Below are 57,159 nucleotides of genomic sequence, written 5' to 3' on the forward strand. Positions count from 1 at the left end.
GTTAAACTTAAAACAACATGGGAAGAACAAAAAATGGCCCCATGGGATCTGCCAGCGGGAAAATCGGACCTTTAGTATTTTACAAATGGAAAGATAAAGACTGCGTTCGGAGCAGACCTAAGGTCAACAAGAATCGCGAGCTATCTATCGACGAAAAGAAAAACCGAGGCAAATTTGGATTTGTACAGAATTACCTGAGTCCGCTAAGTAGTGCCATAAGGCTTGGTTTTCATAATTATGAGCCAAACCGGACCGCCTTTAACTCGGCTATGTCCTATACCTTACATAACGTAGTACAATCTGATGATGACGGTTTTTACATCGATCATTCGTTATTTCACATCAGTAAAGGGATAACATCTCCTCTAAAAGATGTGACACTGGCTTATGAAGAAGGAGTACTCACTTGCAATTGGGATTACAACCCAACAATTGTCAGAGATTTAGAGCTACATTCCTTTCGTTCACTATTTGTGGCTATTCCCGATTCAAATACAAATGATATACAAGGACATACCCTACACAAAACATTGATAGATAAGCAGGAACAGATGCATATATCTTCCGGTTCAAACGGAAAAGTCTATCACATACATCTGGGATTTGTCGCTGTCGACCATAGCAGTCGAATCGTCGACAGCATTTATGCTGGTACAGTTACAGTCTAGGGGTAAGCTTATTACTTGCCCTTAAACTTCGACTGCTCCAATATCTTTTGTGCATCATTCTCGCGGAAAAGCGCAACAAGATCAAGTTCAGGATTGCGCTCCATAAACTTGCGCACCATCATCCAGCCGATATACGAACCTAATTTTGGGGCAGACTCATTATTTCCACCAAGTTCAGGTGTAAAAGGTGCATCGGTAAAATATTTCTGTGTCTTTAAATAATCCGTATCATAGAGTAATCCTTCCTGCAGAAACCAGGCCCAAATATCGGCTTGATACTTCTTGGCCCAGGCAAGTTGCTCGACTGTATAGCCAATCTTGGTCTCATCAGAAGCTGATTCAAGCATAACATCCATGGCATACAATATCTTGCCATTATACACCATGTGCTGCAATGTATTTTGATTGAGATTGTCCTGTGGTAAAAGCTCCTCCCTCAAAATAGCTTCCACAACCCGAGGCGTCATATTCTCCGGGGTGAATCGACGAGACATATACAGCGGTATAGAACGGACCAATGCCGGGTAGAACTTAGAGTCGGCTCCCAAGAACATATCCAAGCCTATCCCCACATAATCTTCCCCTATCGGTGTTTGGAAAGAGAAACCACCCATAAAGGCTATAAAACGAGGTATATTATAATCCGGAAAGTAATACTTTACATACTTAAGAGCCTGTGTCAATTCCTTTTCCTGCTGCTTCAGGTTCGGATATTTTTTGGCTACAGCATCTGCTAGGTCAATAAAATCCCTTTTCTTCAACACCTGTACCAGGTTCTCCTTCAGTAGTAGTGTATCTTTGGGATTCCCTACTTCAAGCATCTGTGTCAAATAGTCGAAATAGAAATAAGGGTATTCCTGTTGCAACTGTTTATTCTTAACAGGAATATCTGCTTCTTTAAGGGTATTAAATACCTGGTCAAAACGATCTATCTTGACAACGACATCCACCTTAGATACATCAGGCCTGCGCACTATATCTGTTTGGCTACAAGAAGTTATTATGACAATGAAACAAGCATTAATTAAAAAAAAGGAATATTTTTGTAGTGTTTTCAGATACATAGCAATCGACTTAAGACACAAAAATATAATTTATATAACAATTAAAAACTATGGTTAATTTCACAAAGCGTTTATTTCCTTTCGTCATCCTATTTTTTGCACTCCTATCCACTTCCCAATCTCAAGCGCAAAGCTATTATTATGGGAGAGAAAAAAATATACGCTTAGGTCTGGCGATAAATCCCAATGTGGGCTGGTTGCGCTATGAAAATGATCAAGAAGGCAGTGCCAAACTTGGCTTTTCTTACGGCTTAGTTGCAGATTTAGGCTTCGCAAAAAACTATTATTTCTCCACAGGATTATTGATCAACACCATTAATAGCCGTGTAGAACCCGCTTTCAGAAGCGTAGAAAACAACGATCCCGCAATTCCAAAATACAAAGACCTTTCTCTTAAATATGTGGATGTCCCATTATCTATAAAGCTGAAGAGTACACCAAACGAATTTGGACGTTTTTATGGTCAGTTTGGCTTTACCGCAGGGGTCAAAGTATCTTCAAAGGAACAACTTGAAAATAAAAACAAAGAGACAACGAGTGCAGATCTATTCCGCTTGGGCTTACAAATTGGTGGCGGTGCCGAATGGAAAATAGGCAATGACATGGCCGTAATGACTGGCCTCACTTTTAACAACGGTTTTACACGGACAATGAAAGACGGCTCTCCTAAAAGTTCATTTGTCGCATTGAACCTAGGACTATTGTTTTAGGCAAACCGTTCATAACTATTAGGTATAAACAGATGAAGATAGCATTAGCACAGCTCAATTATCATATTGGTAATTTTGAGCAGAACGAAGAGAAAATCATAAAAGCAATAGCCCGTGCAAAGCAGGAACAAGCCGATGTCATCGTATTTGCAGAACTGGCCATCGGAGGTTATCCTGCCAAGGATCTATTAAGAAATGCTGTTTTTCTGGACCAATGCCAACAATCTTTATCACAGATAGCTACACACTGTGATACCATAGACTGCATCATCGGTGCCCCTATTCGCAATGCGTACGAAGAAGGAAAACAGCTCTCCAATGCCGCTATAGTTATCACTAAAGGGCAAATCACAGACTGTCGCAAGAAATCCCTCCTTCCTGACTATGATGTATTTGATGAATATCGTTACTTTGAGCCAAACCACAACATACAGTGTATCGAGCTACAAGGAAAAAAAATAGCGCTTACGATCTGTGAAGACCTTTGGGACAACGACCACGATAATTCCTACAAAGGAGATCTCATGCTGGAACTAGCGCAAGAGAAGCCGGATCTGATTATTAATATTGCAGCCTCTCCTTTCTCTTATATCCATTTTGACAAACGTATATCGGTATTAAGCAACAACGTACTAAAAGCAAATGCGCCCCTAATATATGTCAATCAAATTGGAGCACATCTAGACATCATATTTGATGGCCGTTCGCTGGCAATGAACAAAAGCGCAGAAGTCATAAAAGAGCTTAACGCTTTTGATGAAGACCTACAGTATGTGACATTGGAGCATGGAGATCTGCAAACAACAGCAGTACCGCAGCCTGCAAAGCTAGGAGAGATAGCGAGTATACACCAAGCGCTATTATTGGGGCTAAAAGATTACTTTGCTAAATCCGGTTTTAAGAAGGCAGTGCTTGGTCTTTCTGGCGGATTAGACTCTGCTATAGTGGCAGCATTGGCCGTAGAGGCTTTAGGGGCTGAGAATGTCCTTGCGGTCCTGATGCCTTCTGTATACTCCACTACACATTCTATAAAAGATGCGATGGACCTCGTCGATAATACCGGATGCCAACACCTTGTATTGCCGATCAAGGAAATAGCACAATCCTTTGAAGATACGTTACAGGAAGCTTTCGTCGGGTTAAAGGCAGACACCACCGAAGAAAACATACAGGCACGTACGCGGGGTACCCTATTGATGGCCATCAGCAATAAATTGGGGCATATTCTCCTTAATACCTCCAACAAAAGCGAAGCGGCTGTAGGGTATGGCACACTGTACGGTGATATGGCTGGCTCGCTAAGTGTAATTGGCGACGTCTATAAGACACAGGCCTATAAATTGGCATCCTATATCAACCGGGAGAAGGAAATTATTCCAATAAACACTATTGTAAAACCTCCTTCGGCAGAGCTACGTCCCGACCAAAAAGATTCGGATTCACTACCAGATTATGAGATGCTAGATGCCATTTTGTACCAATTGATTGAACTCGAAAAGTCGGGATCAGAAGTTGTCAAATTAGGTTTTGACGAGCAGCTTGTACAACGTATTACAAAATTGGTCAATAATGCCGAATTTAAGCGTTTTCAAGCACCTCCCATATTAAGAGTGAGCCCAAAAGCTTTTGGTTCTGGAAGACAAATGCCATTAGTTGCAAAATTTTCGTATTAAGCATTAAACCTTTTGAATAACAGCGTGTCATAAGGTATATAATTAGGATTAGTTATGCACAAAATAGTAATATTTCTAACAGCATTTGTACTTTTAGCGTTCGCATCGTGTTCGTCGCACAAGTACCATACAACACGGGTTCAAAATCTTGATTTCAACCAGTTCAAGACATATGGCTGGTTAGAACCGGTGGATTCCTTATCAAAGGATTATTATAATAACGATATTGCCAAGGGTAATATCATGACTACAGCTAATAAAGAAATAGAGGCACGTGGTCTGACGTATTCAAAAGAAAACCCTGACATTCTATTTCGATACATAGCTATTGTCAATAATAAGAGTAGAATCGTATATAGTACTCCTTATTACGGAGGCTGGGGATGGGGTGGTCCTTGGGGCTGGGGAGGTTACTGGGGTTGGGGAGGCTACTATGGTGGCTCTTACCCTGTAGCTAAAGAGCGTGTACGCTACGGACACCTTATATTCGAAGCTATAGACCGCAAGACAAACAGTGTAATCTGGCAGGCAAGAGGTACTACAGAAGTCAATGAACCAGAAAAGGCAATTAACGAATTACCGAAGACGGTTACAGGCATCATGAAAGAATACCCACTACCGGTGCTGAAGAAATAAAATCAAAATAAAACAATCCCCTTAAAGCCTTTAAATCGTACTGAAAACCGTACGATTTAAAGGCTTTTTTTATGAAAGTGTCTGTTTTTAATAGACATTAAGAACTTTCATGTCCGTTGATGACTCAATGGAATCATGAAAGTTTTATTTATTGTTTTATTTTTTTGTATTAAATAATTTTATTTAGGACATTTATAAATGTATTAACATCATTTATCTATTCAAAGCATGTATAAATCTATTTTATCTTTAGTTTTTCTTTTTCTAACCACAAGTACTTTCGCGCAGTTGACCTTGCAGCAAAAATTACAATCAGACTTAAACCTTAACACACAGTTTCAAGTTTTGCTAGCACAGTCCAAGTCCCAAGACGCTGACTTTAAAATCATCAGAAAATCTAACATAGAAATCATACAGAAGAATGTAAATGACTCTATCTCAAAATACACCAAAGAAATCGCTTCTTTGAAGAACAGTTCTTCTTCGTCTGTAGCTACTGTAACGGGATTAAAGGACTCTCTTCAAACTGTCCAATCCGAATTACAGGTCGAAAAACAAAGAACAGATAGTATCTCTTTTCTAGGGATAGATTTTGCAAAGAGCGCTTACCACACCACAGTATGGATTATTATTGCTGTATTGGGTATAGGCTTCTTCTCTATGTTAGTATCATTCCGTAAAGCAAAAGTAGATACGGTAGAACACCAAAAGACCGCTGAAGAGACTCAGAATGAGTTCCAACAATATAAAAAGAAAGCAATGGAAAAAGAACAACTGCTCAAAAGACAACTATTAGATGAACAGTTAAAAAGAGATTCTTAAACAGGCCTAAAAAAACTTACTATTTATTTTTTTATATGTTTTGCTTTTAAATAGATATACCTTATTTTTGCATTCCAAAATACAGCTATGAAAATAGCTGTTTATAAATAGATTAATAAATTTTAGTCCCTATAATATGCCCAATATTGGTAAAATAGCGCAGATTATCGGCCCAGTGGTTGACGTCAACTTTGCCGACAATGAAAATCTTCCTAAGATTTACGATGCATTGTACATTGAAAAAGAAAATGGACAGCGTGTCGTTTTAGAAGTTCAACAACACCTTGGTGAAGAGCGTGTTCGTACGATTGCGATGGATGCAACAGAAGGTTTGGTACGTGGCATGAAAGTAGTTGATACTGGTGCGCCGATCAAAATGCCTGTTGGTGAAGAAATCAAAGGTCGTGTATTTAACGTTGTCGGTTCGCCGATTGACGGCCTTCGTGAATTGGACAGAACTAATGGACGGTCTATCCACAACACTCCGCCTAAATTTGACGATCTATCTACAGAATCTGAGGTACTTTTTACAGGTATCAAAGTAATTGACCTTCTAGAGCCTTATGCTAAAGGTGGTAAAATCGGATTGTTCGGTGGTGCTGGTGTAGGTAAAACAGTATTAATCCAAGAATTAATCAACAATATCGCTAAAGGACACGGTGGTCTTTCTGTATTCGCCGGAGTTGGAGAGCGTACACGTGAAGGTAATGACTTACTTCGTGAAATGTTAGAATCAGGTATTATTAAATACGGTGATCATTTCATGGAAGGAATGGAAAAAGGAGAATGGCCTTTGAATACGGTAGATGAAGAGTTGATGAAAGACTCAAAATGTACATTCGTATTCGGTCAGATGAACGAGCCTCCTGGGGCACGTGCTCGTGTAGCATTGTCAGGACTTACAGTAGCGGAATATTTCCGTGATGGTGAAGGCGAAGGAAAAGGACGTGACGTATTATTCTTTATCGATAATATCTTCCGTTTCACACAAGCTGGTTCTGAAGTATCCGCTTTATTAGGACGTATGCCTTCAGCGGTAGGTTACCAACCGACATTAGCAACAGAAATGGGTCTAATGCAAGAGCGTATTACCTCTACTAAAAACGGTTCAATCACTTCGGTACAAGCGGTATACGTACCTGCCGATGACTTAACTGACCCTGCTCCAGCGACAACATTCGCTCACTTGGATGCAACAACAGTATTGTCACGTAAAATTTCTGAGCTAGGTATCTACCCAGCAGTGGATCCATTGGATTCTACATCGCGTATCTTATCTCCAGCAGTATTGGGTGATGAGCACTACAACACAGCTCAACGCGTAAAAGAAATCTTACAACGTTATAAAGAACTTCAAGATATTATCGCAATCTTGGGTATGGACGAATTATCTGATGAAGATAAATTGACTGTAACCCGTGCACGTCGTGTACAGCGTTTCTTATCACAACCATTCCACGTAGCAGAACAGTTTACAGGTCTTAAAGGTTGTTTGGTAGACATCAAAGACACGATCAAAGGATTCAATATGATCATTGACGGTGAGGTAGATGAATACCCAGAAGCAGCTTTCAACTTGGTAGGTACAATTGAAGATGCTATCGAGAAAGGTAAGAAATTATTAGCAGAAGCAGTTTAATATAGAGTAGGTAGTATTTAGTATATAGTAGTTAGATATCTTGTCTTACTATCCATTAGAAAATATATTCTAAATACTAAGTACTAACTACTTAATACTATCAAAGAATGAAATTAACAATAATAACACCAGACAAATTAGCTTACGAAGGCGACGTGACTGCAGTTACGGTACCAGGTTCGGCGGGTTCTTTCCAAATTTTGAAGGATCACGCTGCTATTGTGTCTACGCTAGACGACGGAAAAGTCATTATTAAAGATATTAGTGGCGAGCATGTCATTATTATTAAAGGTGGTGTGGTTGAAGTTAAGGACAACAATATCATCGTTTTAGCGGAAGGAATTGTGCAAGAATAAAAGAAAAAGAAACGATCAGAAAAAGCCCTTAGAACTTCAAGTTTTAAGGGCTTTTTTTATGGCCGTAATCGGTGCGTTTTCGGAAAAGAATTTACAGCACTTTTGCCTTTTTAAGAAGAATTTGTCTCTTTTTCCAAAAACTAACGTTTCAATAAAAATGAACCAATTTTAAATACGGTTCACATTAAACAAAATAATATTTCGTTAAAAAAATACAAATCAAATTATAAATCAAAATAAAAGGGCTTGGTTGAAATAATAAACTTTTTCAAAATACTCTATTTGCCTATTGTATAGAATTTTAAATCGAGCTAACTTGAGGATGTGAATAATGGGAAGAAATAAAACAACTTTGGAGAGACGCGAATTATCCTAAAAAAAGTAACGTATGCAGTACTATAATCAAAACACATTGGTCTATCTTAATGGTGAATTTGTAAAAGCAAATCAGGCTGGAGTCGATCTGTTCGGCCAGTCCCTACATTATGGTTATGGAGCCTTTGAAGGCTTACGCGCATACAACACACACAATGGAACGCGTATTTTCAAAGCTGAAGCTCATTTTGAACGTTTGAGAAAGTCTTGTGAAGCGTTGAGACTCCCTTATACATGGAATAATCGTACGCTGATCGAAAAAAGCTATGAACTTTTGGAGGCCAACAACCTGAGAGCCGCCTATATCAGACCATTGATATTCTCCGGCTCGAATATGCACCTTACATCTTCTGACCAAGCCAGTATTATGATTGCTGCCTGGGAGTGGGGTCCCTACCTTGGTCAAAATCTATTACGCGTAAATATCTCATCGATCGAACGTCCAAACCCGAGGTCATTCCCTATTGACGCTAAAGCCTCAGGTCAATATATTAATTCAATATTGGCAACAAGCGATGCGATAGGCCACGGATTCGACGAAGCACTTTTATTGGATCAAGAGGGGTTTGTCGCTCAGGCCTCAAGTGAAAATTTATTTATCGAAAAGGATTTCAAGATTTTCACCCCTCCATTGGAAAATGTTTTTCCAGGAATCACACGTCAGACAGTCATCAATATCTGCAAAGAATTAGGGTTTGACATTATAGAAAAAAAACTAACCATCCAAGATATATACAGCGCAGATTCTGCTTTTTTGAGCGGAACTGCAGCTGAGATTATCGGCATAAAACAAGTCGATCATGTGATCTACAAAGAAGAGTGGGAACATAGTATCGGCGCATCTATTCAAAGAAAATACAAAAACTTAGTCTTAGAACAAGAAAATTATGAAGTCATCATCTGATCACGGGAAGACATTAAACAAGTACAGTAGAATATTCACGCAGGACGAGACGCAGCCTGCGGCTAAAGCAATGCTTTATGGCATCGGCCTAACCGATGCTGATATGGATAAAGCACAAGTAGGAATTGCAAGTATGGGCTACGATGGTAACACCTGTAACATGCATTTAAATGACCTTGCACAAATCGTAAAAAAAGGCATATGGGCCAATGAGCTTGTCGGCTTGACATTTGGCACTATAGGCGTTAGTGACGGTATGAGCAACGGCACCGACGGCATGCGCTACTCTTTGGTATCCAGAGATGTGATTGCAGATAGTATCGAGACCATCTGTGGTGGACAATACTATGATGGGGTCGTCGCTATCCCTGGTTGTGACAAGAATATGCCAGGAGCAATCATGGCAATGGGAAGACTGAACCGCCCTGCTATTATGGTATACGGGGGAACAATCGCCCCAGGCCACTACAAGGGCGAAGAATTGAATATTGTATCTGCTTTTGAAGCTTTAGGGAAGAAAATAGCTGGAACAATCTCTGACGAGGATTATGATGGTGTAATACGCCATACCTGCCCTGGCGCAGGCGCTTGTGGAGGTATGTATACAGCAAACACGATGGCCTCGGCTATTGAAGCCTTGGGTATGAGTCTCCCCTATTCGTCATCAAATCCTGCTGTATCAGAAGAAAAGAAGAAAGAGTGTTTAGAAGCCGGAAAATACATCCGCATTTTGTTGGAAAAGGATATAAAACCTTCTGATATCATGACTCGTAAAGCATTTGAAAATGCAATTCGTACGATTGTGATACTTGGAGGATCAACCAATGCTGTTTTGCACTTTATCGCAATGGGGCATGCTGTTGGGGTAGAAGTCACTCCTGATGACTTTCAACGTATGTCTGATGAGACACCAGTATTGGCAGATTTAAAGCCATCCGGCAAATACCTAATGCAAGACCTCCATAATTATGGTGGGGTACCTGCTGTATTGAAATATTTATTGGATGAAGGTTTACTACATGGTGATTGTTTGACTGTAACGGGAAAAACATTGGCAGAGAATTTAGAGGGTGTGAAATCTATTATGGACTACGAACAGCCTATCATTCGACCATTGAACAAGCCTATCAAAGAAACCGGTCACTTACAGATATTGTATGGCAACCTAGCCGAACAAGGTTCTGTTGCTAAGATATCGGGAAAAGAAGGTGAGAAATTCGTAGGTCCTGCCCGTGTATTTGACGGAGAGCATGACCTTGTCGCAGGAGTATCGTCTGGCCGCATCAAACCTGGAGATGTAATCGTTATTAAAAATGAAGGACCTAAGGGTGCTCCTGGTATGCCAGAAATGTTGAAACCGACGTCATTGATTATCGGAGCGGGACTGGGCAACTCGGTTGCGTTGATTACCGATGGCAGATTCTCCGGTGGAACACACGGCTTCGTTGTTGGACATATCACACCCGAAGCCTATGAAGGCGGGCTTATCGGCCTTGTACAAGACGATGATATCATCGAGATTGATGCCGTAAACAATACCATAAGTCTAAAAGTATCTGACGAGACCATTGCCGAACGTCGCAGTACGTGGAAACAGCCCGAACTGAAGGTCAGCAAAGGTGTGCTCTACAAATATGCAAAAACGGTTGCCAATGCTTCCCTGGGATGCGTTACGGATTTATAAAAAAGAGCAAAGATTAAAGAGCAAAGATTTCCGGTTAATCTATTGTCCTTGCTCCTTATTCCTTAATCTAAATACTGAATACTAATATCTAAATACTAACTAATAAAATGAGTACACTGGAAAAAACCGAAAAAAAGGACAACCAAACTACTACGGCTGCCTCCCAATTGACCGGCTCACAGGCGGTATTGGAAGCATTGATCCACGAAGGTGTGGATACCGTGTTTGGCTATCCTGGTGGTGCCATTATGCCAATCTATGATGCATTGTACGACTACAATGATCGATTGAAGCATATCTTGGTACGCCATGAGCAAGGTGGAATTCATGCTGCACAAGGATATGCACGTACTTCTGGACGTGTAGGTGTAGCTTTTGCGACGAGTGGTCCTGGAGCAACTAATCTAGTCACTGGACTAGCTGATGCCATGATTGACAGTAACCCTATCGTCTGTATTACAGGTCAGGTATTTGCTTCTCTATTAGGTACAGATGCTTTTCAGGAGACGGATGTAATCAATATTACTTCGCCTGTCACCAAATGGAGCTATCAGGTAACGGAGGCTTCTGAAATCCCTACGGCGTTAGCTAAAGCTTTCTACGTCGCTAGTACCGGACGTCCAGGCCCTGTATTGATCGATATTACTAAAAACGCACAGATAGAGCTGTTTGATTACCTTGGATATGAAAAATGTACACATATCCGCTCGTATCGCCCCGCTCCTATTGTCAGAAAAGAATATATACAAAAAGCTGCTGAAGTAATCAACTCGGCAAATAAACCCTTTGTCTTATTTGGACAAGGAATCATACTTGGAAAAGCAGAACAGGAATTTAAATCCTTTATCGAAAAAGGAGGTTTTCCATCAGCTACAACCGTAATGGGACTAAGTGCTTTAGAAACAGACCACCCTCTACATGTAGGAATGTTAGGAATGCATGGTAATTATGCTCCAAATGTAATGACAAACGAGTGTGATGTCCTGATCGCTGTGGGAATGCGTTTTGATGACCGTGTTACAGGTCGTCTCGACAAGTATGCCAAACAAGCAAAAGTCGTGCATCTAGACATTGACCCTGCCGAAATCGATAAGAACGTAAAAACAACGGTACCGGTATGGGGCAATTGTAAGGAAACATTGCCTTTATTGACAGAATTAATCAACAAAGGTGACCATGCCGACTGGCTACAACAATTCCGAGACCTAGAAAACGAAGAGATCAAAGAGGTGATCCAAGATGAACTGCACCCTAAAGGAGATATCCTAACAATGGGCGAGGTTGTGAACGTACTAAATGAACTGACAGGCGGTAACGCTATTATAACAACAGACGTAGGTCAACATCAAATGATAGCCTGTCGCTATGCGAAGTTCAACCAATCTAAATCAAATGTCACTTCTGGCGGTTTGGGAACGATGGGCTTTGGGCTTCCTGCGGCTATAGGCGCTTGGTATGGTGCTCCGGATCGCGATGTAATAGCTATCATCGGTGACGGTGGCTTTCAGATGACTCTACAGGAACTCGGTACCATCATGCAATTTGGAGCAAAGGTCAAAATATTAATCTTGAACAACCAATTCTTAGGAATGGTGCGTCAATGGCAACAGCTTTTCAATGACAAGCGCTACTCTTTCGTCAACATTACCAGTCCAGATTTTGTTGCCGTGGCAAAAGGGTACTATATCGACGGGAACAGAATCTCCGAGCGCAAAGACCTACGTGGTGCTTTAGAAACGATGCTTAACCATGACAGCTCTTACCTATTGGAAGTTATGGTCGGAAAAGAGAACAATGTTTTCCCAATGGTTGCACAAGGGACGAGTGTCTCAGAAATAAGATTAAAATAAAATGGAAAAACAAGAATTTACCATCACTATATATACAGAGAATTCGATTGGTATGATCGGTCGTATCTCGAATATATTTTCGCGTCGTAAAATCAATATAGAAAGCTTAAACACTTCTCCTTCAGAGGTAGAAGGCATACACCGCTTTACCATCCTAATATCAGAAGGCGAAGAGGTGGTCCGCAAACTGTGCCGTCAGATTGAAAAACAGGTGGAAGTATTAAAAGCGTACTTCAATACCAATGAGGAATTGATCTGGCAAGAGCAGGCACTATACAAAGTACCAGCGGATGTTGTAAACGAAAAAGTCTACGTAGAGCGCTTATTACGTCAATATGGTGCTAATGTAGTCGTAATACGTCCGGATTATATTGTCTTTGAAACAGCGGGACATCGAGAAGAAATCGATCGATTAACCCAAGAACTGACAAAATATGGTTTGATCGAGTTTGTGAGAGGAGCCCGTATCGCTATCATTAAGGATAGTGCAGGATTCCATGCCAAGTTGAAACAATTTGAACGGGAAGAACCAGCACCAGATATCGTCGAAAACGAATTTTTAGACCAACAGGATCAAGTGTTTACAATGTAAGACTACAAGGTTACAGGGCTTATGAGGTTATATGGTTACAGAGGTTACAAAGTTATACCTTGATAACTACATAACTTTCTAACTACATAACTTCTTAACTTGACAACAACATCACTGATATATAACATGGAAAATACGTTTAAATTCATAATACAAACACGCAAAGCCTTCATTCGACTAGTCGAAAGCCTGACATTGGAGCAACTGAATGAGATTCCTGCCGGATTCAACAATAACATCATCTGGAACTTTGGCCACATTGTCGTGGTCGCCCCGGCGCTATGTTATTTGAGAACTGGAATAAGCACAGATACAGATCGCGTCAAATACCTTAAATCCTATGTGAAGGGGTCAAAACCGACATATAGTGTCACACAGGAAGAAGTGGATGACCTAAAGAGGCTAGCACTAGAAAGTATAGCCCAAATTGAGAAGGACTACTATGCCGGTGTGTTCAAGGAGATAGTTCCCTTTGCTACGGACACCTACAAGGAGACCATGACAAGCATCGAAGAGGTTATTCAATTGTCCGCAGGGCATGATAACCTACACTATGGGTACGCAATAGCGCAAAACCGAATAATCAAAATAAATAACTAAATCTTAAAAAAGAAAAACTTTAAATAGTAAAACAATGGCAAATTATTTCAACACATTACCTCTTAGAGAGCAATTGAATCAATTGGGTATTGCAGAATTCATGAATTCGTCCGAGTTTGCAGACGGCGTGGAGGCTTTAAAAGGTAAAAAAATAGTAATCGTAGGTGCAGGAGCTCAAGGGTTAAACCAAGGTTTGAACTTAAGAGATAGTGGGCTTAATGTATCTTACGCACTACGCAAAGAAGCTATTGAACAAAAAAGAGACTCTTGGAAAAACGCAACAGATAATAACTTTACTGTAGGTACTTATGAAGAGTTAATCCCAACAGCGGATTTAGTAATCAACCTTACTCCAGATAAACAACATACATCTGTAGTCAATGCTGTGATGCCATTGATGAAACAAGGAGCGACTTTATCGTACTCCCACGGTTTTAATATCGTCGAAGAGGGTATGCAAATCCGTAAAGATATCACCGTTATCATGGTAGCACCTAAATGTCCGGGATCAGAAGTACGTGCTGAATATTTAAGAGGATTCGGTGTACCAACACTAATCGCTGTACACCCTGAAAATGACCCTCAAGGTAAAGGATGGGCAGAAGCTAAGGCCTACTGTGTAGGTACAGGTGGTCATAGAGCAGGTGTATTAAAGTCATCTTTCGTTGCAGAAGTAAAATCGGATTTAATGGGAGAACAAACAATCCTTTGTGGTTTGTTGCAAACAGGTTCTATTCTTTCTTTCGATAAGATGATTGCAAAGGGAATCGATGCAGGGTACGCTTCCAAATTAGTACAGTACGGTGTAGAGGTCATTACTGAAGCATTGAAACATGGTGGGGTAACTGGTATGTTAGACCGCTTAAGCAATCCAGCAAAGGTAAAAGCTTTTGAGCTGTCTGAAGAATTGAAAGGTATTATGCGCCCATTATTCCAAAAACATCAAGATGATATCATGTCTGGTGAATTCAGCAAGACAATGATGGAAGACTGGAATAACGGCGATGCTAATCTATTGAAATGGAGAGCTGAAACAGGTGAAACTGCATTTGAAAAAACTCCTGCTGGCGATGTCAAAATAGCAGAGCAAGAATACTTTGACAACTATCTATTAATGGTTGCTTTTGTAAGAGCTGGTGTAGAGTTGGCTTTTGAAACGATGGTTGAAGCAGGTATTAAACCGGAGTCTGCGTACTACGAGTCATTACACGAAACTCCATTAATTGCAAATACAATCGCCCGTAAAAAACTGTTTGAAATGAACCGTGTTATTTCAGATACAGCAGAATACGGCTGTTACCTGTTTGACCAAGCATGTAAGCCTCTATTAAAAGATTTTATGACTAAAATCGACACCGATGTAGTTGGTAAAAACTTTAATGATGGAAAAGATGCAGGTGTAGACAACGTAAAATTGGTTCAAATCAACGAGGTATTACGTAGCCACCCTGTCGAAGTAGTAGGTCGCGAATTGCGTAAAGCAATGACTGCGATGAAAACTATTAAAACAATTTAAAAATTTCGTAATTTTAATGTGCGCAATGAGGATGAAATTACAACTATTGTAATTCATCCTCATTTTGAAATTACAACATATATAGAAGAAAGAGAGAAAATGGGAAAAACATTAGTAGAAAAGATTTGGGATGCGCATGTTGTCAAACAACAAGAAGGGTTTCCTGATATGTTATATATCGATACCCATCTTATCCATGAGGTGACCTCACCTCAGGCATTTGACGGCCTACGCAAAAGAGGGCTTCCTGTACTACGTCCAAAACAGACCGTAGCTACAGCAGACCACAACGTCCCGACTTTAAATCAGCATTTACCTATTAAAGAAGAGCTATCGCGCTATCAAGTCGATATGCTGACAAAAAACTGCAAAGAATTCGGGGTAGAGCTTTATGGTTTGGGCCACCCTTACCAAGGTATTGTACACGTGATTGGTCCTGAGTTGGGAATTACTTTACCTGGAAAAACAATGGTTTGTGGAGATAGCCATACATCGACGCATGGTGCCTTTGGTGCTATTGCTTTTGGTATCGGCACATCGCAGGTAGAACAGGTATTTGCAACGCAATGTCTACTCTTACAAAAGCCAAAAACCATGAAAATCGAAGTTAATGGGGAACTAGGCAAAGGTGTAGGAGCTAAGGATATTATTTTATACGTTATTTCAAAAACAACTGCAGCCGGTGGAACAGGATACTTTGTTGAATTCGCAGGATCAGCAATCCGTTCTTTAAGTATGGAAGGACGTATGACGGTATGTAACATGAGTATCGAGATGGGCGCACGTGGAGGATTAATAGCTCCAGACCAAACTACTTTCGACTATATCCAAGGCCGTGAGTTTGCTCCAAAAGGAGAAGAATGGGATAATGCTGTCTCTTACTGGTCGACCTTATATTCGGATGACGACGCTAACTTTGACGCAGTCCTCACCTTTGATGCCGCTGACATCCAACCGATGATTACCTATGGTACCAATCCAGGAATGGGTATAGGTGTGACTGAAATAATCCCAACAACTGTTTCACAGCCAGACAACGAACGTCCGTCCTACCAAAAGGCTTTGGACTATATGGGCTTTCAGGATGGCGAACAGGTGCTAAACAAGCCGGTAGACTACGTCTTTATAGGTAGCTGTACCAACTCTCGTATCGAGGACTTGCGCCAAGTAGCCGATTTTATCAAAGGCAAACAAAAAGCAGATAGCGTAGAAGTATGGATTGTCCCAGGCTCTAAACAAGTAGAGGCACAAGCCAAGCAGGAGGGGATAGATAAAATATTTGAAGCAGCAGGTTTCCAACTACGTGAACCAGGGTGCTCGGCTTGTCTGGGTATGAATGAGGATAAAATTCCAGCTGGCAAATATTGTGTTTCGACATCTAACCGCAACTTTGAAGGACGCCAAGGTCCGAATGCCCGCACTATGCTGGTAAGCCCGCTTACTGCGGCAGCAGCAGCGATTACTGGTAAAGTTGTAGATGTAAGAGAATTGATATAGTATGAAAAAATTTGAAAAATTGACGTCAACGGTAGTTCCACTACCCATTGAAAATATTGATACAGACCAGATCATCCCTGCCCGCTTCCTAAAAGCGACAACAAGAGATGGTTTTGGTGACAACCTGTTTCGTGACTGGCGCTACGATAGTAACAATCAGCCAAAGTCTGACTTTGTCATGAACAACCCGACCTATTCTGGAAAGGTACTCGTAGCAGGTAAGAATTTTGGCTGTGGATCATCCCGGGAACATGCAGCTTGGGCTATCCAAGATTACGGATTCGATGTCGTAATCAGCTCCTTTTTTGCAGACATATTCAAAGGAAATGCATTAAATAACGGAGTGTTGCCAATCACCGTACCGGAAGAGTTTTTAGAAAAGATATTTGCAGCGGTATTTGCTGATGCAACGGCTAAAATTGAAATCGATCTAGAAGCGCAAAAGGTTATCATAGCTGCTACTGGAGAGTCGTTCGAGTTCGAAATAAACCCTTATAAAAAATCCTGTTTGATCAATGGATATGATGATATCGATTTCATCCTGAGCCATTCGGATCAAATTCAAGATTTTGAGAAAACTAGACCCTTCTCTTTTTATTCATAACACAATATGACTGAACCTTTTGTCTCTATTCATCAATTGACTATCCGATACAAGACTCAAAATGTATTGAATGGTCTTTCTTTGGTATTGAATAAGGGAGAACATCTCCTACTTGGAGGTGAAAGCGGATCGGGAAAAACAACACTAGCAAAGGCAATCGCGGGAGTAGACGGTGAAGAGGAACATATCAAAATTAATTTTGACTCTGACAGTCTACTTCCGGCAAAAGCCATATACATCTCGAGTTGGTACCAGTTTACCAACTTGGAAGGTGACCGCAACTTCTACTACCAACAGCGCTATAATAAACATCAAGGTCAAGATACGCTGACGGTACAAGCGGAACTAGAGCACTATGCCCGACAGGAAGGATTAGACCTTGCGTCTATTCAAGACCGCATCAAGGCATTTGGCTTTGAAGACACAAAACAGTCGCAGCTGATTGAATTATCTAGCGGCGAACATAAAAAACTACAACTCATCAAAGGATTGTGGTCAAAACCGCAATTGTTATTGATTGATGATCCCTACACTGGACTAGACGCACAATCGAGAATCACTTTGAATGCTTGGTTGGACGACCTTGCCCAAGAGGGGGTACAGCTGATCCTGATCAGTAATAACCAACAGCTTCCCCAAGCAATCAACCGCTTTGCCCATATAGTAGATGGTCAAATCCATGACGTCGAAAATCCGGGCAAACTGTCAAGAAGTAAAGGCAGAAGCCGAATGAAGCTTCCAGATTTCTTGTCCAAAATGCCTGATGCTCCCTATAAGACTATTGCTAGCCTCCAAAATGTGTCAATACGCTATGGAGAGAAAGAGGTTCTGAAGGATGTGTCGTGGGAGGTTAAAGTTGGTGAGAAGTGGTTATTGCAGGGACCGAATGGCTCGGGCAAGTCCACTTTATTGAGTTTGATTAATGGGGATCATCCTCAGTCTTATGGATTGGACATCTCCCTCTTTGACAACAAACGTGGCTCGGGCGAAAGTATCTGGGACATTAAAGAGAAGATAGGCATTATTTCACCTGAAATGCACTGGTACTTTGATCAGAATGCAACGGTATGGCATACCATAGCATCTGGGTTTTATGATAGCATTGGATGGTTTGTGGATGTAAAATTTCATGAGAAACAAAAAATAGAGGAATTATTAGCTTTTTTCGGGCTGAGTGAGTTTAAAGACCAGCTACTCGTTACGCTCCCTCTTGGCAAACAACGATTGGCCCTGCTGGCTCGAACAATTATCAAGAACCCTCCTCTGCTAGTATTAGACGAACCTTGTCAGGGATTAGATACAGAGCAGACCCAATATTTTAACGATGTCGTCGACGAACTGGCCCATCATGGTAAGACCCTCATCTATGTTGGGCATTATGAGAGCTTACTCCCTTCGTGCATCGAACATAGAATTGTATTAGAGAAAGGCAAAGTTAAAGCCATAGAAGATATATTAGAAAACGTTGAATAGTATAATGAAAAGAAACATCCTAATTATTCCAGGTGATGGAATTGGACAAGAAGTCACAACTTGGGGCAAACAAGTATTAGAAAGTATTGCTCAAAAATATAACCATGAATTTGTTTTTGATGAAGCTATCATGGGACATACTGCAATAGAAGCAACAGGCGATCCACTTCCTAACGAAACATTGGAAAAAGCGAAAGCATCGGATGCCATTCTTTTTGGCGCTATAGGTCACGCTAAATATGACAATGATCCTTCTGCAAAAGTACGCCCGGAACAGGGATTACTTAAAATACGTAAAGAGCTGGGTCTCTATGCCAACCTACGTCCTATATTATTATTTGATGAGCTATTGGATGCTTCCAGCTTAAAGCCAGAAGTGCTACGTGGAACGGATATTTTGTTTTTCCGCGAATTGACAGGGGATGTATACTTCGGCGAGAAGAAACGCAATGAAGACAATACCTTTGCCTCAGATCTAATGAATTACCACCGCTATGAAGTGGAACGTATCGCGCGTAAAGCATACGAAGCTGCACGTACACGTAGTAAAAAATTATGTTCAGTCGATAAGGCTAATGTTTTAGAAACATCCCGTCTGTGGAGAGAAGTGGTCCAAGAGATAGCAGCAGAATATCCAGATGTAGAAACAGAACACATGTTTATTGATAATGCAGCAATGCAATTAGTCAAAAACCCAAAGAAATTCGATGTAGTACTTACAGCGAATCTATTTGGAGATATCCTGACTGATGAAGCATCGCAGATAGCAGGTTCTATGGGCATGCTCGCTTCTGCTTCAATTGGTGATGGAACTGGATTTTTCGAACCTATACATGGATCGGCACACGATATTGCAGGACAGAACAAAGCCAATCCATTGGCCTCTATTCTTTCGGTCGCACTAATGCTAGATATCGCATTCGGATTACAGGATGAAGCAAAAGCGGTCACATCTGCTGTCGCCGATACGCTGAAAGCAGGCTGGAGGACAGGTGACATAGCCAATAGTAGCACGCCTCAAGACAAGATCTTAGGAACGAACGAAATGGGTCAGAAAGTATTGGAGCACTTGAAGTAAAATATAATTTTCACATACACTAAAACAAAGCAACAGGAGTAAATAAACGGGTTTTTGCCCTTTTAGTTTTAACTTATAAATTGAATATTATGTTACACGATCCTAATCATTTATACATTTTTGATACCACATTAAGAGATGGCGAGCAAGTCCCGGGCTGTCAGCTCACAACTACAGAAAAAATAGAAATCGCTAAAGATCTGGAAAACCTAGGGGTAGATGTTATAGAAGCTGGATTCCCGGTTTCGAGTCCTGGAGATTTTCAGTCTGTGGTAGAGCTATCAAAGGCTGTAAATGATGTTATCATCTGTGCTTTGACCCGTGCTAATAAAAATGATATAGATGTCGCAGCAGAGGCTTTAAAGTTTGCCAAGCGCCCCCGTATCCATACCGGTATCGGCTCTTCGGATATGCATATCAAATATAAATTCAACAGTACGCGCGAAGAAATCCTAGAAAGAGCAGTCGCAGCGGTAAAACACGCGAAGTCTTATGTAGAAGATGTAGAATTTTATGCAGAAGATGCTGGCCGTGCTGATTTGGAGTTTTTAGCAAAAATGGTAGAAGCAGTTATTGGAGCTGGAGCCACAGTGGTGAATATACCAGATACCAACGGCTACTGCCTACCTGACCAATATGGTGCTAAGATTAAGTACCTGACGGAGCATGTCAGCAACATCGATCAAGCTATCATTTCGGCGCACTGTCATAACGACCTTGGACTCGCTACTGCAAATTCTATAGCTGCAATCCAAAACGGAGCCCGTCAAGTCGAATGTACCATCAATGGTATTGGCGAACGTGCTGGAAATACCTCTTTGGAAGAAGTCGCTATGATATTAAAAGTACACAACCAAACATTTGGTGGCTTGACTTCAAATATCAACAGTAAGATGTTTACCTACCTATCGAGAAAGGTATCGGACATGATGAATATGCCTGTACAACCTAATAAAGCTATTGTAGGGCGCAATGCCTTTGCCCATAGCTCCGGCATACACCAAGATGGATTCTTAAAACACCGTGAGAACTATGAAATTATCCGTCCTGAAGATGTCGGATTGGAAGAAGCAGACATTATCCTAACAGCACGTTCAGGCCGCCATGCTCTGAAACATCACTTAGAACGTCTAGGACACCATCTCGATAAAGATGCGTTAGCTAACACTTATGAACGTTTCCTAACATTAGCAGATGCAAAAAAAGACATCAATGACGAGGATTTACTCTCATTAATGAAATAGAATAGACTGGCAGACGAGGATTGCATGCTAGACATGTCAACCCTCGTTTGCCTCTCCTATCGACATCTGGCTCTTTAACACACAATCACCTAAACAAACGAATTTAAAACAATGAGCTTAGATTTATCTACATTGGCTATAAACAGCCAGCTTGCAACAGACAGAATAAAAGAGGTCGTCACACGGACCCCGCTACAATATAATCTTCATCTATCCGAAAAATATGGGGCTGATATCTACTTGAAAAGAGAAGATCTACAGGTTGTCAGATCCTATAAGCTACGGGGTGCTTTTAATAAAATCAGTAGTCTCACAGAAGAAGAGCGCTCGCGGGGCGTCGTCTGTGCAAGCGCGGGGAACCACGCACAAGGGGTTGCTTTTTCCTGTAAAAGACTCAACATTAAAGGCGTCATATTTATGCCTGGCCCTACTCCACGACAAAAGATAACACAGACTGAGATGTGGGGTAATGGGAATATTGAGATAGTCTTGGTAGGAGATACTTTTGACGATTGTCAAAAGGGAGCATTGGAATATGCGAAGGAGCATAACATGACTTTTATCCCTCCTTTTGATGATCTTAAAGTCATCGAAGGCCAAGGAACGGTCGCTGTAGAAATCTTGGAGGACCTGCCAACAACCGACGTAATCATCTTACCTATCGGTGGCGGGGGGCTGTCTTCGGGTATCGGGTACCATATCAAAACGCATACTCCTCATATTCAAGTCTACGGTGTAGAACCTGAAGGAGCTCCATCCATGCAAGCGGCTATTCAAAATAATGGTCCAATAGAGTTAGAGCATATCAACAAGTTTGTAGATGGCGCTGCCGTAAAAAAAGTAGGAGCACTAAATTATGAAATCACAAGTCAACTACTCGATGGTCTGAAGTCTATTCCAGAAGGAAAAGTATGTACGACAATATTGGAGTTATATAATAAGGACGCAATTGTAGTAGAACCCGCAGGTGCATTATCTATTGCAGCATTGGAATTCCATAAAGAGGAGATAAAAGGAAAAAAAGTCGTCTGTATCGTATCTGGGGGGAATAATGATATCGATAGAATGAGCGAGATCAAGGAGATGTCTTTATTGTACGAAGGATTTAAGCATTATTTTATCGTACGCTTTCCACAGCGACCTGGTGCATTGCGACTGCTCGTCACTGAAGTACTGGGTCCTAAAGATGATATCACCCGTTTTGAATATATCAAAAAAACAGAACGAGAACGCGGTCCGGCATTAATAGGTATTGAACTTAATGACCCTAAAGATTACACCACATTCATTGAGAAATTAAAAGCCTATAAATTTGACTTCATAGAAATCAATAAAGATCAAACACTTTTCGAGTATTTGGTATAAGAAACAAAGAAGGCTGTCGTACGACAGCCTTCTTTGTTTCTTATTATTTCCCTTTTAGATGTTTCTCTAAAAATTGATCCTGTTCCCACAGGAGGTGGAAAATATTCTCCTTAGCAGCATAGCCATGTGACTCGCGCGGTAAGATAACCATCCGCACTGGCGCACCAAGATTTTTCAGCGCTTGGAAGTAGCGTTCAGTCTGCAAAGTAAAAGTTCCCGGATTATTGTCCGCAGCGCCATGTACCAAAAGCATTGGCGTCTTCATACGATCGGCGCTCATAAAAGGTGACATCGTCATATAAAGCTGTGGATCATCCCAGAAATTACGTTGTTCGCTCTGGAAACCAAATGGCGTTAATGTCCGATTATAGGCACCAGACCGGACAATGCCAGCAGCAAAAAGATTTGAATTGGAAAGCAAGTGAGCGGTCATAAACGCGCCGTACGAATGCCCTCCAACAGCGACCTTTTTACGATCGATATACCCTAACTTATCGACAGCATCAATAGCTGCCTCCGCATTTGCGACAAGCTGTGGTATGAACGTATCATTGGGCTCCTGTGTACCTTCTCCGACAATTGGGAACGCAGCATTATCTAAGACTGCATATCCCTTAGATACCCAATAAATGAAAGAACCGTAGCTAGGAAACGTAAACTCTTTGGGATTGGCTGTGCTTTGTCCTGCAGTATTCTTGTCTTTATACTCGCGCGGATAAGCCCAGATAAGTAAAGGAAGCTTTTCCTGCCCGTTTCTATCATAGCCCGCTGGAAGATATAATGTACCAGAAAGCGCGACTCCATCTTTCCGCTTATAATTCAACACCTCTTTATGAACCTTCTCCAGCGCTTTGAATGGATTTTCGATATTAGTTACCGCGACCTGTTTACCGGTCTTAATATTCTTGCGGTAGAAATTCGGGTATTCTGTGGCAGATTGCAAAGAGATTAAAATATCTCCTTTAGCAATATCAATAACCTGAGATATGCGTTCTTGAAGCTCAGACTCTTTAGCGACATAAAGTCTATTCTTCTTTAGGGTCTTAAGATTGAGTTCGTCTATAAATGGAAACTCACCATTTTGTGTAAAACCATCCCCTACGAAATAGGCCTTGTCTTTGTGAATATACATGGTGTAGGTACCGAAATCGTTTTTATCACGAAAGACATTCCCTGGGTCGGAGTACACGTCTTGTCTATTCCGATCAGCTATCACCTGACTTTTGCCCGTTGTTGGATTCAGGAGAAAAGTTTTAACATTCCGGGTATCATACCACTGTGAGGAAACTAGTGCATAATTATCATCCCCCCATACAATTCCAGAAAAGCGATCCTTAATCTTCATCAGTGATGTAGGCTCTCTCTCAAATGGGAAATCCCAAACGAAAAGTTCGTCTCTGAATTCGGTTGCCTTGTTGGCGTCGCCCCCATCCAAAGCTTCCACAAAGAATAAGCTTGCTGGCTTGTCCTGGCGCCAAACTAAAGATCGTTTTCCCGTCCGTGTGGATGAAAATCCCTTTGGCATTATCTCCAACAACGGTATATCATTAACTTTTTTTATCAATTTACCTTCCAAGTCATACACAAAGGTTTCTTGAGGAAAGGAATTATAGCCTACAAGATAAGAAAAAGGCTTCCGAAGTTTGGAAACCAAAACATACTTTCCATCGGGTGAAACGGTACGCTCTGTATACATCGCTGCAGGCAAGAACATACGCTGCTCACCTTTCAAATTCAACCAAACCAGCTCAGACGTAGATAGTGTTTCGAAATCTTGTTCATCCTGCGGATTTTTCAGCAAATCCTGATAGGTACGCAGCTGCGATACCTTTCCATCACTAGTAGACACCACGGGACCTTGAGGCAGATCTTTACTATGATCAACCAAGTTCTTAACAACAGCAGGACGCCTGCTAATCAGTAGTTGATCCGTATTACGAATCCACTGGTAGGGTGCATCTAGGATGGCATTCAACACATAGTCTGTCAATTGCCTCGCAACCTGTGTCTCCACATCAATCACCCATAAAGAAAGACCTGTATCATTAGTATGCGTAAAAGCGATATGCTTACTATCGGAAGAGTATGTTAAATTAGCGATTAAGGCATGAGCAGGTAATCCGGTTACAGCATGCTCTTGACCTCCGTCTACGGATTTCAATCGAAGATTATCAAAATAGGTCTCTGTACTTGATATACTTGCCTTTGCGTTTATCCTTAATCCGGCAAGCCGTAACTCTTCTTGGCCCAGCTCGTCTAATGTTTTGTAGGTAGGTCTATACATGAATAGTAACCATTTTTTATCTGGGCTCAATTTAATAGCGGGAGGGCGCTGATAGTCCGCCAATGCCAGGATCTCGGAGGATGGTTGCTGAAAAGTAACATTCTCCTGTGCATATCCTTTAGATAATGAGCCCAACATGGGCGCAAGCAACATAACTGCTACTAAGCGTGAAATAAAATTACGGTAAGGGTTCATTAAAAATAAATTAGGTATTTTCATCATAATACATACTGGTTTGTAAACTTAATGATTCTTATTTGTACTTCTAAAAAACAGGACATATAATATACATAATTTTCTTGATATCAACACTATTTTCATCTGTTTTTTGACATTAAAAATACCTAAAAAACATACTGTTTAGACTTGTAGATTTAAGTTTACAAAAGCAATTTTAAAGTTATCAACATAGATTAATAGCTGTATAACAGTAATTTAGTAAAACAACCGCGCTACCACGAGCATTTTGGGCGTCTTTCCACTTTGAGTGTGGAAAAGTATGACTACCTCTCCGGATTAAAATGTAAGATATTTGTTCTTGTTGAGAGTGTCGCTCTTCAATAATCAGCGTTTTTTTTACACTTCGGTAAACTTGTCTCCACTATGAAGGGAACTGTTTACGACCAAACTTACATAATAACATGGCAAGAATCATCAAATTCGAGAAAAACGATTGCGCTCCATGCGATCAAGTGTCGGCTTACTTAGATAGAAAGGGTATTTCGTACGAAAGAGTTAATCCGTTTGATTCCCCTGAGCTGGCTGTTAAGTTTAAAGTCCGCACCGTCCCTACGGTTATTGTTTTGGATGGTGAAGAAATAAAACATCGCATTATAGGATTTAATCCACAAGAATTAGAAAACGCTATTGCACAGTAATAAATAAAAGTCATCATAAAAAAGCAAGGTTATGATACATTTATATTTTGACAGCAAAACCGGAAATGTGCAACGCTTTATCGACAAAGTTGTGCAAATAACCGGATGGCAAGCCACCAAGATTCAAAAAGATATGCTTATTGAAGAATCGGGGCACCTTATCACTTTTACGACCAACTTTGGAAAAATTCCGCCTCTGACGGAAGAGTTCCTTACGCAAAATAGTAGCAGATTGTTTTCTGTGACTTCTAGCGGCAACCGTAACTGGGGTAGAAACTTTGCAGTAGCTGCGGATAAAGCCGCTGCGATGTATGAAATTCCGTTAGCATTCAAATTTGAACTATCGGGGACAATGGAAGATATAAATCAATTTATAGAAATTATTAAGAATCAATACTATGATAGCAAACGAGGTAGCAAAAAACTGGATATTGCTTAATAACGAAATCATGATCAAACATGATGACGAGTATAGCCTTCACAAAGATAAAGAGGCTGTGCGAGCTTATTTCCTGGAATATGTAAACAAAAACACTGTTTTCTTCTATAATTTAAAGGAGAAAATAGATTATTTAGTAGAACATAACTACTACATAAATTTCTATCAATGGTTTACATTCGAAGAAATGGAAGAGGTATTTAACTATGTATATGCCAAAAAATTCCGTTTCGAGTCCTTTATGGCAGCATTTAAATTTTTCCAAAGTTATGCATTAAGGGATGATTCGGGTGAAAAATTCTTAGAACGTTACGAAGACCGTGTTGTGGCTGTTTCGTTGTTTTTAGCTCGCGAAGAAGGCGTAAAAAAAGCAATCGAATACGCTGAAATCATGATCAATCAAGAATATCAGCCTGCTACCCCGACTTTCTTGAATGCTGGAAAAAAACGCTCTGGCGAATTGGTTTCTTGTTTCTTGGATGAAATCGGAGACAACTTGAATGGTATAGGCTATGCTGTTGATTCGGCAATGAAATTATCTTCTATAGGAGGAGGCGTTTCCTTCAATATCTCAAAAATACGTGGCCGTAGTGAAGCGATAAAAGGTGTTGATGGACGGGCTGGAGGTGTATTGCCAATCATGAAAATCATGGAGGATACTTTCTCCTACGCTAACCAATTGGGACAACGTCCTGGTGCGGGTGCTGTATACCTAAATATCTTCCACTCGGATATTGAAGAGTTCTTAGACTGTAAAAAGATAAACGTAGACGAGAAAGTACGTATCAAATCACTTTCTATAGGTATTATCATACCAGATAAGTTTATGGAACTTGCAGAAAAAGACGAGCCGGCATATTTGATCTACCCGCACACGGTAGTACAAGAGTACGGTCAATATCTAGATGAAATGGATATGGACTTGATGTACGATGAGTTGATTACAAATCCGAATGTAAAGAAAAAGAAAATCAACGCGCGTCACATGCTGGTAAAGATTGCCCAGACACAAAAAGAGTCGGGGTACCCTTACATTTTCTTCAAAGAAAACACGAATAAAGAGCATGCTTTGAATGGCTTAGGTAAAGTTAAATTCTCTAACCTATGTACAGAAATCATGCAGATATCTGAAGTATCTGATATCAATATCTATGGCAAAGAGGATACTATCCGTTATGGTATATCTTGTAACCTCGGCTCATTGAACATAGCGACTGTAATGGACAATAAACGTATAAAAGAAACTGTAAAAACAGCGATGCGTGCACTTACGGTAGTAACAGATGTAACGGATATCGAGATGGTTCCTTCAATTGCTAAAGCAAACCGTGAATTGCACTCGGTAGGTTTAGGAGCCATGAATCTACATGGATTCTTAGCAAAGAGCTTCATCATGTATGAATCACATGAAGCGTTAGACTTTGCAAATACCTTTTTCATGATGATGAATTACTACTCGTTAGAAGCATCTATGGAGATTGCAAAAGAACGTGGTAGAACATTCGTCGGTTTTGAGAAATCAGCATACGCAGATGGAACCTATTTTGACAAATATCTAAATAGAGATTATCTTCCGACAACCGACAAGGTGAAAGAACTCTTCGACGGCATACATGTGCCTACTATCGAGGATTGGCAAAATCTGAAAGCACAGGTTGCTGAACATGGAATATACCATGCATATCGTTTAGCAATTGCTCCGAACCAGTCTACTTCATACATTATGAACGCGACTGCTTCTGTGATGCCTATTGTGGACATCATTGAGGTGCGCGAATATGGAGATAGTACGACTTATTATCCGATGCCATATTTGACCAATGATAATTATTTCTATTTCAAATCGGCATACGACATGGATCAAATGAAGGTTTTGAAGCTGATTTCAGTTATTCAACGTCACATCGATCAAGGGGTCTCTACAATTCTTCATACGAACTCAAAGGATAGTACACGCGATTTGGCAAAGTATTATATCTATGCACATAAATTAGGTCTGAAATCATTATACTATACACGTACCCGAAAATCAACCATCGAAGAGTGTATCTCTTGTTCAGCTTAATAGACATCAGAATTGAGATAATACATATAAGTCAGGAGAATTTTTGAATAACACTTCTCCTGATTTTTACCTTTTAACCGAGCTTTAGCGAGCTCATCGTTGATAATTCTTACTTTTTAATTAGTACATGAACAAACAATTTACAGCCGTCAACTGGAATACACCTGATAATGATTATGCCCTCATGTTCTGGGAGCAGAATATCAAACAGTTCTGGATTGACACCGAATATATCCCCTCCAAAGACATCGATAGCTGGAAAGGCTTAAGCTGGGACATGAAAGAGTGTTATAAAAAGGCACTTGGAGGATTGACTTTGTTGGATACATTACAAAGTCATACCGGTATGCCTAAGATTATAGACCATATCGACTCGTTACAGAATAAAGCAGTGCTTTCATATATGTGTATGATGGAAGCAATACATGCCAAGTCATACTCGACCATATTCACTACGGTATCTACGACCAATGAAATCAATGATGTATTTGGTTGGGTATCGCAGAACAAGTTCTTACAGTTTAAAGCGAATACTATTGATAGTTACTATCGTGGTATAGACAAGCAAAATCCTACAGATGAGGAGCTATTTATGGCCTTGGCTGCCTCTGTTCTGTTGGAATCTTTCCTATTTTACTCAGGCTTCTTTTTACCACTATGGTTATGTGGACAGGGACAAATGGTCGCTTCTGCAGATATTATTAAAAAAATCGTTGCTGACGAATCCATACACGGTGTATTTGTCGGGCTGATGGCGCAAGAAGTATTTGCAAAATTGCCAAACAAAGAAGAAGTAAAACAACGTTTCTTAAATCTTCTTAACGAGCTTTATGAAAACGAAATCAAGTATACAGAAGAGCTTTATACGGTGGTAGGATTGACTTCTGAAGTAAAAGAATACGTTCGCTACAACGGAAACAAAGCATTGATGAACCTTGGTTTTGATCCTATTTTTGAAGTAAAACAGGTTAACCCTATTGTATTGAACGGATTAAATACGGAAACAACACAACACGACTTCTTCTCGAAGAAATCAACAAACTATGAGAAATCGATGGAAATCGTTCATCTAAAACATGAAGATTTTGAAATGGATGCGACAGTAAATATCTAACCGTCGTTTATCCCTATAAAAGAAAGGCCTCGATCTAGATCGAGGCCTTTTCTTATATAAAAAATAGTTATAGATTTCCTTTTTTCATCTCACTGACAGCGTAATCAACAGATCGAGCGGAAAAGGCCATATAGGTCAAAGAAGGGTTCTGTGTCGAAGTAGACGTCATACAGGCTCCGTCTGTCACAAACACATTTGGCACTGCATGCATTTGATTCCATTTATTCAAGACAGAGGTCTTCGCATCATGCCCCATACGTACACCACCCATCTCATGGATGTCCAGGCCAGGAGCCTGCCAAGCTTCATCTCTCCGGATATTACTAAAGCCAGCGACCTTGAACATCTCTTCCATTGTGTCAAGATAATCTTTTTTCATCTTATGATCATTCTCATCGTAATCTATCGAAATCTTTAGTAATGGGACTCCCCAATCGTCCTTTTTATCTTTATCCAATGCGACGTAACTCTCCGCTTTTGGAATAGTCTCTCCCATCATGTGGGATCCAACCCCCCAATTACCTAGCTTTGGATTTAACAAGGAAGTCTTCAAGTCCTTTCCCAGTCCAGATTGATCTGCCGATTCAGACCGCCATGCTCCAAAACCAGCAGCATATCCACGCAAATAATCTGTCTCTTGCTCGTGTAGATTACGGAAACGTGGTATATATCCTCCTCCAGCAGGATTACGTCCCTCGGTCTTGAAATCTAACAATCCCTCGTACTCAGCATAAACACGTGCGTTATAATTGTGAAAAGCTACATACTTGCCTAAGGTCTCACTATCATTGCCCAAACCATTCGGGAAGCGATTAGAAGTCGAATTTAAGAGTATCAGGTTGGTATTTATCGCGGCAGCATTTACAAAAATTATTCGAGCATAGAACTCGATTTCCTCTTTTGTATTACGATCGATTACTTTAACACCTATGGCACGCCCCTTGCCCTCATCATATAGAATAGAATGCACAACGGAGTCTGGCCGTAAAGTCATTTTACCGGTTTTTGCAGCCCAGGGCAATGTTGATGAATTGGAACTAAAATATCCTCCAAAAGGACAGCCTCTTTGACAAAGTGTGCGGTTCTGACACTGTGTCCTCCCCTGTTGAATATGTATCGGTTGTGGTTGGGATATATGAGCACATCGAGCTGATATGACCTTTCGGCCAGGGTATTTCCCTTCAATGGACTGCTTAAAATACTTTTCTACGACATTGAGCGGATAACCAGGTAAGAACTCGCCATCGGGCAATTCGGGCAGGCCATCTCTATCTCCTGCAATACCTGCAAATCGCTCCACATGATCATACCAAGACTTTAAATCCGCGTAACGGATGGGCCAATCTACGGCAAACCCATCACGGGCAGGCCCTTCGAAATCAAAGTCAGACCAACGCTGTGTCTGTCTAGCCCATAAAAGGGATTTCCCTCCGACTTGATATCCCCTAATCCAATCGAAAGGCTTATCCTGAATATAAGGATGCTCTTTGTCCTTTACGAAAAAATGAGCCGCATCCTCATGAAAAGCATAACACTTGCTCACGATAGGGTTCTCTTGCTTCACTTGGTAAGGTAGCTCATTACGGTGTTCAAACTCCCAAGGGTACATATTGGTCGTAGGGTAATCCTTGATATGTTTGACGTCCCTCCCACGTTCTAAGACCAACGTTTTCAAGCCTCTTTCGCAAAGCTCTTTTGCAGACCAGCCGCCACTGATACCTGAACCAATTACAATAGCATCGTAGGTTCTATCTTTCTCCGAATCTATATTTAGGTTTGCCATATTTTCTATACAATAACTTTTACAGCTCCATCGTAACGACCGGGAACTAATTCGTAAACTAACTTATTTTTCATGACATACTCCGAGTTGAGATACCCCTGCAATGTTCGCTTTTTTAGGATACTGAAGAAAACATCTTCCTTTAATGTCTGTAAATAAGCTAAGCGCTCGACTTCGGTTTTCAAATCCGCTTTCCGAGCTTGTTCCAATCCATTGATAAAAGCCTCTTGATCTTCGGGGCTATGACAATCGTCCAACATCTTCATTACAAAAAGATGTAGATTCAAATCCTTTGCTCCTGGCGAATCGGTCTTCGGAATAATAGCTTCGACTAAATCACCGATAAGCGCTTCGTCGTCAGCAGACAGTTTGACATGCCGTAGCTCAATAGACGCACTATCGCCCCCTCCATTACAGGAAGACGCGATCATAAGCCCCCCTGCTACGATAAAGAGTTGTTTTATTGCTGTTCTTCTATTCATAATATTGAAACGTAGAATCTAATTTAAGTATTTTTATCAGAAAAACGTTTTAGCAAATAGAGTTTAATACACTTCTCTAAACTTACAAATCAGAAAATGTTACCCCAAGAAGCTTCTATTGGATATAAAATCATTTTTGGTTAAGTTTGTTTAAATAGATGTTCTAAAAAATATACATTAATTGTAATGTGAAATACCCGATAACTAAATATCGGTAACACATGCCAACTTGTAAAATAATATGCGCATGATAGCAAACACAAACGACTGCGAAATAGTAAACATACCATCCTTAATAAAAAAATATAACGTCATATCAGCTATCCTTGCCAAGGAAACTATAGAGAAAAGAGCTTTAGAAAAAATAATCGAAACAAGTTTATAACAACAAAGTACAAATCGATCTGCCAACCGACAGAGCATAAATACTATATATATGAAAATAATAGCAGTAGGCCGTAACTATATTGATCATGCCAAAGAATTAGACAATCCTGTACCCGATCAACCTGTCATATTTTTAAAACCTGATACCGCGGTACTCAAAGACAACAAAGACTTTTATATTCCTGAGTTTTCAAAAGATATTCACTATGAGTGTGAACTTGTCGTCCGTATATGTAATGAAGGCAAACACGTTTCTAAAAAATTTGCTCATAAATACTATGATGCCATTGGTCTTGGTATTGACTTTACGGCACGTGACTTACAAACACAACTCAAGTCAAAAGGGCTACCTTGGGAACTCGCAAAAGCCTTTGACCACTCGGCTGTAGTAAGTCCACTTATACCAAAAGAGGAATTTGAGGACCTGAGTGCCATTAAATTCTCCTTAACCAAAAATGGTGAAGTGGTACAGTCCGGTAATACGGCTGACATGATTTTCGACATCGACACCTTAATAACATTTATATCTGGATACATTACTCTACGCAAAGGTGATTTAATATACACAGGAACCCCTGCTGGCGTAGGCCCGGTAATCATTGGAGACAAACTAGAAGGATTTATAGAAGACAGACCGATGTTCTCTACACATATCAAATAAATAGCATGAGAAAAATACCGTATCTGATTCTACTCCTGCTTTTGCAGGCAAGCATATCTATTGGCCAGAATAAGGATATCATTACATCGCGTAACTATCCACAAGGCTATTTTCGAAACCCATTGAACATCGCAATGGATGCCTCAGGTACATTCGGCGAATTGCGATCGACACACTTTCATGCCGGAGATGACTACCGTACACAACAAAGGACAGGACTACCATTGCATGCCGCAGCTGAGGGTTATGTATCCCGTGTACGTGTGCAGATAGGTGGAGGCGGAAATTCGGTCTACATCGATCACCCTAATGGGTACACGTCTGTATATCTACATATGGAGGATTTCAACGAAGTATTGACGAATATTGTACGAGCAGAACAATATAAACAACAACGCTTTGATGTAGATATAACCTTAAATAGGAATCAAGTTGTCATGAGCAAAGGCCTATTAATTGGTCGTGCTGGTAACTCAGGGGGATCTGGAGGTCCGCATCTTCATTTTGAAATAAGGGATACCAAGAGCCAGAATCCTTTAAATCCTCAATTGTTTGGTTTAAAATTTACCGACAACTTCAAGCCTACAATTAATAGTATCATGCTGTACGATTTGAATAATTCTTTATTCAACGAACATACACCACGAAAGTCTCTAGCGGTGAAGGCTGTGCGAGCTGGAGAATATACCCTGACTCAAAACACCCCATTATTGGTCGATGGACAATTTGGTCTCGGAATCAGCGCTGTCAATAGACATAGGGCTGGTGGTTTTCAAAATGGAGTTTATTCTATTGAGTTGCTGATTGACGGGAAAACTGTATCAACGGTGGTGTTTGAGGAATTGGACTTTAATAGCTCCCGGGGCATACACTCTTATATTGATTACCCCTATTGGAAAAAAACAAAAGTAAAAATCCAAAAAAGCTTTAAGGATCCTGGAAATCCTATAGAAATCTTCAAAACACTTCCTGAAAAGAGAGGGTTTGAACTTCAGGAAAAAAAGGTATATGATGCGAAATATGTTGTGAAAGATGTTGCGGGTAACAGTAGTGAACTGAATTTTAAAATTGAAAGCACAGGAAGCACAAAAAAAGTAGCTTATAAAGCTACTGGAACACAATTCTTTAAATATGACAAAGTCAATTCCTTTGAGCGTAATGACGTAAAAGTCAACATCCCCTTAAAAGTACTCTATGATGATTTGGATTTCGAATACGGTACAGCGTCAACTCCTGCCAATGGATACTCTATGGTGCACAAGATTCATAATAATCTTATTCCTGTATTCCAATCTTACAATCTGGCTATAAAACCGACTATCTTACCTACACACCTACAAAGTAAAGCCTTAATAGCATCGTTAGAAAACGGAGCAGAGGGCGGAGGTTTTGAAAATGGTTGGGTATCGGTCAATACCCGTAATTTTGGGAACTTCTACGTTGCTGTAGACACGATCGCTCCCGTAATTACTCCGCGCAATCTGACTTCGGGAAAGAATATTGCAGCGCAACGAAAGATTGATTTTACTATAACAGACAATTTCTCCGGAATACAATCATTTAATGGCTATATCGACGACAAATGGGTACTAATGGAGTACGACTCCAAGAATAGACATCTATGGCACACATTTGATGCTGCTCTAACAAAAGGAACACATAGCTTCAAACTCGTTGTTCGGGATTGGAAGGACAATGAAAAGGTCTACGAGGCTAGTTTTATTAAATAAGATTTCATAATTTAGGTGGTTAGCCTATTTAATATATACGACATGTCAGAATTGAAAACTGGAGATCAAGCACCCGCGATTCATGCGAAGAATCAAAGTGGAGAAATGATAAACCTGTCCGACTACAGTGGAAAAAAGGTCATTTTATATTTTTACCCAAAAGATAACACACCAGGCTGTACTACCGAAGCCTGCAACTTTCGAGACAACTATCAATCCCTCTTGGGAAAAGGGTTCGAAATATTGGGGGTAAGTATCGATAGTGAACAGTCTCACCAAAAGTTCATTAGTAAATTTGAACTTCCTTTCAATTTGCTGGCCGATGAAGATCAGAAGATTGTCAATGATTATGGGGTGTGGGTAGAGAAAAACATGTATGGCAAAAAGTACATGGGAACAGCCCGAACTACCTTCGTTATTGACGAAAACGGAAAAATAGAACATATCATCAAGAAAGTGGATAACAAGAATGCTTCTCAGCAGATTCTTGATTTATATTAGTTTAATCTTTTATATATTTGCGCCTTATGAGCAAGCAAACAGACGATTTATTTAAAAATATAGTATCACATGCCAAAGAGTACGGTTTCGTATTCCAGTCGAGTGAGATCTATGATGGCCTTAGTGCGGTGTATGATTATGGTCAGCTAGGTTCTGAGTTAAAGAACAACCTAAAGACCTACTGGTGGAAATCCATGGTGCAATTAAATGAGAATATAGTAGGTATAGACTCTGCTATATTTATGCACCCTACAATATGGAAAGCCTCTGGACACGTCGATGGATTTAACGATCCGATGATTGATAATAAAGACTCCAAAAAACGGTACCGTGCAGATCAGCTTATCGAAGACAAAATCGACCGTTATGAAAAAGACGGTAAATCGGATAAAGCCGCACAGCTCCAGAAAGATCTTGATGACGCACTGAACAACGATGATCTAGCGCGTTTGAAAACTATAATTGAAGAGCATAATATCGTCTGTCCTATCTCTGGAACTAAAAACTGGACTGATGTCAGACAATTCAACCTTATGTTTGCTACCCAGATGGGAGCTATGGCAGACGGCGCTGAACAAGTATATCTACGTCCTGAAACCGCACAGGGTATCTTTGTAAACTTTCTCAATGTCCAAAAGACAGGAAGAATGAAAGTTCCTTTTGGTATCGCGCAAATTGGTAAAGCTTTCCGTAATGAAGTTATTGCCCGTCAATTTATCATGCGTATGCGTGAATTTGAACAGATGGAGCTTCAATTTTTCGTACGTCCTGGTACAGAACTGGAATGGTATGAAAAATGGAAAGAGACACGCTTAAAGTGGCATTTGGCCTTAGGTTCAGATCCTGCCAAATACCGTTACCACGATCACGTTAAATTAGCGCACTATGCTAACGCGGCAGTTGATATCGAGTATGATTTCCCTTTTGGTTTTAAAGAAGTAGAAGGAATACACTCCCGTACAGATTTCGATCTAAAACAACACCAGGAGTTCTCCAAGAAGAAGATGCAATATTTCGACCCAGAAATAAATCAGAACTACATTCCTTATGTTGTAGAAACATCTGTAGGATTAGATCGTTTATTCCTAACGGTATTCGCTAATTCACTGGTACATGAAGATCTATCTACAGAAGAGAAACAAGACTCTAGAGTGGTATTAAAATTCCACCCTGCAATAGCTCCTGTCAAAGCAGCAATATTCCCTTTGACTAAAAAAGACGGTCTTCCAGAAAAAGCAAGAGAAATCATGAACAAATTGAAGTTAGACTTCAATATGCAGTATGATGAAAAAGATGCCATTGGTAAACGCTACCGTCGCCAAGATGCAATAGGAACACCTTATTGTATTACCGTGGATCATCAAACACTAGAAGACAACACCGTCACAATCCGTCACCGTGACAGCATGGAGCAGGAACGTGTCGCTATCGACCAACTAAGAACTATAATCGGAGACTTAGTGAGCTGGAATAACCTGTTAGATCAGTTATCATAGATTCTAAAATTTAGTCCTTATTGGACATCCTTATAGGGCACGCACTATATCTAGTGCGTGCTTTTTTTACGCAATTTATTCGTGGTGAACACCATATCTAGCTTTCCTTATACCAGACAACCTGATTTAAGTTCCCTTTTTCACTAAAACCAAAAAATGAACAGCTAGCACTGAAAAAAACAATTTTCCATTGAAGAATCTAAAACTGCTAAGAACAGCCAGATTATTTGCAAATGTCAAAGCAAAACAGTATATTCTTAGTTCATCATTTAAAGGGAAAGAAAGGAGGTATAATCGTAAATGATCATTGTTAACGTCAAAGAAGGCGAATCTTTAGACCGCGCACTTAAGCGCTTTAAGAAAAAGTTCAGTAATACAGGTGTGTTAAAGGAACTACGTGCCCGCCAGGCTTATGAAAAAAAATCTGTAGCTAAGCGGACACAACGAAAAAAAGCTATATATAAACAATCTCTTAATCAAGAGAATATGTAAAGCTATAAAAAACAACAGCGAGTCATAGGCTCGCTGTTGTTCTTATAGTATAGTCGAGAAAAGCTAAAGAATAACCTCTTTCAACAACTGTATATAAAAATCGATTCCAGCAGCAATTTCATCTTCATATATAAACTCGTCGGCAGCATGAGATCGCGCCGAATCCCCTGGTCCAACTTTCAAGGAGGGAATCGGCAACAATGCCTGATCGCTCATGGTTGGGCTACCATATATTTTTTTTCCAAACTTCAACCCTGCTTTAACGATAGGATGGTCCACAGCTATTGTCGACGGATTTAAACGCGTGGATCTCGCTGCCACTTGCGATTTGATGTTCTCACGGATAATAGCTAAAACTTCTTCGTTCTGATAAACATCGGTAGTCCGCACATCTACAACGTATCTACATGTTGCAGGTACCACATTATGCTGCGTACCTGCATCAATCATTGTCACAGACATCTTAATAGGCCCCAAAAACTGAGACTGCTTCGAAAACTGATAGGATTTAAACCAATTTATATCCTCAATAGCATTATAAATCGCATTGACTCCTTCTTCACGTGCCGCATGGCCTGATTCCCCATGTGCTACACAATCCAAGACCATCAGTCCTTTCTCGGCAATCGCTAAATCCAGCAATGTAGGTTCACCAACAATTGCAAAATCGCAGGGAACAATATGCCTATAAGCCTCCTCAATCCCTTTTTTACCAGAAATCTCTTCTTCTGCTGAAGCAATTAAACACAGGTTGTACCTTAAATCTTCAGTATTATAAAAATATAGAAATGTCGCTATCAAGGAAACTAAGCATCCACCCGCATCATTACTACCTAATCCATATAGCTTTCCTCCCTCACGGAGTGGTGAAAATGGATCGTTAGTGTAACCAGGATTTGGCTTGACCGTATCATGATGGGAGTTTAGTAAAATAGTCGGCTTATCTTTATCGAAAAATTTATTGTAAGCAATCACGTTATTCCCGATACGTTCAATACTGGATACCCCTCGAGTTTCTAGAAAATTGCTTAATAGCGTAGCCGTATCCGCCTCCTCCTTACTAAAAGAAGGAATAGATATCATTTTCGACAACAGTTCAATGCTATCGTCAGTCAATAACGCTAAATTACTATTCATTATATAAACCACCTGCCTTTAGAGCTGAAAGCTTAATTCCTTTTATAAAGGCTGAACTGAAGCCATTATGCTCCATCTCATTTAATCCAGCTATAGTACAACCTTTTGGAGAAGTCACCTTATCAATCTCACTCTCCGGATGGTTATTCGTCTGTAATAATAAATCTGCCGCTCCCTTGGCTGTCTGAACAGCCATCTTTAAGGCATCATGTGCATGAAAGCCAATTTCAACACCTCCTTGAGAAGCAGCGCGTATCGCTCTTAGAAAAAAAGCAATCCCGCAAGCACATAACGCTGTCGCGGATGTCATAAGATCTTCATTAATCACGACTACCGAACCTACAGACTCAAAAATACGCTCTACCTTAGCTATAGCGTCGGCTGGGGCATTATCTGTAGCAATACAAGTCATAGACTGCCCTATCGCAATCGCCGTATTTGGCATGGCACGTACCACAGTACAATCCTCCCCCAATATTGCTTTAACATCCTGACATGAAACACCCGATGCTACCGAAACAACAAGCTGACCTTTACTAAGGCTTCCTGAGATTTCCTCCATCACTTTTTTAATCTGTTGCGGGAGTACTGATAATACGATTATTTCTGCACCTTGAATAGCTTCCTTATTATTGCTACTTGTTCCAAAACCAAGAGATCTCTCCTCTTCTAGAGCAGCAATAGAACGTCTTGTTAACACAATTTCCTCTGGGCGGTAGTACCCAGTGCTTACCAATCCCTTTGCAAGGGAAAAACCAATATTACCAGAACCAATTATAGTGAGCTTATTCATATGTAAATAATTATCTTCGATGAGCTCGCAAGCTCGGTTTGTTTTTCAGTTATCATTAACTTGTGCCGATTGTCTTCGATTAATTCCTTGTGTCGCTTTATCAGAATGGAATATCCAGATTATCCAAAATAGTATGCTCGTGGATACTCCATCCTAAATGAGACTAGACAGCCTATTTTATAACCAGACGTGTACCAAATTTTTGCTGTTGAAATAAATGTAAATTAGTGGCATTGCCAATATACACGGATTTTACACCTTTATTAATAGCGTCAAAGGCATTCTGTAGCTTCGGAATCATTCCATCACTGATAACGCCTTGTTCTTTATAGCCTTCAAATTGCTTAGCTGTAATTGTCTCTATAACCGAATTGTCGTCCATAACATCAGTCAACACTCCATTTTTCTCAAAACAGTATATTAATGAGGTGTCATACAATCCTGACAAGGAAGTGGATAATGCAGAGGCTATCGTATCTGCATTGGTATTTAACAACTGTCCGTTACCGTTATGAGTAATCGCAGAAAAAACCGGAGTAAATCCAGCTTCCAAAAATTTCTTAATGGCCAGGGTATTCACTGAATCGGCTAAAATATCACCCACAAAACCGTAATCAATTTCGCGCACAGGGCGTTTTACTGATTTAATTACATTTCCATCAGCCCCACTAAGGCCTATCGCATCGCACTGATGCTTTTGCAGACAGGCTACAATCCTTTTATTCGTCAACCCAGCATACACCATAGTAACAACGTCCAGCATCTCCTTATCAGTAACCCTTCTTCCTTCGACCAATTTAGCTTCGATTCCCAACCTAGCACCTAGGCGAGTGGCGATTTTTCCGCCACCATGTACCAAAATCTTTTTACCTGGTATAGCAGCAAATTTCTCTAAAAAAGCCTCTAACTGAATATCATCATCAATTACATTGCCTCCTATCTTAATAATATTCAATGTACTATTCGACATAGTTTAATTTAAAAGTCAAAAACTAAAAACAGCTGTCCGCGTTTGGTTATTTTTCCAAACTTTCCAACATCCGCTTCAAAACAACTTGGGCGGCCCATACCCGATTACTTGCCTCTTTAATCACTAAGGAATTTGGTCCATCTAATATTTCCGACGACAATTCCAAATCCCGGCGAACGGGTAGACAGTGCATAACCTTCGCGTCGTTTGTCAATGACAGCTTCTGATTATTCATCATCCAGTCTTCCGAAACCGGGTATACCTCGCCATATTCCTTATAGGAAGACCAATTCTTGACGTATACAAATTCCGCTCCCGAAAGCGCTTCGTTCAGATTATTTGTAATCGTGGCACCTTTGGTAAAATCCTCGGACAGCTCATAACCAGCAGGATGTGCTACGGTAAATTCTACTAGGCCTTGTTCCTGGGCCTTGCTCATCCACTCGGCGAAGGAGTTAGGCACAGCTTGTGGCAATGCTTTGACATGTGGAGCCCAAGCTAGAACAACCTTAGGTTTATCGACCTGCTTATGCTCCGTAATTGTTATAAGGTCTGTCAGACTCTGCAAGGGGTGCCTCGTAGCACTCTCCAATGAAACCACAGGAACACCACAAAACTTGATAAACTTATTGAACAGGTCTTCATTATAGTCTGCTTCTTTATCTTTCAAAGAAGGGAAACTACGCAACCCTAAAATATCGCAATATTCTCCCATTACGGCCGCAGCCTCGCGTATATGCTCTACGGTAGTTCCATTCATAACGACACCATCCTGGGTCTCTAGAGCCCATCCGTCCTTGTCCATATTCATCACCATCACATTCATACCTAGATTCATTGCAGCCTTCTGGGTACTAAGGCGTGTACGGAGACTCGGATTCAAAAACACCAAGCCTAAGGTTTTATATTTACCTAACAATTCATTAGCATTAGGATTAGCCTTTAGTTGAAGTGCTTCTTGTACAACTTCTTCTAGGCTATCAACGTCTTCAACGGAAAAAAACTTCTTCATCTTCTAAAAATAATTATTATTACGAAAAGTCCCTAACTATGCCTCCTTCAATCTCTCCTCTAAAGCTTCTAAAAATCTATCCGCAATACCTTTATCTATATTCAGAGCCGGAAGAATACGGATAACATTAGGCTTTGCTTCTCCTGTAAAAATCCGATTCTTGGTCAGCAAATCCTTCTTTACATTAGATAGCTCTACAGGGAGGTCGATTCCAATCATCAACCCTCTACCTCTGACTTCATTAATTCTATCGAACGCCTTCAATTCAGAAATCAGGTATTGTCCCACCTCACGTGCATTGTCCATTAAGCTCTCTGCTTGAAAGATTTCTAGAACAGAAACCGCTGCTGCACAAGCTAAATGATTACCACCGAAAGTCGTGCCCAACAAGCCGTAGGAAGCTTTATATTTTGGAGAAATACTAATCGCGCCAATAGGAAATCCATTTCCCATTCCCTTGGCCATCGTATAGATATCCGCGTTGACATCCGCGTAGTCATGCGAATAAAAGATACCCGTTCTTCCGTAGCCACACTGTACTGAATCAGCGATAAATGTAGCTCCATACTTGTCACATAATTCTCTGATCAGCCGCAGAAACGAAACAGAAGCTTCACGTATACCACCAACACCTTGTATACCTTCTATTATGACAGCCGCAATCTCCTCTCCATAGTCGGAAAACGCTGCGGACAATGCCTCCACATCATTAAAGGGCAAGAAAACAGCATTCTCTGTTTGATTCACTGGGGCTACAATAGCCGGATTATCTGTAACTGCTACAGCCAATGATGTACGTCCATGAAAAGATTTAGAAAACGAAATTACTTTTTTCCTCCCAGTATGAAAAGAAGCGAGTTTCAAGGCATTTTCGTTAGCCTCTGCTCCCGAATTACACAAAAACAAAGCGTAATCTTCCTTCCCAGAAACCTCCCCCAGCAACTTCGCTAATCGCTTCTGAATCGGAATTTCGATAGAATTGGAATAAAAACCAATTTCGTTAAGTTGCGATGTAATCGAATGAACATAATGCGGATGCGTATGCCCTACCGAAATGACTGCATGACCTCCATACAAGTCTAAATACTCGTTACCTTCAGCATCCCAAACAGCTGAGCCTTTGGCTCTCACGATATTAATTGGGTTGACAGGGTAAACATCAAACAAATCCATGAGCCTGATATTATTTAAGGTTGATAAAAAACTGTGTACAAATATAGTTAAGACATACTTAATACACTATGAAAAAACAGTTTAAAATATTCGAAAAAAAAGAACAAAAAAAGCCTATCATCAGCGATGATAGGCTTTCATATCTAGAAGATAAAAAATTAGTCTTTTTTCTCTTCTGTAGCAGGAGCTTCTTCAGTAGTAGCAGCTTCTTCAGCTTTTACTTCTTCAACAGCAGTTTCTACTACCTCTGTGCCTTCAGCGCCTTTTTTCTTAGCACCACCGCGGCGACGAGTAGTTTTCTTCTCAGCTTTAGCTTCTTTGCCATAGACTTCGTTGTAATCTACCAACTCGATGAAAGCCATCTCAGCGTTATCGCCTAAACGGTTTTCCATCTTAATGATACGAGTATAACCTCCTGGACGTGTAGCTACTTTCTCAGATACTTCACGGAACAAAATAGTTACCGCTTCTTTATCTTTCAAATAAGCAAATACAGTACGACGAGAGTGTGTTGTATCGTTTTTAGATTTTGTAATCAAGGGCTCAACGTAAGTACGTAATGCTTTAGCTTTCGCTAAAGTAGTAGTGATACGTTTGTGTTTGATTAATGAAGTCGCCATATTAGCTAACATCGCCTTACGGTGACTGTCAGTGCGGCCTAAGTGATTTACTTTTTTTCCGTGTCTCATTTTCTTAGTGTTTTTTCGTGCGTACCGTCCTTCGTCAGAGCAGCGAGTAAAGCCTGAGGTTCAAGGACTTTATTTCAATTTAAAATTCGGTCCTTTATTCCGCTACTGGGTTCTTTGCTCACGACAAGGGGAATTACGCAACAGGTCGCTTTATTTTAATTTATTATTATTCTTCGTCTAGTTTAAACTTCGACAAGTTCATTCCGAATGATAAACCTTTCGATTTAACCAATTCTTGAATTTCACTTAAAGATTTTTTACCGAAGTTACGGAACTTCAACATATCAGCTACGTCGTAAGTTACTAACTCAGCCAAAGTACGAATATCCGCCGCTTTCAAACAGTTCAATGCACGTACTGAAAGATCTAAGTCTACTAACTCTGTTTTCAAGACCTTACGCATATGTAAGATTTCTTCGTCAACAACTTTAGTTTCTTCTTTAGCTTGAGACTCCAACAACATGTTCTCATCAGAGAACAACATAAAGTGTTGTATAAGAATACGAGCAGCTTCTTTCAAAGCGTCTTCTGGGTGAATCGAACCATCTGTAGAAATATCCAACAACAATTTCTCGTAGTCAGTTTTTTGTTCTACACGGTAGTTTTCAATAGTATATTTGACATTCTTAATCGGAGTGTAGATAGAATCTATAGCGATTAGCCCTACAGGTCCATCAACTACTTTATTCTCTTCTGCATTTACGTAACCACGTCCCTTAGCAACAGACAACTCTACTTCAATAGTAACAGAGCTCTCCATATTACAGATTACGAAGTCTGGATTCAATACAGTAAAGTTGTTAGAAAACTTAGTTATATCACCAGCTTTGAATTGTTCTTGACCATTGATAACTACAAAAATCTTCTCGCTGTCACCTTGTTCACCTGTTTTTTGAAAACGAACTTGTTTCAAGTTAAGGATAATCTCAGTTACGTCTTCTGCTACACCTTTAATCGTAGAGAATTCGTGTGACACGCCCGAAAATCTTACCGACGTAATTGCATATCCTTCTAGAGAGGACAATAAAATACGGCGTAAAGCATTACCAATAGTAACACCAAAACCTGGCTCTAATGGACGAAATTCGAAAGTACCATCAAAATCTGTAGATTTTTGCATGATAACTTTATCCGGTCTTTGAAATGCTAAAATTGCCATTTATAATATTTTAATATTTTTCAACAATGTGTATCTTAACGGCATATGCATAACTCCTTTATCGTGAAAGGAATTATGCATAGCTATTAATTATTATTTAGAGTACAACTCTACGATTAAGTTCTCTTTAATATTCTCAGGAATATCAGCACGCTCTGGGTATGTTAGGAACTTACCTGTCAATCCTTTAGCGTCCCACTCTAACCAACCGTATTTGTTGATTGTTCTTCCTGCTACAGAATTAGAGATAGCCTCTAAAGCTTGTGAGCGCTCACGAACCGCGATGACATCACCTGGACGAATGCTATATGATGGAATGTTAACGACATTACCGTTAACAGTAATATGCTTGTGTGAAACTAACTGACGAGCAGCAGCGCGAGTAGTTGCGATACCTAAACGGTATACAACATTATCCAAACGAGCTTCTAATAACTTCAAGAAGTTCTCACCTGTAATACCTTGCTTTGCAGCCGCTTTTACGAATAGGTTAGAGAACTGACGCTCTAAAACACCGTAAGTATATTTAGCTTTTTGTTTTTCTAACAACTGAATAGCGTATTCAGATTGTTTTCCTCTTCTTTTAGATGGACCATGTTGTCCAGGAGGATAATTCTTTTTCTCTAATGCTTTATCAGGGCCAAAAATTGGTTCTCTGAATTTACGTGCAATTTTGGACTTAGGTCCTGTATATCTTGCCATTTCTTTCTCTGTTTGAAGTATCTATCAGCCTTTAACTGATGAATCTTAATCTTAAACAATAATATTATTAAACTCTTCTACGTTTTGGAGGACGACAACCGTTGTGAGGAAGTGGAGTAATATCCTTGATAGTAGTTACATCAATTCCTACAGTTTGTAAAGTACGGATAGCAGACTCACGTCCAGCACCTGGTCCTTTAACGAAAACCTCAACTTTGCGCAATCCTAAATCGTGAGCAACTTTACCACAGTCACTTGCTGCTTGTCCTGCTGCATATGGAGTGTTCTTTTTAGAACCTCTAAAGCCCATTTTACCAGCCGACGACCATGAGATAGTTTGACCAGAATTATTAGTCAAAGTGATAATAATGTTATTAAAAGTAGCATTGATGTGAGCTTGACCAACAGGCTCAATTACAACGATACGTTTTTTTGCGACTTTTTTGCTTTTAGCCATTTCTTACTTGTTATTTAGTAGCTTTTTTCTTGTTTGCAACTGTTTTACGTTTTCCTTTACGGGTACGTGAGTTGTTTTTTGTACGTTGACCACGAACTGGTAAATGTTTACGGTGACGTAAACCACGGTAACAACCAATATCCATCAAACGTTTGATGTTCAATTGAACCTCTGAACGCAAAGCACCTTCTACTTTGATTTCGTCATTAATAATTGTACGAATAGCAGCCAATTGATCATCGTTCCACTCGGAAACTTTAACATCTTGACTAATACCTGCTTTATCTAAGATATAAGCGGCAGTCGCACTACCAATACCAAAAATGTAGGTAAGGCCGATAACTCCTCTTTTGTTTTTAGGTAAATCTATACCTGATATCCTTGCCATATAATATTTTAAGCGATTTTGTTAATTAATTATCCCTGACGTTGTTTGAATTTAGGGTTCTTTTTGTTGATTACAAAAATCTTTCCTTTACGACGGATGATCTTACAATCCGCACTACGTTTTTTTACTGATGCTCTTACTTTCATTTTACTAAATTATTAAGCTCTTCGCAGAGCAATACCTTATTTATAACGATATGTTATCCTTCCTTTAGTCAAATCATAAGGAGACATTTCCAACTTAACCTTGTCTCCAGGTAAAATCTTGATATAATGCATCCGCATTTTACCAGAAATATGAGCAATAATTTCGTGCCCATTCTCTAATTCTACCCTAAACATAGCATTAGATAATGCTTCTTTGATAACACCGTCTTGTTCTATCGAGGCTTGTTTAGCCATATATCAATTACTTATTAACGTTTTATAGCCTGCACCAACAGGAGTGCAAAGATAAATAAAAATATTGAAACCCAACTACTTTTTATTCAAAACTTTCTCTACCTCATCAAAATTCAACAAGACATCTGGCTGTCCCTTTCGTATAGCAACCATCTGTTCAAAATGTGCAGACAGCTTACCATCGATTGTACTTACAGTCCATCCGTCTTCCCAAAAACGGACTCCACTTTTCCCGGCATTAATCATTGGTTCAATACAAATCACCAATCCCGGTTCTAATTTAGGTCCCGAACCACGCTTTCCATAGTTAGGCACTTCAGGCTTCTCATGCAAATGCAATCCGACTCCATGCCCTACCAACTCCCTTACAATTCCAAAATTATAAGGTTGCACGTATTCTTGAATCGCAGATGAAATATCTCCAACTCGCTTGCCAGCTACAGCTTGCTCCACGCCTTTGTACAAAGATGCTTTTGTCACATCCAACAATTGCTGAGCTTCAGCCGAGACCTCACCTATTCCAAATGTGTACGCAGAATCAGAAATGAAACCTTTTAGGTTAACACCTCCATCGACGGATACCAAATCTCCATCCTTAATCTCGTAGTTGCTAGGAAACCCGTGAACTATTTGATCATTTACAGAAATACATAGGGAATAAGGGAAACCATGATAATTCAAAAATGCTGGTGTACCACCATTGTCATGAATAAAATCATAAGCCAACTTGTCTAATGACAACGTTGTTATCCCAGGCTTTATAACTTTAGCGATTTCGGCAAGTAAATGCGAGAGTACATTTGCAGACTCTCGCACTTGCTCGATTTGTTCTTCTGTTTTATAAATTACTTTAGACATCTAAAGATATTAAATAGCAGATTGATCATATCCTTCAACACCAGTAGCTGAACGACCTTTAACTCTTCCTGTCTTCATTAAGCCATCGTAATGACGCATTAACAAATGTGACTCGATTTGTTGAAGGGTATCCAATACCACACCTACTAGAATCAATAGTGAAGTACCGCCATAAAAATGTGCAAACTGGTTGTTAACACCTGCAGCACTAGCTATAGCTGGCATAATAGCAATGATTGCTAAAAATACTGCACCAGGGAAAGTAATACGGGAAATTACATTATCTATAAATAGATTCGTATCATATCCCGGTTTTATCCCAGGTACAAATCCCCCGTTCTTCTTCATGTCTTCTGACATCTGTTGCGGATTTACCATAATAGCGGTATAAAAGAACGTGAATGCAATAATCAATACTGCAAACGTCACATTGTACGCTACCGAAGTAAAATTAGTCAATGATGTTAGAAAATCAGATTGAAGATTCGGGAAGAACTGCGCCAATGACATTGGTAAAAACATTATCGCCTGCGCGAAGATAATTGGCATTACACCTGCAGCATTCACCTTTAAAGGGATATACTGACGTACGCCACCTACCTGCTTATTTCCAACAATCTTTTTCGCATACTGAACCGGAATTTTGCGCACCCCTTGAACGATCAAAATAGTAAAGATCACAATGAAGAATAACGCGATACCCTCGATCAAGATAGGGATGATACCACCACCGCTTGGACTCATTCTTGATGCCCATTCAGCAACTGCCCCTCCAGGCAATTGTGCGATAATACCCGCCATAATGATTAAAGAAATACCATTTCCGATACCTTTATCGGTGATTTTCTCACCCAACCACATCACAAACAACGTACCCGCAGTCAAAACAATAGCAGCAAGAACAGTGAACATAGGGTCTGCAATAGTTTTTGCAGCTGGTTCAATTTGAGTTTTAACGTAAGCTACAGCTTGCACTAATGTGATCGCCAACGTCAGATAACGAGTTATCTGCGTCATTTTCTTACGGCCAGACTCACCTTCTTTTTGCATTTTCTGAAATGCAGGAACAGCAATCCCCAATAATTGTACAACGATTGATGCAGAAATATAAGGCATTACACCTAAAGCAAAGATAGCCGAACGAGAGAAAGATCCCCCAGCAAACATATCCAAAAGACCAAGAAGCCCTTCTTTTTGCCCTGTAGCTAATGCATCTGGATTAACACCTGGCAATACCACGTGACATCCAATACGATAAATAAGAAGAAATAATAACGTATTGATAATACGATTACGTAAATCTTCAATTTTCCATATATTGGTTAAGGTTGTGATTAGTTTCTTCATGTATTAAAGTTTTACGATGGAACCGCCTGCAGCTTCGATAGCTTTCTGAGCTGAAGCTGAAAAAGCATGTGCTTTAACTTCAACTTTAGCACTGAACTCTCCACGGCCTAAAACTTTTACTAAGTCATTTTTAGAAACTAAACCATGCTCTTTCAATGTATCGAAATCAACTACCGTAAGGTTGTATTTTTCTACTAAACTTTGTAAAACGTCTAAGTTTACACCATTGTATTCAACACGGTTTGCATTTTTGAAACCAAACTTAGGTACGCGACGTTGCAAAGGCATCTGACCACCTTCGAAACCAATCTTGGTAGAGTGTCCTGAACGGGATCCAGCACCTTTGTGACCACGAGTAGATGTACCACCACGACCGGAACCTTGACCACGACCTATACGTTTTCTGCTTTTTGTTGAACCAACTGCTGGTCTTAAATTACTTAAGTTCATTTTAAACTAAGATTATGTTGCGCCTTCGCTTTCACTAAACAGGTCACAACGATTAACAATTAAATTATAAACAACTAATGGAAAGAACCGAAATTCTTTCCATAGTGTTATTTTAGATAGTCTCAATAGCTACTAAGTGGTTCACTTTACGAACCATACCGATAATAGCCGGTGTAGCCTCTACTTCTACTGAGTGGTTGATCTTTCTCAGACCTAAAGCCTCAATAGTTTTCTTTTGGCGCTCGCTTCTGTCGATAACGCTCTTTATCTGGGTGATTTTAATTTTTGCCATGATAATTAACCGTTAAATACTTTATTTAAATCGACACCGCGGTGTTGAGCCACTGTATATGCGTCGCGCATATTAGCTAAAGCATCGATTGTTGCTTTTACCACGTTGTGCGGGTTAGATGATCCTAAAGATTTTGCTAATACGTCTTTGATACCAGCAGACTCCAATACAGCACGCATCGCACCACCTGCCAATACTCCTGTACCACCTACAGCTGGCTTGATCAATACCGAACCACCTGAAAATTTACCGTATTGCTCATGAGGAACAGTTCCTTTAATGATAGGAACTTTTACCAAATTTTTCTTTGCATCATCGATACCTTTAGTGATAGCTTCAGTTACCTCTTTAGCTTTTCCTAAACCGAAACCAACGATTCCGTTTTCGTCACCAACTACTACGATAGCAGAAAAACTGAAAGTACGACCACCTTTAGTTACTTTCGCTACACGCTGGATGCTTACTAAGCGATCTTTTAATTCAATCTCGCTTGATTTTACTCTTTTAATATTGCTTAATGCCATTTTTTCTATCAATTAAAAGTCTAAACCGCCTTCGCGAGCACCTTCTGCCAATGATTTCACACGGCCGTGATACAAGTACCCATTACGGTCAAAAACTACTTTACTAATACCTGCTGCTACTGCTTTCTCAGCAACTAATTTACCAACAGCTTTAGATTGCTCTACTTTATTGCCTGCTGCTACAAAATCCTTTGACAAGCTAGAAGCTGAAGCCAAAGTTTTACCTGTAGTATCGTCAATAACTTGAGCATAGATACCTTTATTTGATCTGAAAACAGACAAACGAGGACGCTCAGTTGATCCAGCCAGGTGTTTTCTTATTCCCTTTTTGATTCGCTCTCTGCGAGTTGTTTTAATTCCTGCCATGGTTATTATTTTTTAGCTGATTTACCTGCTTTTCTTCTTAATACTTCACCTACAAACTTAACACCTTTACCTTTGTAAGGCTCTGGTTTACGGAAGCTGCGGATTTTCGCGGCTACTTGTCCGATTAATTGTTTGTCAGTTGATTCCAAAGTAATAGTAGGGTTTTTACCCTTCTCAGCAGTTGTTGTAACTTTAACTTCCTGTGGCAATACGAAAACAATCGGGTGAGAGAAACCTAGGGTCAACTCTAATGTGTTACCGTTGTTAGCCGCACGGTAACCGACACCGACTAACTCTTGTGTAGTTTTGTAACCTTCTGTTACACCGATAACCATATTCTGGATCAATGCGCGGTACAACCCGTGTAATGCTTTGTGTTTTTTCTGCTCAGTAGGACGAGATACGATGATATTACCATCTTCTTCTTTAACAGTGATGTCGCTATCTACTTTCTGAGTTAATTCACCTTTAGGACCTTTTACTGTTAACAGATTCTTGTCTGATACAGAAATCGATACTCCCGAAGGAATAGCGATAGGTGCTTTTCCAATTCTTGACATGTCTTTGTGTGTTTTTCCTAGATTAATAAACGTAACATAAAACTTCACCACCAACATTCTGTAGGCGGGCTTCTTTGTCTGTCATTACTCCTTTAGAAGTTGACAAAACAGCAATTCCCAAACCGTTCAAAACGCGAGGCATGTTTTCAACACTTGCATACTTTCTTAAACCAGGTTTACTCACACGTGTCAATGTGCGAATAGCCGGTACTTTGCTAATCGGGTTATACTTCAACGCGATTTTGATAGAACCTTGAGGTCCTTCTTCTACGAATTTGTAATTAGCAATGTAACCTTTATCAAAAAGAACTTTAGTAATTTCTTTTTTTAGGTTCGATGCAGGAATTTCAACAACCCTATGGTTGGCCTTAATGGCATTCCTTACTCGTGTAAGGTAATCCGCTATTGGATCTGTATTCATTATGTAATAAAATTGTGATAATGGTTTCAAACCCCGACCATCGGGACAAGACCTATTATCTGTAAATAAAATTTCCGTTATAAAACCTATTCGAGCGCATTAGTCTAAAAAAGCAGCTCAAACAGGCTCAAAATCCATTGGAATCAATTAATTTCAATGAAAAAACCCGATAAATCCTTTAAATAAAAGGATTTATCCGGGCAAAAGTAAGTATTTTTTTAAAACTTACCAAGAAGCTTTAGTAATTCCCGGGATCTTTCCGTCCAATGCCATCTCACGGAAAGTTACACGTGAGATACCGAATTGGCGCATATATCCTTTAGGACGTCCTGTTAATTTGCAACGGTTGTGCAATCTAACCGGAGAAGCATTCTTTGGTAATTTATCTAATCCAGCATAATCACCTGCTTCTTTCAAAGCCGCGCGTTTTGCTGCATACTTAGCTACCAATTTTTGACGCTTTACTTCGCGTGCTTTTAATCCTTCCTTAGCCATTGTTGTTCGAGTTTTGATTTTTGAATGGTAAACCGAATTGTTTTAATAACTCCAATGCTTCGATGTCATTTTGAGCTGAAGTTACAAACGTGATATCCATACCAGCGATTTTATTGATTTTATCAATGTTGATCTCTGGGAAGATGATCTGTTCAGTAACCCCTAGATTGTAGTTACCTCTACCGTCAAATCCTTTATCGTTGATTCCACGGAAGTCACGAATACGTGGTAGAGAAACTGCGATCAAACGATCTAAGAACTCATACATATTATTGTCACGTAGTGTTACGCGAGCTCCAACAGGCATTCCTTTACGAAGTTTGAAGTTAGAGATATCTTTCTTCGATTTCGTAGGTACAGCTTGCTGACCAGTAATCATTGTCATCTCAGCGATAGCGCTATCGATTAATTTTTTATCTGCAGTAGCAGCTCCGATACCTTGTGATACAACTATCTTCTCAAGTTTCGGAACTTGCATAATGCTTTTATACTGGAATTTTTCTTTAAGCGCAGTACGGATCTCTTCCGCATATTTTGCTTTTAATCTTGGTACGTAAGTCATTATTTAATTTCCTCCCCTGATTTTTTAGCGTAACGAACTATTTTACCCTCTTCATTAACTCTGCGTCCTACGCGAGTAGGCTTTCCTGTTTTAGGATCGATCAACGCTAAGTTAGAGATAGTGATAGCAGCTTCTTTCTCAATAATACCACCTTGAGGATTAGCTGCGCTTGGTTTAGTGTGTTTTTTCACGATGTTAGCGCCTTCAACGACAGCTCTATTAGTGTCCACTAAAATAGACAATACTTTTCCTTGAACACCTTTAGAGTTACCAGCGATAACTTTCACTAAATCACCTTTTTTGATCTTGATTTTGTGAGTTGTTTTTGTTTTCTGTGCCATAATTATAAAACCTCCGGTGCTAGTGATACAATTTTCATAAACTGCTTCTCACGTAATTCACGAGCTACTGGGCCGAAAATACGTGTTCCACGTGGTTCATCGTTGTTGTTTAACAATACTGCAGCGTTATCATCGAAACGAATGTAAGAACCATCTTTACGACGGATTTCTTTCTTAGTACGTACGACAACTGCTTTAGATACTGATCCTTTTTTTACGTTTCCTGAAGGGATAGCGCTTTTTACGGTAACAACGATCTTATCACCGATTGATGCATAACGCTTGCGCGTTCCGCCCAATACACGGATTACTAAAACTTCTTTAGCACCGCTATTGTCAGCTACATTTAGTCTTGATTCCTGTTGTACCATGTTATTTAGCTCTTTCTAAAATTTCAACTAATCTCCAGTTCTTTGTTTTACTCAGCGGACGAGTTTCCATAATTAATACCGTGTCGCCGATACCGCAGGTATTTGTTTCGTCATGAGCTTTGAATTTAGTAGTTTTCTTAACGAATTTACCGTAAATAGGGTGTTTTACTTTACGCTCAACTGCTACTACGATAGATTTTTCCATCTTGTTGCTAACTACTAAGCCGATTCTTGTTTTTCTTAAATTTCTTTCCATTTCGACTTAAATTTTACGCCTCAGAGGCTGTTTCAGATTTTGCTGCATTTTTACGCTTTGAAACCTCAGTAGAGATACGAGCGATATTTTTGCGAGCTGCTTTAAGAACGTTAGGGTTCTCAATAGCAGAAACAGCGTGTGCAAATTTTAACTTGTTTAAAGCAGCTTTCTCTTCTACGAGTTTAGCTGTTAAAGCTTCTGTTGTTAATTCTACGATTTCTGAATTCTTCATTTTTTTCAGTGTTGTGCTGGGTTATCAAATATGTTTATGTAGAGCCTTGTGGGTAACGGCCACAAGGCTTAAACTATTGACATTACCAACGATTTTTATGCTTCAACGTAATCTCTACGTATAACAAACTTAGTCTGTACCGGCAATTTTTGAGCTGCTAAACGCAATGCTTCTTTTGCGACCTCTAAAGGCACACCTTCAGCTTCGAATAACATACGTCCTGGGCGAACTACGGCTACCCAATACTCGGGAGCACCTTTACCTTTACCCATACGTACCTCTGCAGGCTTTTTAGTAACCGGTTTATCAGGGAAGATACGGATCCATACTTGACCTTCACGTTTCATGAAACGTGTTACGGCGATACGAGCTGCCTCAATCTGACGGCTGGTGATCCATGCTTCTTCCATTGATTTGATACCGAAAGAACCGAAAGCTAACTCCGCTCCACGTGAAGCGTTACCTTTCATACGGCCTTTCTGCATCTTTCTGAACTTCGTTCTTTTTGGCTGTAACATGTTCGTATTTTATTTAAATCCCGACCTTTGTCGGGACACTTTTAAATCTTGTTATTAATTAATCTCTTTTTGCTGCACCACGGTTGTTGCCACCACGAGCTCCGCCACGATTGTTGTTGTTATCACGGCGAGGACCACGGTTATTACCGCCACGGTTATCGCGACGATCAGCACCGCCTTCATTGCCACCACGAGTTTTTACGTTCGAAGTTTGACCGATGTTAGGAGATAAGTCACGTTTACCGTAAACTTCACCTTTACAGATCCATACTTTGATACCGATTTTACCGTAAGTAGTCAATGCTTCAGCTAATGCATAGTCGATGTCAGCACGTAACGTATGAAGAGGAGTTCTTCCTTCTTTATACTGCTCTGTGCGCGCCATCTCAGCACCACCTAAACGGCCTGAACACATAATTTTGATACCTTCAGCACCCATACGCATTGTAGAAGCGATAGAAGTTTTCATTGCACGACGGAATGAAATCCTTGCTTCTAATTGCTTAGCTACGCCTTCGGCTACCAACTTAGCATCAAGCTCTGGACGTTTGATCTCGAAAATGTTGATTTGAACATCCTTTTTAGTCAGTTTCTTCAACTCTTCTTTGATCTTGTCTACTTCTTGTCCGCCTTTACCGATAACGATTCCTGGACGTGCTGTGTGGATAGTAACCGTAACACGCTTTAGAGTTCTTTCAATAACTACTTTTGCTACACCGCCTTTAGCGATACGAACAGAAAGATATTTTCTGATTTTTTCGTCCTCAACTAATTTATCGGAATAGTTTTTTCCGCCGAACCAGTTAGAGTCCCATCCTTTGATGATACCTAATCTGCTACCAATTGGATTTGCTTTTTGTCCCATTCTTATTAATAAATTAGTTGTTAACGTTATTTAAACTATCTACTACCAAAGTTACGTGGTTAGAACGCTTACGAACTCTATATCCACGACCTTGTGGAGCTGGACGTAATCTTTTCAATTGGCGTCCACCGCCTACAGATACTTCCTTTACGAACAAAGCGCTGTCTGCTACTGAAGAACCTTCGTTTGCAGCTTCCCAGTTTTTAATTGCTGATAATAACAATTTTTCAACACGAGCAGCAGCTTCTTTACCTGTATGCTTAAGAATATAAAGAGCGTTTTCTACTTTTTCGCCACGGATCAGATCCACTACCAAACGCATCTTACGAGGTGAAGTAGGGCAATTCAATAACTTAGCAGTAGAAGCTCCTCCTACTTGAGCCTTTTCCTGCTCTTTGCGCTGTCTAATTAAGACAGATTTTTTGAGTTTTTTTGTTGCTTCCATTACCTATTATTTTTTCTTTTCTGCGTGGCCTTTGAATGTACGCGTAGGCGCAAATTCACCAAGCTTGTGACCGACCATATTTTCTGTTACATAAACAGGGATAAATTTATTCCCGTTGTGCACTGCGAAGGTATGGCCAACGAAATCAGGAGAAATCATTGATCTACGCGACCAAGTTTTGATTACTGATTTTTTGTTTGATTCATTCTGAGAAAGAACTTTTCTTTCTAAGTTGTGATCGATATAAGGACCTTTTTTAATTGAACGAGCCATTATTTTTTCCTTCTTTCAATGATGTAACGATTCGATGTTTTCTTCTTGTAGCGTGTTTTGTAACCTTTAGCCAACACTCCTGTACGTGAGCGTGGTTGACCTCCAGATGTACGGCCTTCACCACCACCCATAGGGTGATCGACAGGGTTCATTGCAACACCACGAACGCGAGGACGACGGCCTAACCAACGTTTACGACCAGCCTTACCTAATACCTCGTGTGCTCTTTCAGCATTTGATACTGAACCAATAGTTGCAACACAAGTCAACAAGATCATACGAGTCTCACTAGAAGGTAACTTGATAATAGCATATTTACCATCACGAGCAGACAATTGTGCGTACGTACCAGCCGAACGAGCGATTGAGCCACCTTGTCCTGGGTTCAATTCAATATTGTGAATGATAGAACCTAAAGGAATATTTGCTAATGGTAATGTATTACCTACTTCTGGAGCAACTTTTTCACCAGCGACTACGGTTTGACCAACTTGTAAACCTGTTGGAGCAATGATGTAACGCTTCTCACCATCAGCATAGTGCAATAAAGCAATACGTGCTGTACGGTTAGGATCATATTCTATAGTAGCTACTGTTGCAGGGATATCTTTCTTATCGCGTTTGAAATCTATAATACGGTAAACTTTCTTGTGTCCACCACCGATATAACGCATAGTCATTTTACCGGATTTATTACGTCCACCCGATCTTTTGTTGCTTCCTACTACTAATGACTTTTCAGGGACATTTGTAGTAACGTCAGAATAGTTTGCACCTACTCTGAAACGCGTACCAGGGGTTACCGGTTTGAATCTTTTAACTGCCATCTCTAATTATATAACGCTGTAAAAGTCAATAGTTTCACCATCTTTAATTGTAATGACGGCCTTTTTATATTTCGGAGCTCTTCCAGATACAAAGCCAGCTTTAGTATAACGGCTTTTTGCTTTTCCAGCTATAACTGAAGTATTTACTGCAACTACAGTCACACCAAACATTTCTTGAATAGCAGTTTTAATCTGAATTTTGTTTGCTCTATGATCTACTTTGAAAGCATAACGGTTTAATTTCTCCGTTAATAATGAAGCTTTCTCAGTTAAGATAGGTTTTTTAATAATTTCCATATTACTTAGCTAATGCTTCCTCCAAAGTTTTAACAGAATCTGCTGTCAACAATAATTTAGTAGCGTTCAATACATCATATGTATTTAAATCTGATGCTACTACAACTTTTGCTTTCTTCAAGTTTCTGCTTGATAAATAAACATTGTTATCGTAAGCTGGCAACACTAAAAGTGTTTTCTCGTCAGCAACGTTTAATGCGTTTACTAAAGACACATAGTTTTTAGTTTTGATAGTATCGAAACTAACTGCATCTAAAACAACTACATTGTTCTCTTGTGCTTTGTACGACAATGCCGATTTACGTGCTAATTGCTTCAATTTTTTGTTCAATTTAAAGCTATAGTCACGAGGTTGAGGACCGAATACACGACCACCACCATTAAACAATGGAGATTTGATAGAGCCCGCACGAGCACCACCAGTACCTTTTTGTTTGTGTAATTTACGAGTAGAACCCGCAATCTCATTACGTTGTTTTGACTTGTGCGTTCCTTGACGTTGATTTGCTAAGTACTGCTTAACATCTAAGTAGATTGCATGGTCGTTTGGCGTTACACCAAATACTGATTCAGGAAGTTGCACCTTGGCACCTGTTTCTTTACCTGATAAATTTAATACGTTAACTTCCATCTCTACTATTTGTCTACGATTACATAAGAACCTTTAGCTCCAGGGATGGAACCACTAACAACGATTAGGTTTTGCTCAGCATAAACTTTCAAAACTTGTAAGTTCTGAACTTTCACTCTGTCTCCACCTGTACGACCTGCCATGCGCATTCCTTTGAATACACGGGAAGGCCAAGAAGCGGCACCAATTGAACCCGGCGCGCGTAGTCTGTTGTGCTGACCGTGAGTCGCACCACCTACACCACCAAAGCCATGACGCTTCATTACACCTTGAAAACCTTTACCTTTAGAAGTTCCGACTACATCTACGTACTCTCCTTCTTCAAATAAAGTTACATCAACGATGTCTCCTAGTCCTTTCTCATCCTCGAAAGTTTTGAATTCAACTAGTTTACGCTTAGGAGTCACTCCTGCTTTTGCAAAGTGTCCTTTTAAAGGAGCGGTCGTGTTCTTTTCCTTAGCATCATCATAGCCAAGCTGAACTGCCGAATAACCGTCCTTCTCTACCGTACGTATATGCGTTACCACGCACGGCCCAGCCTCGATTACTGTACATGGGATATTCTTCCCATCAGCGTTGAACAGGCTGGTCATTCCTACTTTTTTACCAATAATTCCTGACATTTTTTTATATAAATTAATTAAAGTCCATCGAAGCAGTAGGGCTTCGCTCAAGACATACTTTT

The 57,159-nt window shown here is 40.1% G+C and carries 66 protein-coding genes; 28 read left to right on the forward strand and 38 right to left on the reverse strand.

Going from position 1 to position 57,159, the window contains the following annotated elements; all coding sequences use genetic code 11:
* Positions 1-17: 17 nt before the first annotated feature.
* The gene (locus tag CLV99_RS16645) at positions 18-668 is read left to right on the forward strand and encodes a DUF6266 family protein (protein ID WP_133585652.1); all 651 of its coding nucleotides are present in this window, start codon (positions 18-20) and stop codon (positions 666-668) included.
* Between the two features lie 11 nt (positions 669-679).
* Here CLV99_RS16645 and gldB read toward each other — a convergent pair whose 3' ends face one another.
* Positions 680-1,732, reverse strand: coding sequence for a gliding motility lipoprotein GldB (gldB, locus tag CLV99_RS16650; RefSeq protein WP_133585653.1), 1,053 nt, complete (start codon positions 1,730-1,732; stop codon positions 680-682).
* A gap of 50 nt (positions 1,733-1,782) precedes the next feature.
* Here gldB and CLV99_RS16655 point away from each other — a divergent pair, with 50 nt between their 5' ends.
* The 18 genes from CLV99_RS16655 (at position 1,783) to ilvA (ending at position 22,350) form a co-directional block, all read left to right on the forward strand.
* Positions 1,783-2,442, forward strand: a complete 660-nt coding sequence (locus tag CLV99_RS16655; protein ID WP_133585654.1) for a porin family protein — start codon at positions 1,783-1,785, stop codon at positions 2,440-2,442.
* A 32-nt stretch (positions 2,443-2,474) separates the two neighbouring features.
* The gene (locus CLV99_RS16660) at positions 2,475-4,115 is read left to right on the forward strand and encodes an NAD+ synthase (protein ID WP_133585655.1); all 1,641 of its coding nucleotides are present in this window, start codon (positions 2,475-2,477) and stop codon (positions 4,113-4,115) included.
* 54 nt (positions 4,116-4,169) lie between these two features.
* Entirely contained in the window at positions 4,170-4,751 is a 582-nt protein-coding gene (locus CLV99_RS16665; RefSeq protein ID WP_133585656.1) for a DUF4136 domain-containing protein, read from the forward strand.
* Between the two features lie 228 nt (positions 4,752-4,979).
* Positions 4,980-5,573 (forward strand): hypothetical protein, encoded by a 594-nt coding sequence (locus CLV99_RS16670; RefSeq protein ID WP_133585657.1) that lies wholly within the window; start codon positions 4,980-4,982, stop codon positions 5,571-5,573.
* A 136-nt stretch (positions 5,574-5,709) separates the two neighbouring features.
* Positions 5,710-7,212, forward strand: a complete 1,503-nt coding sequence (gene atpD, locus CLV99_RS16675) for a F0F1 ATP synthase subunit beta (RefSeq protein WP_021071269.1) — start codon at positions 5,710-5,712, stop codon at positions 7,210-7,212.
* 107 nt (positions 7,213-7,319) lie between these two features.
* Entirely contained in the window at positions 7,320-7,568 is a 249-nt protein-coding gene (gene atpC, locus CLV99_RS16680) for an ATP synthase F1 subunit epsilon (protein WP_133585658.1), read from the forward strand.
* A 388-nt stretch (positions 7,569-7,956) separates the two neighbouring features.
* Positions 7,957-8,847 (forward strand): branched-chain amino acid transaminase, encoded by an 891-nt coding sequence (locus CLV99_RS16685; protein WP_133585659.1) that lies wholly within the window; start codon positions 7,957-7,959, stop codon positions 8,845-8,847.
* Entirely contained in the window at positions 8,831-10,531 is a 1,701-nt protein-coding gene (ilvD, locus tag CLV99_RS16690; RefSeq protein WP_133585660.1) for a dihydroxy-acid dehydratase, read from the forward strand. The genes CLV99_RS16685 and ilvD overlap by 17 nt, the downstream gene beginning before the upstream one ends.
* A gap of 107 nt (positions 10,532-10,638) precedes the next feature.
* The gene (gene ilvB, locus CLV99_RS16695) at positions 10,639-12,381 is read left to right on the forward strand and encodes a biosynthetic-type acetolactate synthase large subunit (RefSeq protein ID WP_133585661.1); all 1,743 of its coding nucleotides are present in this window, start codon (positions 10,639-10,641) and stop codon (positions 12,379-12,381) included.
* Between the two features lies 1 nt (position 12,382).
* Positions 12,383-12,973, forward strand: coding sequence for an acetolactate synthase small subunit (ilvN, locus tag CLV99_RS16700; protein WP_133585662.1), 591 nt, complete (start codon positions 12,383-12,385; stop codon positions 12,971-12,973).
* A 126-nt stretch (positions 12,974-13,099) separates the two neighbouring features.
* On the forward strand, positions 13,100-13,573 hold the full coding sequence (locus CLV99_RS16705; RefSeq protein WP_133585663.1) for a DinB family protein: 474 nt from the start codon (positions 13,100-13,102) through the stop codon (positions 13,571-13,573).
* Between the two features lie 34 nt (positions 13,574-13,607).
* Positions 13,608-15,089, forward strand: coding sequence for a ketol-acid reductoisomerase (gene ilvC, locus CLV99_RS16710; protein ID WP_133585664.1), 1,482 nt, complete (start codon positions 13,608-13,610; stop codon positions 15,087-15,089).
* A 99-nt stretch (positions 15,090-15,188) separates the two neighbouring features.
* On the forward strand, positions 15,189-16,586 hold the full coding sequence (leuC, locus tag CLV99_RS16715) for a 3-isopropylmalate dehydratase large subunit (protein ID WP_133585665.1): 1,398 nt from the start codon (positions 15,189-15,191) through the stop codon (positions 16,584-16,586).
* 1 nt (position 16,587) lies between these two features.
* Positions 16,588-17,190: a 3-isopropylmalate dehydratase small subunit gene (leuD, locus tag CLV99_RS16720; protein ID WP_133585666.1), complete on the forward strand. Its 603-nt coding sequence runs from the start codon at positions 16,588-16,590 to the stop codon at positions 17,188-17,190.
* A gap of 6 nt (positions 17,191-17,196) precedes the next feature.
* On the forward strand, positions 17,197-18,663 hold the full coding sequence (locus CLV99_RS16725) for an ATP-binding cassette domain-containing protein (RefSeq protein WP_133585667.1): 1,467 nt from the start codon (positions 17,197-17,199) through the stop codon (positions 18,661-18,663).
* A 4-nt stretch (positions 18,664-18,667) separates the two neighbouring features.
* Positions 18,668-19,741: a 3-isopropylmalate dehydrogenase gene (gene leuB, locus CLV99_RS16730; RefSeq protein ID WP_133585668.1), complete on the forward strand. Its 1,074-nt coding sequence runs from the start codon at positions 18,668-18,670 to the stop codon at positions 19,739-19,741.
* Positions 19,742-19,830: 89 nt separating this feature from the next.
* Complete coding sequence (locus tag CLV99_RS16735; RefSeq protein WP_133585669.1) at positions 19,831-20,985, forward strand: 2-isopropylmalate synthase; 1,155 nt, start codon at positions 19,831-19,833, stop codon at positions 20,983-20,985.
* Between the two features lie 111 nt (positions 20,986-21,096).
* Positions 21,097-22,350, forward strand: coding sequence for a threonine ammonia-lyase IlvA (ilvA, locus tag CLV99_RS16740; protein ID WP_133585670.1), 1,254 nt, complete (start codon positions 21,097-21,099; stop codon positions 22,348-22,350).
* 43 nt (positions 22,351-22,393) lie between these two features.
* On the opposite strand, the gene CLV99_RS16745 is transcribed toward ilvA, so the two are convergent.
* Positions 22,394-24,856 carry a S9 family peptidase gene (locus CLV99_RS16745; protein WP_246032787.1) on the reverse strand — a complete coding sequence of 821 codons (2,463 nt, stop codon included), beginning with the start codon at positions 24,854-24,856 and terminating at the stop codon, positions 22,394-22,396.
* Positions 24,857-25,275: 419 nt separating this feature from the next.
* On the opposite strand from CLV99_RS16745, the gene CLV99_RS16750 reads away from it, so the two are divergent.
* From CLV99_RS16750 to nrdF, 4 genes are all read left to right on the forward strand, one after another.
* Positions 25,276-25,512 (forward strand): glutaredoxin family protein, encoded by a 237-nt coding sequence (locus tag CLV99_RS16750; RefSeq protein ID WP_133585671.1) that lies wholly within the window; start codon positions 25,276-25,278, stop codon positions 25,510-25,512.
* A gap of 31 nt (positions 25,513-25,543) precedes the next feature.
* Complete coding sequence (gene nrdI, locus CLV99_RS16755) at positions 25,544-25,951, forward strand: class Ib ribonucleoside-diphosphate reductase assembly flavoprotein NrdI (RefSeq protein WP_211348564.1); 408 nt, start codon at positions 25,544-25,546, stop codon at positions 25,949-25,951.
* Positions 25,911-28,016 carry a class 1b ribonucleoside-diphosphate reductase subunit alpha gene (gene nrdE / locus CLV99_RS16760; RefSeq protein WP_133585672.1) on the forward strand — a complete coding sequence of 702 codons (2,106 nt, stop codon included), beginning with the start codon at positions 25,911-25,913 and terminating at the stop codon, positions 28,014-28,016. Before nrdI ends, nrdE begins: the two co-directional genes overlap by 41 nt.
* 127 nt (positions 28,017-28,143) lie before the next feature.
* Positions 28,144-29,130, forward strand: coding sequence for a class 1b ribonucleoside-diphosphate reductase subunit beta (gene nrdF, locus CLV99_RS16765; RefSeq protein ID WP_133585673.1), 987 nt, complete (start codon positions 28,144-28,146; stop codon positions 29,128-29,130).
* A gap of 67 nt (positions 29,131-29,197) precedes the next feature.
* On the opposite strand, the gene CLV99_RS16770 is transcribed toward nrdF, so the two are convergent.
* Both CLV99_RS16770 and CLV99_RS16775 read right to left on the reverse strand, forming a co-directional pair.
* Entirely contained in the window at positions 29,198-30,913 is a 1,716-nt protein-coding gene (locus CLV99_RS16770) for a GMC oxidoreductase (protein WP_133585674.1), read from the reverse strand.
* 5 nt (positions 30,914-30,918) lie between these two features.
* Positions 30,919-31,395 (reverse strand): gluconate 2-dehydrogenase subunit 3 family protein, encoded by a 477-nt coding sequence (locus tag CLV99_RS16775; RefSeq protein ID WP_133585675.1) that lies wholly within the window; start codon positions 31,393-31,395, stop codon positions 30,919-30,921.
* A gap of 436 nt (positions 31,396-31,831) precedes the next feature.
* Here CLV99_RS16775 and CLV99_RS16780 point away from each other — a divergent pair, with 436 nt between their 5' ends.
* From CLV99_RS16780 to rpsU, 5 genes are all read left to right on the forward strand, one after another.
* Entirely contained in the window at positions 31,832-32,443 is a 612-nt protein-coding gene (locus CLV99_RS16780) for a fumarylacetoacetate hydrolase family protein (protein WP_133585676.1), read from the forward strand.
* A 5-nt stretch (positions 32,444-32,448) separates the two neighbouring features.
* Positions 32,449-34,173, forward strand: a complete 1,725-nt coding sequence (locus CLV99_RS16785; protein ID WP_133585677.1) for a M23 family metallopeptidase — start codon at positions 32,449-32,451, stop codon at positions 34,171-34,173.
* Between the two features lie 42 nt (positions 34,174-34,215).
* The gene (bcp, locus tag CLV99_RS16790) at positions 34,216-34,674 is read left to right on the forward strand and encodes a thioredoxin-dependent thiol peroxidase (protein WP_133585678.1); all 459 of its coding nucleotides are present in this window, start codon (positions 34,216-34,218) and stop codon (positions 34,672-34,674) included.
* A 26-nt stretch (positions 34,675-34,700) separates the two neighbouring features.
* The gene (locus CLV99_RS16795; protein ID WP_133585679.1) at positions 34,701-36,170 is read left to right on the forward strand and encodes a glycine--tRNA ligase; all 1,470 of its coding nucleotides are present in this window, start codon (positions 34,701-34,703) and stop codon (positions 36,168-36,170) included.
* Positions 36,171-36,470: 300 nt separating this feature from the next.
* Complete coding sequence (gene rpsU / locus CLV99_RS16800) at positions 36,471-36,662, forward strand: 30S ribosomal protein S21 (protein ID WP_133585680.1); 192 nt, start codon at positions 36,471-36,473, stop codon at positions 36,660-36,662.
* Between the two features lie 63 nt (positions 36,663-36,725).
* Here the strand turns inward: rpsU and CLV99_RS16805 are convergent, their stop codons facing one another.
* The 34 genes from CLV99_RS16805 to rplC form a co-directional block, all read right to left on the reverse strand.
* A complete protein-coding gene (locus tag CLV99_RS16805; RefSeq protein WP_133585681.1) occupies positions 36,726-37,799 on the reverse strand; it encodes a M20 family metallo-hydrolase in 1,074 nt (357 codons plus the stop codon).
* Positions 37,792-38,592, reverse strand: a complete 801-nt coding sequence (gene proC, locus CLV99_RS16810) for a pyrroline-5-carboxylate reductase (RefSeq protein ID WP_133585682.1) — start codon at positions 38,590-38,592, stop codon at positions 37,792-37,794. Before proC ends, CLV99_RS16805 begins: the two co-directional genes overlap by 8 nt.
* A gap of 172 nt (positions 38,593-38,764) precedes the next feature.
* Positions 38,765-39,562, reverse strand: coding sequence for an acetylglutamate kinase (gene argB, locus CLV99_RS16815; RefSeq protein ID WP_133585683.1), 798 nt, complete (start codon positions 39,560-39,562; stop codon positions 38,765-38,767).
* 46 nt (positions 39,563-39,608) lie between these two features.
* Positions 39,609-40,574, reverse strand: a complete 966-nt coding sequence (locus CLV99_RS16820) for a Rossmann-fold NAD(P)-binding domain-containing protein (protein WP_133585684.1) — start codon at positions 40,572-40,574, stop codon at positions 39,609-39,611.
* 36 nt (positions 40,575-40,610) lie between these two features.
* The gene (locus tag CLV99_RS16825; RefSeq protein WP_133585685.1) at positions 40,611-41,747 is read right to left on the reverse strand and encodes an aspartate aminotransferase family protein; all 1,137 of its coding nucleotides are present in this window, start codon (positions 41,745-41,747) and stop codon (positions 40,611-40,613) included.
* Between the two features lie 158 nt (positions 41,748-41,905).
* Entirely contained in the window at positions 41,906-42,436 is a 531-nt protein-coding gene (rplQ, locus tag CLV99_RS16830; protein ID WP_022829405.1) for a 50S ribosomal protein L17, read from the reverse strand.
* A 166-nt stretch (positions 42,437-42,602) separates the two neighbouring features.
* The gene (locus CLV99_RS16835) at positions 42,603-43,595 is read right to left on the reverse strand and encodes a DNA-directed RNA polymerase subunit alpha (protein WP_021071236.1); all 993 of its coding nucleotides are present in this window, start codon (positions 43,593-43,595) and stop codon (positions 42,603-42,605) included.
* Between the two features lie 93 nt (positions 43,596-43,688).
* Positions 43,689-44,297 (reverse strand): 30S ribosomal protein S4, encoded by a 609-nt coding sequence (gene rpsD / locus CLV99_RS16840; RefSeq protein WP_021071235.1) that lies wholly within the window; start codon positions 44,295-44,297, stop codon positions 43,689-43,691.
* 67 nt (positions 44,298-44,364) lie between these two features.
* Positions 44,365-44,754, reverse strand: coding sequence for a 30S ribosomal protein S11 (gene rpsK / locus CLV99_RS16845; RefSeq protein ID WP_021071234.1), 390 nt, complete (start codon positions 44,752-44,754; stop codon positions 44,365-44,367).
* A gap of 10 nt (positions 44,755-44,764) precedes the next feature.
* Positions 44,765-45,142, reverse strand: coding sequence for a 30S ribosomal protein S13 (gene rpsM / locus CLV99_RS16850; RefSeq protein ID WP_021071233.1), 378 nt, complete (start codon positions 45,140-45,142; stop codon positions 44,765-44,767).
* 29 nt (positions 45,143-45,171) lie between these two features.
* Positions 45,172-45,288: a type B 50S ribosomal protein L36 gene (gene ykgO / locus CLV99_RS16855; protein WP_021071232.1), complete on the reverse strand. Its 117-nt coding sequence runs from the start codon at positions 45,286-45,288 to the stop codon at positions 45,172-45,174.
* A 36-nt stretch (positions 45,289-45,324) separates the two neighbouring features.
* Complete coding sequence (gene infA, locus CLV99_RS16860; RefSeq protein WP_079643278.1) at positions 45,325-45,543, reverse strand: translation initiation factor IF-1; 219 nt, start codon at positions 45,541-45,543, stop codon at positions 45,325-45,327.
* Positions 45,544-45,618: 75 nt separating this feature from the next.
* Positions 45,619-46,401 (reverse strand): type I methionyl aminopeptidase, encoded by a 783-nt coding sequence (map, locus tag CLV99_RS16865; protein WP_133585686.1) that lies wholly within the window; start codon positions 46,399-46,401, stop codon positions 45,619-45,621.
* A gap of 9 nt (positions 46,402-46,410) precedes the next feature.
* Complete coding sequence (secY, locus tag CLV99_RS16870; RefSeq protein ID WP_133585687.1) at positions 46,411-47,748, reverse strand: preprotein translocase subunit SecY; 1,338 nt, start codon at positions 47,746-47,748, stop codon at positions 46,411-46,413.
* 3 nt (positions 47,749-47,751) lie between these two features.
* Positions 47,752-48,198 carry a 50S ribosomal protein L15 gene (gene rplO, locus CLV99_RS16875; protein ID WP_133585688.1) on the reverse strand — a complete coding sequence of 149 codons (447 nt, stop codon included), beginning with the start codon at positions 48,196-48,198 and terminating at the stop codon, positions 47,752-47,754.
* Between the two features lie 112 nt (positions 48,199-48,310).
* On the reverse strand, positions 48,311-48,490 hold the full coding sequence (rpmD, locus tag CLV99_RS16880) for a 50S ribosomal protein L30 (protein ID WP_079643274.1): 180 nt from the start codon (positions 48,488-48,490) through the stop codon (positions 48,311-48,313).
* A 5-nt stretch (positions 48,491-48,495) separates the two neighbouring features.
* Entirely contained in the window at positions 48,496-49,014 is a 519-nt protein-coding gene (gene rpsE, locus CLV99_RS16885) for a 30S ribosomal protein S5 (RefSeq protein WP_079643273.1), read from the reverse strand.
* 12 nt (positions 49,015-49,026) lie between these two features.
* Positions 49,027-49,380 carry a 50S ribosomal protein L18 gene (gene rplR / locus CLV99_RS16890; RefSeq protein WP_133585689.1) on the reverse strand — a complete coding sequence of 118 codons (354 nt, stop codon included), beginning with the start codon at positions 49,378-49,380 and terminating at the stop codon, positions 49,027-49,029.
* Between the two features lie 5 nt (positions 49,381-49,385).
* On the reverse strand, positions 49,386-49,940 hold the full coding sequence (rplF, locus tag CLV99_RS16895; RefSeq protein ID WP_133585690.1) for a 50S ribosomal protein L6: 555 nt from the start codon (positions 49,938-49,940) through the stop codon (positions 49,386-49,388).
* 22 nt (positions 49,941-49,962) lie between these two features.
* Positions 49,963-50,361, reverse strand: a complete 399-nt coding sequence (gene rpsH / locus CLV99_RS16900) for a 30S ribosomal protein S8 (protein WP_021071223.1) — start codon at positions 50,359-50,361, stop codon at positions 49,963-49,965.
* Positions 50,362-50,586: 225 nt separating this feature from the next.
* Entirely contained in the window at positions 50,587-50,856 is a 270-nt protein-coding gene (rpsN, locus tag CLV99_RS16905; protein WP_133585691.1) for a 30S ribosomal protein S14, read from the reverse strand.
* A complete protein-coding gene (gene rplE, locus CLV99_RS16910; RefSeq protein ID WP_133585692.1) occupies positions 50,849-51,418 on the reverse strand; it encodes a 50S ribosomal protein L5 in 570 nt (189 codons plus the stop codon). The genes rpsN and rplE overlap by 8 nt, the downstream gene beginning before the upstream one ends.
* Positions 51,418-51,759: a 50S ribosomal protein L24 gene (gene rplX / locus CLV99_RS16915; protein ID WP_133585693.1), complete on the reverse strand. Its 342-nt coding sequence runs from the start codon at positions 51,757-51,759 to the stop codon at positions 51,418-51,420. The genes rplE and rplX overlap by 1 nt, the downstream gene beginning before the upstream one ends.
* A 2-nt stretch (positions 51,760-51,761) precedes the next feature.
* The gene (rplN, locus tag CLV99_RS16920) at positions 51,762-52,130 is read right to left on the reverse strand and encodes a 50S ribosomal protein L14 (RefSeq protein ID WP_037498951.1); all 369 of its coding nucleotides are present in this window, start codon (positions 52,128-52,130) and stop codon (positions 51,762-51,764) included.
* Between the two features lies 1 nt (position 52,131).
* Complete coding sequence (gene rpsQ, locus CLV99_RS16925; protein WP_133585694.1) at positions 52,132-52,386, reverse strand: 30S ribosomal protein S17; 255 nt, start codon at positions 52,384-52,386, stop codon at positions 52,132-52,134.
* 13 nt (positions 52,387-52,399) lie between these two features.
* Complete coding sequence (rpmC, locus tag CLV99_RS16930; protein WP_133585695.1) at positions 52,400-52,618, reverse strand: 50S ribosomal protein L29; 219 nt, start codon at positions 52,616-52,618, stop codon at positions 52,400-52,402.
* 95 nt (positions 52,619-52,713) lie between these two features.
* Positions 52,714-53,136 (reverse strand): 50S ribosomal protein L16, encoded by a 423-nt coding sequence (gene rplP / locus CLV99_RS16935; protein WP_133585696.1) that lies wholly within the window; start codon positions 53,134-53,136, stop codon positions 52,714-52,716.
* Positions 53,137-53,194: 58 nt separating this feature from the next.
* Positions 53,195-54,001: a 30S ribosomal protein S3 gene (gene rpsC, locus CLV99_RS16940; protein WP_133585697.1), complete on the reverse strand. Its 807-nt coding sequence runs from the start codon at positions 53,999-54,001 to the stop codon at positions 53,195-53,197.
* A 13-nt stretch (positions 54,002-54,014) separates the two neighbouring features.
* Positions 54,015-54,446: a 50S ribosomal protein L22 gene (gene rplV, locus CLV99_RS16945; RefSeq protein ID WP_133585698.1), complete on the reverse strand. Its 432-nt coding sequence runs from the start codon at positions 54,444-54,446 to the stop codon at positions 54,015-54,017.
* 6 nt (positions 54,447-54,452) lie between these two features.
* Complete coding sequence (gene rpsS, locus CLV99_RS16950; RefSeq protein ID WP_021071214.1) at positions 54,453-54,719, reverse strand: 30S ribosomal protein S19; 267 nt, start codon at positions 54,717-54,719, stop codon at positions 54,453-54,455.
* Positions 54,719-55,546 carry a 50S ribosomal protein L2 gene (rplB, locus tag CLV99_RS16955; protein WP_133585699.1) on the reverse strand — a complete coding sequence of 276 codons (828 nt, stop codon included), beginning with the start codon at positions 55,544-55,546 and terminating at the stop codon, positions 54,719-54,721. Before rplB ends, rpsS begins: the two co-directional genes overlap by 1 nt.
* Positions 55,547-55,552: 6 nt before the next feature.
* Entirely contained in the window at positions 55,553-55,843 is a 291-nt protein-coding gene (rplW, locus tag CLV99_RS16960) for a 50S ribosomal protein L23 (RefSeq protein ID WP_133585700.1), read from the reverse strand.
* A 1-nt stretch (position 55,844) separates the two neighbouring features.
* On the reverse strand, positions 55,845-56,474 hold the full coding sequence (gene rplD / locus CLV99_RS16965; protein ID WP_079643262.1) for a 50S ribosomal protein L4: 630 nt from the start codon (positions 56,472-56,474) through the stop codon (positions 55,845-55,847).
* A gap of 5 nt (positions 56,475-56,479) precedes the next feature.
* Positions 56,480-57,097: a 50S ribosomal protein L3 gene (rplC, locus tag CLV99_RS16970; RefSeq protein ID WP_133585701.1), complete on the reverse strand. Its 618-nt coding sequence runs from the start codon at positions 57,095-57,097 to the stop codon at positions 56,480-56,482.
* Positions 57,098-57,159: the final 62 nt, after the last annotated feature.

Source organism: Sphingobacterium yanglingense (assembly GCF_004363245.1).
Classification (GTDB): Bacteria; Bacteroidota; Bacteroidia; order Sphingobacteriales; family Sphingobacteriaceae; genus Sphingobacterium; species Sphingobacterium yanglingense.

Excerpts from the sequence above, each read along its gene's own strand:
- ilvB (WP_133585661.1), top strand. The coding sequence starts at position 10,639 with ATGAGTACACTGGAAAAAACCGAAAAAAAGGACAACCAAACTACTACG.
- CLV99_RS16665 (WP_133585656.1), top strand. The coding sequence starts at position 4,170 with ATGCACAAAATAGTAATATTTCTAACAGCATTTGTACTTTTAGCGTTC.
- bcp (WP_133585678.1), top strand. The coding sequence starts at position 34,216 with ATGTCAGAATTGAAAACTGGAGATCAAGCACCCGCGATTCATGCGAAG.
- argB (WP_133585683.1), bottom strand. The coding sequence starts at position 39,562 with ATGTCGAATAGTACATTGAATATTATTAAGATAGGAGGCAATGTAATT.
- gldB (WP_133585653.1), bottom strand. The coding sequence starts at position 1,732 with ATGTATCTGAAAACACTACAAAAATATTCCTTTTTTTTAATTAATGCT.
- rplW (WP_133585700.1), bottom strand. The coding sequence starts at position 55,843 with ATGGAAATTATTAAAAAACCTATCTTAACTGAGAAAGCTTCATTATTA.
- leuD (WP_133585666.1), top strand. The coding sequence starts at position 16,588 with ATGAAAAAATTTGAAAAATTGACGTCAACGGTAGTTCCACTACCCATT.
- rplN (WP_037498951.1), bottom strand. The coding sequence starts at position 52,130 with ATGGTACAACAGGAATCAAGACTAAATGTAGCTGACAATAGCGGTGCT.
- CLV99_RS16835 (WP_021071236.1), bottom strand. The coding sequence starts at position 43,595 with ATGGCAATTTTAGCATTTCAAAGACCGGATAAAGTTATCATGCAAAAA.
- atpD (WP_021071269.1), top strand. The coding sequence starts at position 5,710 with ATGCCCAATATTGGTAAAATAGCGCAGATTATCGGCCCAGTGGTTGAC.
- CLV99_RS16805 (WP_133585681.1), bottom strand. The coding sequence starts at position 37,799 with ATGAATAGTAATTTAGCGTTATTGACTGACGATAGCATTGAACTGTTG.
- CLV99_RS16750 (WP_133585671.1), top strand. The coding sequence starts at position 25,276 with ATGGCAAGAATCATCAAATTCGAGAAAAACGATTGCGCTCCATGCGAT.
- CLV99_RS16780 (WP_133585676.1), top strand. The coding sequence starts at position 31,832 with ATGAAAATAATAGCAGTAGGCCGTAACTATATTGATCATGCCAAAGAA.
- CLV99_RS16775 (WP_133585675.1), bottom strand. The coding sequence starts at position 31,395 with ATGAATAGAAGAACAGCAATAAAACAACTCTTTATCGTAGCAGGGGGG.
- ykgO (WP_021071232.1), bottom strand. The coding sequence starts at position 45,288 with ATGAAAGTAAGAGCATCAGTAAAAAAACGTAGTGCGGATTGTAAGATC.
- rplR (WP_133585689.1), bottom strand. The coding sequence starts at position 49,380 with ATGGCAGGAATTAAAACAACTCGCAGAGAGCGAATCAAAAAGGGAATA.
- rplO (WP_133585688.1), bottom strand. The coding sequence starts at position 48,198 with ATGAACTTAAGTAATTTAAGACCAGCAGTTGGTTCAACAAAAAGCAGA.
- CLV99_RS16825 (WP_133585685.1), bottom strand. The coding sequence starts at position 41,747 with ATGGATTTGTTTGATGTTTACCCTGTCAACCCAATTAATATCGTGAGA.
- rpsN (WP_133585691.1), bottom strand. The coding sequence starts at position 50,856 with ATGGCTAAGGAAGGATTAAAAGCACGCGAAGTAAAGCGTCAAAAATTG.
- rpsD (WP_021071235.1), bottom strand. The coding sequence starts at position 44,297 with ATGGCAAGATATACAGGACCTAAGTCCAAAATTGCACGTAAATTCAGA.
- proC (WP_133585682.1), bottom strand. The coding sequence starts at position 38,592 with ATGAATAAGCTCACTATAATTGGTTCTGGTAATATTGGTTTTTCCCTT.
- CLV99_RS16725 (WP_133585667.1), top strand. The coding sequence starts at position 17,197 with ATGACTGAACCTTTTGTCTCTATTCATCAATTGACTATCCGATACAAG.
- CLV99_RS16645 (WP_133585652.1), top strand. The coding sequence starts at position 18 with ATGGGAAGAACAAAAAATGGCCCCATGGGATCTGCCAGCGGGAAAATC.
- leuC (WP_133585665.1), top strand. The coding sequence starts at position 15,189 with ATGGGAAAAACATTAGTAGAAAAGATTTGGGATGCGCATGTTGTCAAA.
- rpsK (WP_021071234.1), bottom strand. The coding sequence starts at position 44,754 with ATGGCTAAAAGCAAAAAAGTCGCAAAAAAACGTATCGTTGTAATTGAG.
- secY (WP_133585687.1), bottom strand. The coding sequence starts at position 47,748 with ATGAAGAAACTAATCACAACCTTAACCAATATATGGAAAATTGAAGAT.
- atpC (WP_133585658.1), top strand. The coding sequence starts at position 7,320 with ATGAAATTAACAATAATAACACCAGACAAATTAGCTTACGAAGGCGAC.
- nrdI (WP_211348564.1), top strand. The coding sequence starts at position 25,544 with ATGATACATTTATATTTTGACAGCAAAACCGGAAATGTGCAACGCTTT.
- rpmC (WP_133585695.1), bottom strand. The coding sequence starts at position 52,618 with ATGAAGAATTCAGAAATCGTAGAATTAACAACAGAAGCTTTAACAGCT.
- CLV99_RS16770 (WP_133585674.1), bottom strand. The coding sequence starts at position 30,913 with ATGGCAAACCTAAATATAGATTCGGAGAAAGATAGAACCTACGATGCT.
- rplD (WP_079643262.1), bottom strand. The coding sequence starts at position 56,474 with ATGGAAGTTAACGTATTAAATTTATCAGGTAAAGAAACAGGTGCCAAG.
- rpsE (WP_079643273.1), bottom strand. The coding sequence starts at position 49,014 with ATGGCATTAAGCAATATTAAAAGAGTAAAATCAAGCGAGATTGAATTA.
- CLV99_RS16670 (WP_133585657.1), top strand. The coding sequence starts at position 4,980 with ATGTATAAATCTATTTTATCTTTAGTTTTTCTTTTTCTAACCACAAGT.
- rpsM (WP_021071233.1), bottom strand. The coding sequence starts at position 45,142 with ATGGCAAGGATATCAGGTATAGATTTACCTAAAAACAAAAGAGGAGTT.
- rpsQ (WP_133585694.1), bottom strand. The coding sequence starts at position 52,386 with ATGGAAAGAAATTTAAGAAAAACAAGAATCGGCTTAGTAGTTAGCAAC.
- CLV99_RS16820 (WP_133585684.1), bottom strand. The coding sequence starts at position 40,574 with ATGAAGAAGTTTTTTTCCGTTGAAGACGTTGATAGCCTAGAAGAAGTT.
- rpsH (WP_021071223.1), bottom strand. The coding sequence starts at position 50,361 with ATGAATACAGATCCAATAGCGGATTACCTTACACGAGTAAGGAATGCC.
- map (WP_133585686.1), bottom strand. The coding sequence starts at position 46,401 with ATGTCTAAAGTAATTTATAAAACAGAAGAACAAATCGAGCAAGTGCGA.
- rplP (WP_133585696.1), bottom strand. The coding sequence starts at position 53,136 with ATGTTACAGCCAAAAAGAACGAAGTTCAGAAAGATGCAGAAAGGCCGT.
- rplX (WP_133585693.1), bottom strand. The coding sequence starts at position 51,759 with ATGGCACAGAAAACAAAAACAACTCACAAAATCAAGATCAAAAAAGGT.
- rpsS (WP_021071214.1), bottom strand. The coding sequence starts at position 54,719 with ATGGCTCGTTCAATTAAAAAAGGTCCTTATATCGATCACAACTTAGAA.
- CLV99_RS16735 (WP_133585669.1), top strand. The coding sequence starts at position 19,831 with ATGTTACACGATCCTAATCATTTATACATTTTTGATACCACATTAAGA.
- rpmD (WP_079643274.1), bottom strand. The coding sequence starts at position 48,490 with ATGGCAAAAATTAAAATCACCCAGATAAAGAGCGTTATCGACAGAAGC.
- rplQ (WP_022829405.1), bottom strand. The coding sequence starts at position 42,436 with ATGAGACACGGAAAAAAAGTAAATCACTTAGGCCGCACTGACAGTCAC.
- CLV99_RS16655 (WP_133585654.1), top strand. The coding sequence starts at position 1,783 with ATGGTTAATTTCACAAAGCGTTTATTTCCTTTCGTCATCCTATTTTTT.
- rplF (WP_133585690.1), bottom strand. The coding sequence starts at position 49,940 with ATGTCAAGAATTGGAAAAGCACCTATCGCTATTCCTTCGGGAGTATCG.
- CLV99_RS16660 (WP_133585655.1), top strand. The coding sequence starts at position 2,475 with ATGAAGATAGCATTAGCACAGCTCAATTATCATATTGGTAATTTTGAG.
- CLV99_RS16795 (WP_133585679.1), top strand. The coding sequence starts at position 34,701 with ATGAGCAAGCAAACAGACGATTTATTTAAAAATATAGTATCACATGCC.
- rplV (WP_133585698.1), bottom strand. The coding sequence starts at position 54,446 with ATGGAAGCAACAAAAAAACTCAAAAAATCTGTCTTAATTAGACAGCGC.
- CLV99_RS16745 (WP_246032787.1), bottom strand. The coding sequence starts at position 24,856 with ATGATGAAAATACCTAATTTATTTTTAATGAACCCTTACCGTAATTTT.
- leuB (WP_133585668.1), top strand. The coding sequence starts at position 18,668 with ATGAAAAGAAACATCCTAATTATTCCAGGTGATGGAATTGGACAAGAA.
- rplE (WP_133585692.1), bottom strand. The coding sequence starts at position 51,418 with ATGACTTACGTACCAAGATTAAAAGCAAAATATGCGGAAGAGATCCGT.
- ilvA (WP_133585670.1), top strand. The coding sequence starts at position 21,097 with ATGAGCTTAGATTTATCTACATTGGCTATAAACAGCCAGCTTGCAACA.
- rplB (WP_133585699.1), bottom strand. The coding sequence starts at position 55,546 with ATGGCAGTTAAAAGATTCAAACCGGTAACCCCTGGTACGCGTTTCAGA.
- ilvC (WP_133585664.1), top strand. The coding sequence starts at position 13,608 with ATGGCAAATTATTTCAACACATTACCTCTTAGAGAGCAATTGAATCAA.
- rpsU (WP_133585680.1), top strand. The coding sequence starts at position 36,471 with ATGATCATTGTTAACGTCAAAGAAGGCGAATCTTTAGACCGCGCACTT.
- nrdF (WP_133585673.1), top strand. The coding sequence starts at position 28,144 with ATGAACAAACAATTTACAGCCGTCAACTGGAATACACCTGATAATGAT.
- ilvN (WP_133585662.1), top strand. The coding sequence starts at position 12,383 with ATGGAAAAACAAGAATTTACCATCACTATATATACAGAGAATTCGATT.
- rpsC (WP_133585697.1), bottom strand. The coding sequence starts at position 54,001 with ATGGGACAAAAAGCAAATCCAATTGGTAGCAGATTAGGTATCATCAAA.
- nrdE (WP_133585672.1), top strand. The coding sequence starts at position 25,911 with ATGATAGCAAACGAGGTAGCAAAAAACTGGATATTGCTTAATAACGAA.
- CLV99_RS16685 (WP_133585659.1), top strand. The coding sequence starts at position 7,957 with ATGCAGTACTATAATCAAAACACATTGGTCTATCTTAATGGTGAATTT.
- ilvD (WP_133585660.1), top strand. The coding sequence starts at position 8,831 with ATGAAGTCATCATCTGATCACGGGAAGACATTAAACAAGTACAGTAGA.
- infA (WP_079643278.1), bottom strand. The coding sequence starts at position 45,543 with ATGGCTAAACAAGCCTCGATAGAACAAGACGGTGTTATCAAAGAAGCA.
- rplC (WP_133585701.1), bottom strand. The coding sequence starts at position 57,097 with ATGTCAGGAATTATTGGTAAAAAAGTAGGAATGACCAGCCTGTTCAAC.
- CLV99_RS16785 (WP_133585677.1), top strand. The coding sequence starts at position 32,449 with ATGAGAAAAATACCGTATCTGATTCTACTCCTGCTTTTGCAGGCAAGC.
- CLV99_RS16705 (WP_133585663.1), top strand. The coding sequence starts at position 13,100 with ATGGAAAATACGTTTAAATTCATAATACAAACACGCAAAGCCTTCATT.